Source organism: Shewanella sp. (assembly GCF_041630135.1).
Lineage (GTDB): Bacteria > Pseudomonadota > Gammaproteobacteria > Enterobacterales > Shewanellaceae > Shewanella.
This window is the reverse complement of the sequence record NZ_JBFKLW010000002.1, coordinates 57,672-115,342: the sequence shown is the minus strand read 5'-3', so window position 1 is coordinate 115,342 and position 57,671 is coordinate 57,672. Positions and strand designations below refer to the sequence as shown.

53 protein-coding genes, 1 tRNA gene and 1 riboswitch (2 of these 55 cut by a window edge) are annotated in these 57,671 nt (G+C 52.9%); of the genes, 37 read left to right on the top strand and 17 right to left on the bottom strand.

Annotated elements, in window-relative coordinates; genetic code table 11:
* Positions 1–112, top strand: partial view of a ribonuclease T gene (locus tag ABYK60_RS01245; RefSeq protein WP_372870089.1) — the final stretch only. 860 nt of this gene lie to the left of the window's left edge; 112 of the gene's 972 nt are visible here — the last part of the coding sequence; the start codon falls outside the window, past its left edge; it ends in the stop codon at positions 110–112.
* Between the two features lies 1 nt (position 113).
* Here the strand turns inward: ABYK60_RS01245 and ABYK60_RS01240 are convergent, their stop codons facing one another.
* A complete protein-coding gene (locus ABYK60_RS01240) occupies positions 114–890 on the bottom strand; it encodes a VOC family protein (protein WP_372870087.1) in 777 nt (258 codons plus the stop codon).
* A gap of 100 nt (positions 891–990) precedes the next feature.
* On the opposite strand from ABYK60_RS01240, the gene ABYK60_RS01235 reads away from it, so the two are divergent.
* Entirely contained in the window at positions 991–1,416 is a 426-nt protein-coding gene (locus tag ABYK60_RS01235) for a globin family protein (protein ID WP_372870085.1), read from the top strand.
* Positions 1,417–1,438: 22 nt separating this feature from the next.
* Here ABYK60_RS01235 and ABYK60_RS01230 read toward each other — a convergent pair.
* From ABYK60_RS01230 to plsB, 3 genes are all read right to left on the bottom strand, one after another.
* Positions 1,439–1,512: transfer RNA gene (locus tag ABYK60_RS01230), tRNA-Gly, on the bottom strand.
* Positions 1,513–1,608: 96 nt separating this feature from the next.
* Entirely contained in the window at positions 1,609–2,865 is a 1,257-nt protein-coding gene (mtr, locus tag ABYK60_RS01225; RefSeq protein ID WP_372870083.1) for a tryptophan permease, read from the bottom strand.
* On the bottom strand, positions 2,865–5,285 hold the full coding sequence (plsB, locus tag ABYK60_RS01220; protein ID WP_372870081.1) for a glycerol-3-phosphate 1-O-acyltransferase PlsB: 2,421 nt from the start codon (positions 5,283–5,285) through the stop codon (positions 2,865–2,867). The genes mtr and plsB overlap by 1 nt, the downstream gene beginning before the upstream one ends.
* Positions 5,286–5,433: 148 nt before the next feature.
* On the opposite strand from plsB, the gene lexA reads away from it, so the two are divergent.
* The 6 genes from lexA (at position 5,434) to ABYK60_RS01190 (ending at position 11,567) form a co-directional block, all read left to right on the top strand.
* Positions 5,434–6,057, top strand: a complete 624-nt coding sequence (gene lexA / locus ABYK60_RS01215; protein WP_372870079.1) for a transcriptional repressor LexA — start codon at positions 5,434–5,436, stop codon at positions 6,055–6,057.
* Positions 6,054–6,560 (top strand): cell division inhibitor SulA, encoded by a 507-nt coding sequence (locus ABYK60_RS01210; RefSeq protein WP_372870077.1) that lies wholly within the window; start codon positions 6,054–6,056, stop codon positions 6,558–6,560. The genes lexA and ABYK60_RS01210 overlap by 4 nt, the downstream gene beginning before the upstream one ends.
* A gap of 387 nt (positions 6,561–6,947) precedes the next feature.
* A complete protein-coding gene (gene coxB / locus ABYK60_RS01205) occupies positions 6,948–8,522 on the top strand; it encodes a cytochrome c oxidase subunit II (protein WP_372870076.1) in 1,575 nt (524 codons plus the stop codon).
* Positions 8,523–8,532: 10 nt separating this feature from the next.
* Positions 8,533–10,128, top strand: coding sequence for a cytochrome c oxidase subunit I (ctaD, locus tag ABYK60_RS01200; RefSeq protein WP_372870074.1), 1,596 nt, complete (start codon positions 8,533–8,535; stop codon positions 10,126–10,128).
* Positions 10,129–10,695 (top strand): cytochrome c oxidase assembly protein, encoded by a 567-nt coding sequence (locus tag ABYK60_RS01195; RefSeq protein ID WP_372870072.1) that lies wholly within the window; start codon positions 10,129–10,131, stop codon positions 10,693–10,695.
* Positions 10,692–11,567 carry a cytochrome c oxidase subunit 3 gene (locus tag ABYK60_RS01190; RefSeq protein WP_372870070.1) on the top strand — a complete coding sequence of 292 codons (876 nt, stop codon included), beginning with the start codon at positions 10,692–10,694 and terminating at the stop codon, positions 11,565–11,567. Before ABYK60_RS01195 ends, ABYK60_RS01190 begins: the two co-directional genes overlap by 4 nt.
* A gap of 1 nt (position 11,568) precedes the next feature.
* Here ABYK60_RS01190 and ABYK60_RS01185 read toward each other — a convergent pair whose 3' ends face one another.
* A complete protein-coding gene (locus ABYK60_RS01185) occupies positions 11,569–11,781 on the bottom strand; it encodes a DUF2909 family protein (RefSeq protein ID WP_372870068.1) in 213 nt (70 codons plus the stop codon).
* Between ABYK60_RS01185 and ABYK60_RS01180 the strand changes: the two genes are divergently transcribed.
* From ABYK60_RS01180 to ABYK60_RS01125, 12 genes are all read left to right on the top strand, one after another.
* Positions 11,780–12,535 carry an SURF1 family protein gene (locus ABYK60_RS01180; RefSeq protein ID WP_372870066.1) on the top strand — a complete coding sequence of 252 codons (756 nt, stop codon included), beginning with the start codon at positions 11,780–11,782 and terminating at the stop codon, positions 12,533–12,535. The genes ABYK60_RS01185 and ABYK60_RS01180 overlap by 2 nt on opposite strands.
* A gap of 18 nt (positions 12,536–12,553) precedes the next feature.
* Entirely contained in the window at positions 12,554–13,096 is a 543-nt protein-coding gene (locus tag ABYK60_RS01175) for a hypothetical protein (RefSeq protein WP_372870064.1), read from the top strand.
* Entirely contained in the window at positions 13,096–14,079 is a 984-nt protein-coding gene (locus ABYK60_RS01170) for a heme A synthase (protein ID WP_372870062.1), read from the top strand. The genes ABYK60_RS01175 and ABYK60_RS01170 overlap by 1 nt, the downstream gene beginning before the upstream one ends.
* Before the next feature lie 18 nt (positions 14,080–14,097).
* Positions 14,098–14,997, top strand: coding sequence for a heme o synthase (cyoE, locus tag ABYK60_RS01165; RefSeq protein ID WP_372870060.1), 900 nt, complete (start codon positions 14,098–14,100; stop codon positions 14,995–14,997).
* Between the two features lie 23 nt (positions 14,998–15,020).
* On the top strand, positions 15,021–15,647 hold the full coding sequence (locus tag ABYK60_RS01160) for an SCO family protein (RefSeq protein WP_372870058.1): 627 nt from the start codon (positions 15,021–15,023) through the stop codon (positions 15,645–15,647).
* A 171-nt stretch (positions 15,648–15,818) separates the two neighbouring features.
* Positions 15,819–16,085, top strand: coding sequence for an STAS domain-containing protein (locus tag ABYK60_RS01155; RefSeq protein WP_372870056.1), 267 nt, complete (start codon positions 15,819–15,821; stop codon positions 16,083–16,085).
* Positions 16,086–16,113: 28 nt separating this feature from the next.
* Positions 16,114–16,476, top strand: a complete 363-nt coding sequence (locus tag ABYK60_RS01150; protein ID WP_126168669.1) for a response regulator — start codon at positions 16,114–16,116, stop codon at positions 16,474–16,476.
* A 19-nt stretch (positions 16,477–16,495) separates the two neighbouring features.
* A complete protein-coding gene (locus ABYK60_RS01145) occupies positions 16,496–18,589 on the top strand; it encodes a chemotaxis protein CheA (RefSeq protein WP_372870054.1) in 2,094 nt (697 codons plus the stop codon).
* Between the two features lie 14 nt (positions 18,590–18,603).
* Positions 18,604–19,143 carry a chemotaxis protein CheW gene (locus ABYK60_RS01140; RefSeq protein ID WP_372870052.1) on the top strand — a complete coding sequence of 180 codons (540 nt, stop codon included), beginning with the start codon at positions 18,604–18,606 and terminating at the stop codon, positions 19,141–19,143.
* A 28-nt stretch (positions 19,144–19,171) separates the two neighbouring features.
* Positions 19,172–21,775: a methyl-accepting chemotaxis protein gene (locus ABYK60_RS01135; protein WP_372870050.1), complete on the top strand. Its 2,604-nt coding sequence runs from the start codon at positions 19,172–19,174 to the stop codon at positions 21,773–21,775.
* 99 nt (positions 21,776–21,874) lie between these two features.
* Positions 21,875–22,672 carry a protein-glutamate O-methyltransferase CheR gene (locus tag ABYK60_RS01130; protein WP_372870122.1) on the top strand — a complete coding sequence of 266 codons (798 nt, stop codon included), beginning with the start codon at positions 21,875–21,877 and terminating at the stop codon, positions 22,670–22,672.
* Between the two features lie 17 nt (positions 22,673–22,689).
* Positions 22,690–23,709, top strand: a complete 1,020-nt coding sequence (locus tag ABYK60_RS01125; protein WP_372870048.1) for a chemotaxis response regulator protein-glutamate methylesterase — start codon at positions 22,690–22,692, stop codon at positions 23,707–23,709.
* Here the strand turns inward: ABYK60_RS01125 and ABYK60_RS01120 are convergent.
* On the bottom strand, positions 23,706–24,755 hold the full coding sequence (locus tag ABYK60_RS01120) for a polysaccharide deacetylase family protein (protein ID WP_372870046.1): 1,050 nt from the start codon (positions 24,753–24,755) through the stop codon (positions 23,706–23,708). The two genes, ABYK60_RS01125 and ABYK60_RS01120, sit on opposite strands and share 4 nt — an antisense overlap.
* Before the next feature lie 84 nt (positions 24,756–24,839).
* On the opposite strand from ABYK60_RS01120, the gene ABYK60_RS01115 reads away from it, so the two are divergent.
* Complete coding sequence (locus ABYK60_RS01115; protein ID WP_372870044.1) at positions 24,840–26,105, top strand: MATE family efflux transporter; 1,266 nt, start codon at positions 24,840–24,842, stop codon at positions 26,103–26,105.
* A gap of 37 nt (positions 26,106–26,142) precedes the next feature.
* On the opposite strand, the gene nfuA is transcribed toward ABYK60_RS01115, so the two are convergent.
* Positions 26,143–26,721: a Fe-S biogenesis protein NfuA gene (nfuA, locus tag ABYK60_RS01110; RefSeq protein WP_372870042.1), complete on the bottom strand. Its 579-nt coding sequence runs from the start codon at positions 26,719–26,721 to the stop codon at positions 26,143–26,145.
* A gap of 218 nt (positions 26,722–26,939) precedes the next feature.
* Between nfuA and ABYK60_RS01105 the strand changes: the two genes are divergently transcribed.
* Entirely contained in the window at positions 26,940–29,432 is a 2,493-nt protein-coding gene (locus tag ABYK60_RS01105; RefSeq protein WP_372870040.1) for a M14 family zinc carboxypeptidase, read from the top strand.
* Between the two features lie 3 nt (positions 29,433–29,435).
* On the opposite strand, the gene ABYK60_RS01100 is transcribed toward ABYK60_RS01105, so the two are convergent.
* Positions 29,436–30,182 (bottom strand): ComF family protein, encoded by a 747-nt coding sequence (locus tag ABYK60_RS01100; protein WP_372870038.1) that lies wholly within the window; start codon positions 30,180–30,182, stop codon positions 29,436–29,438.
* Positions 30,183–30,211: 29 nt separating this feature from the next.
* Between ABYK60_RS01100 and bioH the strand changes: the two genes are divergently transcribed.
* Positions 30,212–30,988: a pimeloyl-ACP methyl ester esterase BioH gene (gene bioH, locus ABYK60_RS01095; RefSeq protein WP_372870121.1), complete on the top strand. Its 777-nt coding sequence runs from the start codon at positions 30,212–30,214 to the stop codon at positions 30,986–30,988.
* Positions 30,989–31,045: 57 nt separating this feature from the next.
* Entirely contained in the window at positions 31,046–31,555 is a 510-nt protein-coding gene (locus ABYK60_RS01090; protein ID WP_372870036.1) for a hypothetical protein, read from the top strand.
* Between the two features lie 40 nt (positions 31,556–31,595).
* Here the strand turns inward: ABYK60_RS01090 and ABYK60_RS01085 are convergent, their stop codons facing one another.
* Both ABYK60_RS01085 and ABYK60_RS01080 read right to left on the bottom strand, forming a co-directional pair.
* A complete protein-coding gene (locus tag ABYK60_RS01085; protein ID WP_372870034.1) occupies positions 31,596–33,536 on the bottom strand; it encodes an LTA synthase family protein in 1,941 nt (646 codons plus the stop codon).
* Between the two features lie 226 nt (positions 33,537–33,762).
* A complete protein-coding gene (locus tag ABYK60_RS01080) occupies positions 33,763–36,108 on the bottom strand; it encodes a Tex family protein (RefSeq protein ID WP_372870032.1) in 2,346 nt (781 codons plus the stop codon).
* 186 nt (positions 36,109–36,294) lie between these two features.
* On the opposite strand from ABYK60_RS01080, the gene ABYK60_RS01075 reads away from it, so the two are divergent.
* The gene (locus tag ABYK60_RS01075; protein WP_372870030.1) at positions 36,295–38,193 is read left to right on the top strand and encodes a YfiR/HmsC family protein; all 1,899 of its coding nucleotides are present in this window, start codon (positions 36,295–36,297) and stop codon (positions 38,191–38,193) included.
* A 44-nt stretch (positions 38,194–38,237) separates the two neighbouring features.
* Here the strand turns inward: ABYK60_RS01075 and ABYK60_RS01070 are convergent, their stop codons facing one another.
* Together ABYK60_RS01070 and greB are read right to left on the bottom strand one after the other, a co-directional pair.
* Entirely contained in the window at positions 38,238–40,295 is a 2,058-nt protein-coding gene (locus tag ABYK60_RS01070; RefSeq protein ID WP_372870028.1) for a TonB-dependent receptor plug domain-containing protein, read from the bottom strand.
* Positions 40,296–40,440: 145 nt separating this feature from the next.
* On the bottom strand, positions 40,441–40,935 hold the full coding sequence (gene greB / locus ABYK60_RS01065) for a transcription elongation factor GreB (RefSeq protein ID WP_372870026.1): 495 nt from the start codon (positions 40,933–40,935) through the stop codon (positions 40,441–40,443).
* Between the two features lie 280 nt (positions 40,936–41,215).
* Between greB and ompR the strand changes: the two genes are divergently transcribed.
* The 3 genes from ompR to ABYK60_RS01050 all read left to right on the top strand — a co-directional run bounded on the left by ompR (position 41,216) and on the right by ABYK60_RS01050 (position 45,333).
* On the top strand, positions 41,216–41,941 hold the full coding sequence (gene ompR / locus ABYK60_RS01060) for a two-component system response regulator OmpR (RefSeq protein ID WP_372870024.1): 726 nt from the start codon (positions 41,216–41,218) through the stop codon (positions 41,939–41,941).
* 15 nt (positions 41,942–41,956) lie between these two features.
* Positions 41,957–43,273, top strand: a complete 1,317-nt coding sequence (gene envZ / locus ABYK60_RS01055) for a two-component system sensor histidine kinase EnvZ (RefSeq protein WP_372870022.1) — start codon at positions 41,957–41,959, stop codon at positions 43,271–43,273.
* A 119-nt stretch (positions 43,274–43,392) separates the two neighbouring features.
* Complete coding sequence (locus ABYK60_RS01050; RefSeq protein WP_372870020.1) at positions 43,393–45,333, top strand: methyl-accepting chemotaxis protein; 1,941 nt, start codon at positions 43,393–43,395, stop codon at positions 45,331–45,333.
* Between the two features lie 33 nt (positions 45,334–45,366).
* On the opposite strand, the gene ABYK60_RS01045 is transcribed toward ABYK60_RS01050, so the two are convergent.
* The gene (locus ABYK60_RS01045; RefSeq protein WP_372870018.1) at positions 45,367–45,840 is read right to left on the bottom strand and encodes a peroxiredoxin; all 474 of its coding nucleotides are present in this window, start codon (positions 45,838–45,840) and stop codon (positions 45,367–45,369) included.
* 153 nt (positions 45,841–45,993) lie between these two features.
* A complete protein-coding gene (locus ABYK60_RS01040; RefSeq protein ID WP_372870016.1) occupies positions 45,994–46,239 on the bottom strand; it encodes a hypothetical protein in 246 nt (81 codons plus the stop codon).
* A gap of 299 nt (positions 46,240–46,538) precedes the next feature.
* Here ABYK60_RS01040 and ABYK60_RS01035 point away from each other — a divergent pair, with 299 nt between their 5' ends.
* From ABYK60_RS01035 to ABYK60_RS01020, 4 genes are all read left to right on the top strand, one after another.
* Positions 46,539–46,901 carry a nuclear transport factor 2 family protein gene (locus ABYK60_RS01035; RefSeq protein WP_372870014.1) on the top strand — a complete coding sequence of 121 codons (363 nt, stop codon included), beginning with the start codon at positions 46,539–46,541 and terminating at the stop codon, positions 46,899–46,901.
* A gap of 132 nt (positions 46,902–47,033) precedes the next feature.
* A complete protein-coding gene (locus ABYK60_RS01030; RefSeq protein WP_372870012.1) occupies positions 47,034–47,909 on the top strand; it encodes a PfkB family carbohydrate kinase in 876 nt (291 codons plus the stop codon).
* Between the two features lie 180 nt (positions 47,910–48,089).
* Positions 48,090–49,547, top strand: a complete 1,458-nt coding sequence (locus tag ABYK60_RS01025; RefSeq protein ID WP_372870010.1) for a diguanylate cyclase — start codon at positions 48,090–48,092, stop codon at positions 49,545–49,547.
* On the top strand, positions 49,544–50,104 hold the full coding sequence (locus ABYK60_RS01020) for a GNAT family N-acetyltransferase (protein ID WP_372870008.1): 561 nt from the start codon (positions 49,544–49,546) through the stop codon (positions 50,102–50,104). Before ABYK60_RS01025 ends, ABYK60_RS01020 begins: the two co-directional genes overlap by 4 nt.
* A 132-nt stretch (positions 50,105–50,236) precedes the next feature.
* On the opposite strand, the gene ABYK60_RS01015 is transcribed toward ABYK60_RS01020, so the two are convergent.
* The 3 genes from ABYK60_RS01015 to ABYK60_RS01005 all read right to left on the bottom strand — a co-directional run bounded on the left by ABYK60_RS01015 (position 50,237) and on the right by ABYK60_RS01005 (position 54,592).
* Positions 50,237–50,614, bottom strand: coding sequence for a hypothetical protein (locus ABYK60_RS01015; protein WP_372870006.1), 378 nt, complete (start codon positions 50,612–50,614; stop codon positions 50,237–50,239).
* 138 nt (positions 50,615–50,752) lie between these two features.
* A complete protein-coding gene (locus tag ABYK60_RS01010; protein ID WP_372870004.1) occupies positions 50,753–52,666 on the bottom strand; it encodes a methyl-accepting chemotaxis protein in 1,914 nt (637 codons plus the stop codon).
* Positions 52,667–52,939: 273 nt separating this feature from the next.
* A complete protein-coding gene (locus ABYK60_RS01005) occupies positions 52,940–54,592 on the bottom strand; it encodes an electron transfer flavoprotein-ubiquinone oxidoreductase (protein WP_372870003.1) in 1,653 nt (550 codons plus the stop codon).
* Positions 54,593–54,827: 235 nt separating this feature from the next.
* Positions 54,828–54,961: riboswitch (molybdenum cofactor riboswitch) on the top strand.
* Here ABYK60_RS01005 and moaA point away from each other — a divergent pair.
* The 5 genes from moaA to moaE form a co-directional block, all read left to right on the top strand.
* Positions 54,949–55,929 (top strand): GTP 3',8-cyclase MoaA, encoded by a 981-nt coding sequence (moaA, locus tag ABYK60_RS01000; protein ID WP_372870001.1) that lies wholly within the window; start codon positions 54,949–54,951, stop codon positions 55,927–55,929. (Overlaps the previous riboswitch by 13 nt.)
* 92 nt (positions 55,930–56,021) lie before the next feature.
* A complete protein-coding gene (gene moaB, locus ABYK60_RS00995) occupies positions 56,022–56,549 on the top strand; it encodes a molybdenum cofactor biosynthesis protein B (protein WP_372869999.1) in 528 nt (175 codons plus the stop codon).
* An 8-nt stretch (positions 56,550–56,557) separates the two neighbouring features.
* Positions 56,558–57,031, top strand: coding sequence for a cyclic pyranopterin monophosphate synthase MoaC (gene moaC, locus ABYK60_RS00990; RefSeq protein WP_372869997.1), 474 nt, complete (start codon positions 56,558–56,560; stop codon positions 57,029–57,031).
* 34 nt (positions 57,032–57,065) lie between these two features.
* Positions 57,066–57,317, top strand: coding sequence for a molybdopterin synthase sulfur carrier subunit (gene moaD, locus ABYK60_RS00985; protein ID WP_372869995.1), 252 nt, complete (start codon positions 57,066–57,068; stop codon positions 57,315–57,317).
* 1 nt (position 57,318) lies between these two features.
* Positions 57,319–57,671, top strand: the 5' portion of a protein-coding gene (gene moaE, locus ABYK60_RS00980; RefSeq protein ID WP_372869993.1) for a molybdopterin synthase catalytic subunit MoaE. The gene runs 106 nt beyond the window's last position; only the first 353 of its 459 coding nucleotides appear in the window; the start codon lies at positions 57,319–57,321; the stop codon falls past the right edge of the window.

The following is a 57,671-nucleotide window of genomic DNA, read 5'->3' as shown; positions in this document are numbered from 1 at the left end:
TCTGCCAGACTCGCTCGACAGTTCAGTGGAAATAAAGCACTTAATGGAGCGAAACGCCCCCAATCTCAGAGACAGCTGTCCAGCAAGCTTTTTGATAGATAAGCCGGGTTAACTCAGCTTTCCTGTAGTGCAATGACAGAAAACACCCCGCCATCGGGATCTTTAAGTACAGCAAAACGCCCGACGCCCGGGATCTTGGTTGGCGGGACACAGACGGTACCGCCGAGTTTTTTGGCCCGCAGGGCATAGTCATCACAATCCAATACCTGAAAATACAGCATCCAGTGAGGTGGCATATCTCCCCACTCAGGTGTCATCTCCAACATCCCACCATGGGCCTCCCCCGACACCAGCCACTCACTATATGGCATATCTGTAATGTCACTATCCCGGTAATCCCAGCCAAACACATCAGAGTAGAACTTATGCGCAGCCGACGGCGCGCGACTTGCCAATTCAATCCAACACAAGGTGCCGGGTTCACTCCTGCGCTTTGCACCTATGTGGCGGTTGGATTGCCAAACGGCAAAATGTGCCCCTTCAGCATCGGTCAATTGAGCCATTCGGCCAGCCAAACCTATGTCATGAGGCCCCATCACCAATTGCCCACCGGCTGCAACCACTTTTGAAATGGTCAGTTCCACGTCCTCAGTCGCGAAGTAGATACTCCATTGGGTTTTCGAGTCATCGGCCGATATTTCAGACACCTGATAGATAGCCCCCAGATCATCACCATCGAGTGTAAACATAGAAAATTCAGTGCCCGGCAAGGCCACATCAGCAATCTCCCAACCGAACAGATCACGATAAAAACATTTGGCTCCTTGCCAGTCATGGGTTGCCAATTCGCTCCAACATGGCTGGCCGGGCATATATCCATTAACCCTCATAGTAACATCCACATTATCAACAGGTATTTGATATACAAGTTAAGTTGCCAGCCAAAAATTTGTCTATGCTTAAGGGAAATTTTTCAAGAAAGGAACCATTATGTCGTTGACAGAACAGCAGATTAGATTGATTCAACGATCATTTGATTTGGTTCGCCCGATTTCGGATGCTGCAGCGGCGCTGTTTTACCAAAACTTGTTTGAAATAGATCCGTCACTGCGTCAGCTGTTCAAATCTGACTTGCATAATCAGGGACGCAAGCTAATGGCAATGCTGGATGCGGCTGTGAAAGGACTCAACCAGCCCGATAAACTGGTTCCCGTGTTGGAACAACTGGCTCGCAGACATATTCAATATGGTGTAAAGACCAGCCACTTTTCCCCCGTGGGTAACGCATTACTTTATACCCTGGCTGAAGGTCTGGAAGATGAGTTTACACCCGAAACCAAGGCAGCCTGGATAGCTGTGCTGCATCTGGTGGCAGATGTGATGAAAGCAGAAATGAAGCGTCAGGGATGTAGCTGATTACGAACACGGATAAGGAATCTGGAGCGGGTGAAGGGAATCGAACCCTCGTATGCAGCTTGGGAAGCTGCCGTTCTACCATTGAACTACACCCGCAGAACAAGGATACAAATTACTGAATCTTATGAATTTGTCAAGAGAGCTCGCGCACAAAACCCTGGTTTGCAACGCAAGCATCTCTGTCGTTTTAGTTTATTTGAAAAGCGGTAACAACTCCGCCATCGCCAATAAATGGCAAGCCGCCGTTAACACTCCAAACGCTATCACCAGATAAATCACCCCATTGCCTCCCGGCACTACAAAGCCCTGATAGTTTGGCTCTCGGCTTCGCAGTTTAAAGGCCATCATACCTGGTACCAACAAGGTCCAAACCGTTGCTGCCAGCGCCGCAAAACCAATGGCGATTAAAAAGCCATTGGGAAACAGGATACCGAGCAAAGTAGGTGGTAAAAAGGTAACAGCCGCAGTTTTCAGCCTGCCGGTGCGGCTATCGGTAAAACCAAACAAATCAGCCAGGTAGTCAAACAACCCCAGGGTCACCCCCAGGAAGGATGAAGCCACAGCCAAATTGGCAAATAAGGTCAGCATCTTACCCAGCCATTCACTGGCCATGACGCCGGATAGCGCCGACACCAACACGCCCATATTGCCGCCCTGAGCAATGATTTCACTGAACTGACTGCGAGGCAGATTCCCCATGGCCGCAAGCAACCAGCACACATAAATCACCAGCGCAATAAAAGTGCCTATTGCAATGGCTTTGATGATAACCGAGGGTTGTTTGCCGTAGTACTTTACCAGGGAAGGCACATTGCCATGATAACCAAAACTGGCAAGACCAAAGGGAATTGCGGCCCACAAAAATGGAGCAAAACGCGGCTCACTATCGGGGGAAAACAGCTTGAGAGTATCTACTTCAATCAGCAGATTGCCTACAGCAAGAAAGAAAGTAATCACCATGCCACCCAGCATTATGGTGGTAATCCTGTCCACGGCGCGGGTGCTGATCATCACGACAGCCGCCAGCACCAGTGCAAACACCAGCCCTGCTACACTTTGGGGCAGACTTATGCCGAGGCCTTCCAGGCTATGATTCACAATAGAGCCACCGCCACTGATATAGGCGTAGGTAAGGATGTAGAGTACAAAAGCGATGGACAGGCCATTCACTATCCGGCCAAAACGCCCCAGGGTGTCACGGGTCAGGGTGTCGAAACTGGCACCGGGCTCATATCTTAAGTTGGTTTCCAAAAGCAGTAAGCCTGAGGTCAACATACACAGCCAAATGACTACCATCAGCACCAAAGACCATCCAAACCACATACCAGCACCCACTACCGGCAGCGAAAACATCCCCGCACCTACGGTAGTACCGGCGATGATCATCGCACCACCAAGCAAAGACGGTGCCTTTGCTCCGTGGCTGGCCGCATTCATATGATTCGCCATCAGTCTTGCTCCTGATTCACCGTATCGATAATGGTTTGGCGGACAGAACCACGTAATAAACCATTCACGTGATCTCGAATATTACGTGCTTTGCCACCATCCGCTTTATCAGATAAATAGCCAAGCTCTTTTAGCTTGCTGGACAAGAGCGCATAGAGTTTCTTGTCGTAAAATTCAGGCGCCGTCACGCCATGGATAGCACCCAAACGGCTCGCGAGGCGATGGCTGTGGAATTCAAGATCAGAGCGTTCCATATCAGGGGATTTAGCCAACAGGTTAAAGATCACCGCATAACGTTGAAGGGTTTCTGAAACCACACCGGCCAGCAGCATCAACTGACCGATACGCTCATCAACCAACTGCAATGTTTCATCGCCGGTAACCAGCCCTTCCGCCTTAAAAGATGCCAACAGCGAGTCCACATAGGCAGAAAGATCCTGGATGCCCATAAACAATTCAGATTTCAATAACGGGTAACATTCGGCCACCAATTCATGCAGTTCTGCGCGGCCGATACGCTCATGTCGCACCATGATGGTAGCCAGCAATGATGGCACCACAAACATATGAATGATGTTATTTCGGTAGTAGGTCATTGAAGTTGCCTGCGCATCTTCAATAGAGATGATAGAACCCAATCCATCACGGGTTTCGACCAGCTTATTCAGCTCAAGCCCTCTGTCGACCAGATCTTTACCTTCACCCTCCGCCACCGAAGCATAATTAGTATAAGGAACAGCCTTGAGCAGATGCAGATAGAGATCCAGCTGACGTTCTAATTGGCCTCTTTCCAACGCATTTTGTTCTGATGCGAGCAACACCATACTGGACAGGGTAACCGAGCTTGCGGCGGCCGCGTTATTTATGCGGGACATCACCCTGTTCGCAAGGGCGTTCACCACCGGAGTCAACCAACTAGGCTTCTGCTCCGGATCTTCACTCACCTGCTCGCGCCAGTCAGGCACCTTTTCAGAGAGGAAGTTTTGCAACGTAATGGGTTCACCGAAATTCACATAGCCACGACCAAAGTTGCCCAGTTTACGGATAGCCCCAAATACTTGCCAGACTGATTCTTTTTCCTTTTTCTTACCGGAAAGCTCTTTATGGTAAGTAGCCACTTCCATCACGTGGTCATAGCCAAGATACACGGGCACCAGAGTCACAGGGCGCTCAATACCCCGGATTACAGACGAAAGCGTCATCGCCAGCATTCCCGTCTTGGGTGCCAGCAAGCGACCGGTACGGGAGCGTCCGCCTTCAGTGAAGTATTCCACTGAATAACCTTTGGCAAACAACTGATCGAGGTACTCTCGGAACACCGCAGTGTACAGCTTATTACCATTAAAACTGCGGCGGATAAAGAAGGCGCCACCACGGCGGAACATAGGGCCGGCGGGCCAGAAATTCAAATTTATGCCCGCGGCAATGTGGGGCGGCACCATGCCTTGGTAATAAAGAATGTAAGACAGCAGCAGATAGTCCATATGCGAGCGGTGGCATGGTACATACACGATTTCATGCCCATCATGATGCAACTGACGGATCTGCTCAGCACCCTTTATGCTGATACCTTTATAAAGCTTATTCCAAAGCCAGGTAAGAAAGCGCTCAGCGATACGCACCAGGCTGTCAGAGTAATCGGCTGCAATTTCGTCCAGATACTCAATGGCAGTTTCACGGGCCTTTTCTTCAGAAATCTTTTTGCTGGCGGCCTCTTCGGCAATGGCCTTCTTGAGGTTCTCGGACTTAAGCAGTGCATGAAACATCGCCTGACGGTTAGGCAACACAGGTCCTGTCATGACTTTACGCTGTCGGCGGAAGTGAACCCTGGCGACCCTGGCAAGTTTATGAGCGATACGCTTGTCGGTACCGTGTTCATCTGCCATGTGTCGGAGGGACACTGCGCGGGAAAATTGCACAAAGTTGTGACGACCCAAAAACAAGATCATCAGACACTTCCGTAGCCAGGTTGGATCTTCGCGCTCCAGCACAGCGGCTCGCATACTGTCATCTTCTTTACCCGGCGTACGGCCCCAATAAAGACTCACAGGAACCAACTGTATATCCAGTTCCTTCTGCTGACGATGCAAGGCGAGCAACTGCAAAAATGTCTGCAAAAATGGCTCATTGCTTTCACGCTTGCCAAAAAGAGGCTTACCACCTTCAAGACAGACAACACGCGGAGTCTGAACACCATTGAGCTGTAACGGCTCGTAGGGACTGGGAAGACCAAGTTTTACGGTACTGTCATGGAGTGCAGCGATATCACTCACTGACTCAGTCTTCATCACATAGACCAGTGGTCTGGCGGGATCCAGATTCAAATCGGAGAATGGGTCCTGAGGCACCACTATGGTATGCACCAGCCATTTCTGGATCCAACGCAGAGATTTAAACCAAATTGAGTCGTGTACAGGCATGCTTTCAGGTACCAGGCTTCTATTGATAGCGGCATAGAATATCAGACAGCCATATCCCTCCGCCAATAATCTGAAAAATGGTTAATACTTGCACTACCACAAATACTGTATATACTGACAGTAACTGTATAGAAAAACAGGAATGACCATGAGACCTCTGACGCCGCGCCAGGCAGAAATTCTGGATCTGATCAAACGTAATATTGCCGAGACGGGCATGCCGCCCACACGAGCAGAAATTGCCACAAGACTGGGCTTCAAAAGTGCCAATGCCGCTGAAGAACACCTGAAAGCCTTGGCCAAAAAAGGCTGCATTGAGATTATGCCCGGCACATCACGCGGTATTCGTCTCGCCGGTGACGAACTGGAAGACCAGCCGGATCCTGGCCTGCCACTCATAGGTCAGGTTGCAGCAGGTGAACCCATATTGGCGCAGGAACATGTTGAACAGTATTACCAGGTCGACCCCAGTATGTTCCGTCCCCATGCCGATTTCCTGCTGAGGGTTCGCGGCGACAGTATGAAAGACATAGGCATTCTCGATGGCGACTTACTGGCGGTACATAAAATGACACAGGCTCGTAATGGTCAGGTTGTTGTGGCCAGAGTGGAAGACGATGTCACAGTTAAGCGCTTCGAGAAAAAAGGCAATGTGGTGTATCTGCATGCCGAAAACGAAGATTTTGCCCCCATCGAAGTGGATTTGACCCACCAAAGCCTGGCTATCGAAGGGTTGGCTGTAGGGGTTATCCGCAACGGAGACTGGTTATGAACAAGCTCCTTGGCAACGCACCACGACACCCTGGCCTGTGGACAGATAGTCCTGTAAGCAGTGGGATGGTTCAGGCTCAGGTGCTCACACGATCCACCTGCTCTATGGGCCGCGATGAACTGGCCAATCTGGCCCCGGAACTGGCTCGCCTGAGTCTGGAAGGACGCTGGATTGTGCTCATCAGTCCACCAAATATTGGTCTTAAATCTATGCTGGCTCAGGCCGGTGTCCGCATGGACAGAGTATTGCTGGTGCATGCCAAGGACGAAGTTGAAACACTGTGGGCAATGGAAAAGGCGCTGACCAATGGTACCTCAAGTGCCGTTTTATGCTGGACCAATACACTGGAAACCAGAGACAAACGTCGCCTGGAATTGGTTGCCCGCAGTGCCGTTGCCCTTGGGGTGATTTTTGAAAATGTAAACACTCACTCTCATGCTAACAACGCGCCAGTAAGAACCGAGCCAGCCGCAATACTCAGACACCCAGTTCAGTTCCACTAAATTCACTGCCAATCCCTTCTGCCCCGTTTCCGGGGCTTTTTTTCGATAATTTTTTCAGATAATTAGAAAAGAAAGTGATCTTGATCAATATTTAATCTGCAAGTAATGTAGTTCAGGCTAACAACGATTTGTTTGTTATATCTGGCGATTATGTCGTCGCAATATCTGAGGCTTGCGCCCCGGATAATGTGGATCAGACCGATATATTCAGCTGTAGGTGCAAGTGTGGTTAAGATAGCTGTAAAGACCTAACCAATCATCAAACCGCCAATGCACTTTGAAGTCATCGTTGCTTTTTGTGGGAACCGAAGAGTTTGCATAGAGCAGAGACTTACTGTGTGACTTTTCTTTGTAGTTGCTTGATGCAATTGACAGAGGAGATGTCTTGTGAAGCATTGGTTGTATTATGTCGCGGCGGCTTTATTGGCCCCGCCAATCCTTGCGGCTGACATGCCGCTCAACATGACGCAGGGCGTGACGGAAATCAGTGGCAAGGTTTATAGCCTGCACATGACCATCCTTTACATCTGCTGCGCCATAGGTGTGGTGGTTTTTGGCGCCATGATTTACGCCATGATTAACCACCGCAAATCAAAGGGTGCTGTCGCCGCCCAATTCCATGAAAGTACCAAAGTTGAAATTGCATGGACCCTGGTACCCTTTCTGATCCTGGTTGGCATGGCTGTTCCTGCAACCAAGACATTGATTGCCATGGAAGATCCTTCCAATGCTGAGCTGACCATCAAAGTCACCGGCTCCCAATGGAAGTGGCGTTACGATTACTTTGATCATGATTTTGGCTTCTATAGCATCCTCGCCACACCTCGCGCTCAGATAGAAGGAGCCGAGGCCAAAGGCGAACACTATTTGTTGGAAGTCGATAATCCTCTGGTGCTGCCGGCCAACCGCAAAGTCCGTTTCCTGATGACATCTGATGATGTTATTCACTCCTGGTGGGTGCCTGCCTTTGCCGTGAAAAAAGATGCCAATCCCGGTTTTATCAATGAGGCCTGGACCCGGGTAGACAAACCCGGCATTTACCGTGGTCAATGTGCCGAGCTGTGCGGCAAAGATCATGGATTTATGCCCATTGTGGTGCAGGTTTTGGCTGAAGATGAGTTTGATGCCTGGGTAGCTACCCAGAAGCAGAAGGCCGTTGCACAGGCAGCTGAAGCTGCAGCAGCGCTCAGTCAAACTCTGTCCATGGATGAATTAATGGCGCAAGGTGAAAAGGTCTATCTGGCTTCATGCGCCGCCTGTCACCAGCCCAACGGAGCGGGTTTGCCCGGCGTGTTCCCCGCACTTAAAGGCAGTCCGATAGCCGCAGGACCTGTCGCCAATCACCTGGAGATCGTCATCAACGGCAAATCCGGCACTGCCATGCAGGCATTCGCCAAGCAACTTTCAGCTACCGATATTGCAGCTGTGGTGACCTATGAGCGCAATGCCTGGGGTAACAACACAGGTGATACTGTGCAAGCGGCCGACGTAAATAGCCACAGTGCTGATGGTGCTGCCAGTTCCGCTCCCTCAAGCACCGAGCCCGGCGCAGATGCGACGCCAGCTGCCACTGAGCCATCAGCCGGCAGCCAAACTCCACCTGTTGCGGAAACAGCCCAGGTCGCCGAAGAGCCCGCTTCAAATGAGCCACTGTCGATGGATGAACTGATGGCCCGTGGTGAAAAGGTGTATATGACCGCCTGCGTCGCCTGCCACCAGCCCAATGGTGCCGGTTTGCCCGGCGCCTTCCCCGCCCTGAAGGGCAGTCCCATTGCCACAGGTCCCGTTACCGACCACCTGGATATCGTTATCAAGGGTAAGGCAGGTACCGCAATGCAAGCCTTCGGCTCGCAGTTGTCGGCACAGGACATAGCCGCCGTGGTGACCTATGAACGCAACGCCTGGGGCAACAGCACCGGTGATGCGGTTCAGGCCACCGACGTCAACAATCATGGAAAGTAGGGGAACGATAATGACAACCACGACCCACGATACCCATCAGGGCGTCCATGACGAACACCATCATGGCCCTGCCAAGGGCATAATGCGTTGGATTTTAACCACCAACCACAAGGACATAGGCACCCTTTACCTCTGGTTCAGTTTCATCATGTTCCTCACCGGCGGCGCCATGGCCATGGTGATCCGGGCAGAATTATTCCAGCCCGGCCTGCAGTTGGTTGAACCCAACTTTTTTAACCAGATGACCACTGTTCACGGACTCATTATGGTGTTCGGCGCGGTTATGCCAGCTTTTACCGGACTGGCTAACTGGCTGATCCCCATGATGATTGGCGCGCCAGATATGGCGCTGCCGCGGATGAATAACTGGAGCTTCTGGATCCTGCCATTCGCATTTCTCATTCTGCTCAGTTCATTGTTTATGGAAGGGGGTGCCCCCAATTTCGGTTGGACCTTCTACGCTCCGCTGTCTACCACTTACAGCCCTGACAGTACCGCGCTGTTTGTGTTCTCAGTGCACATCATGGGGATCAGCTCCATCATGGGCGCCATCAACGTGATTGTGACCATTGTGAACCTCCGGGCACCGAGCATGACCTGGATGAAGCTGCCATTGTTTGTGTGGACCTGGCTTATCACCGCCTTCCTGCTGATTGCTGTGATGCCGGTATTAGCCGGTACAGTAACCATGGTACTGACCGACAAGTACTTTGGCACCAGCTTCTTTGACGCTGCCGGTGGCGGCGACCCTGTTATGTTCCAGCATATCTTCTGGTTCTTTGGCCACCCAGAGGTGTACATCATGATCCTGCCGTCGTTCGGGATCATCTCAGCCATAGTGCCGGCTTTTGCACGCAAACCGCTGTTTGGTTATGCCTCTATGGTGTACGCCACCGCCAGCATCGCGATTCTGTCTTTCCTGGTGTGGGCACACCATATGTTTACCACCGGCATGCCGGTATTCGCCGAACTCTTCTTTATGTACTGCACCATGATGATTGCAGTGCCCACCGGTGTGAAGGTGTTTAACTGGGTTGCCACCATGTGGCGCGGTTCCATTACCTTTGAAACGCCAATGCTGTTTGCCATTGCCTTTATCATCCTGTTTACCATAGGTGGTTTCTCAGGACTGATGCTGGCGATAACCCCGGTGGACTTCCAGTATCACGACACTTATTTCGTGGTGGCCCACTTCCACTATGTGCTGGTTACCGGCGCCATCTTCTCGATAATGGCCGCAGCCTATTACTGGCTGCCAAAGTGGACTGGTCACATGTACGACGAGAAACTGGGCAGACTGCACTTTTGGTGCTCAGTGATTTCGGTGAACGTGCTCTTCTTCCCTATGCACTTTCTGGGGCTGGCGGGCATGCCCCGACGCATCCCCGATTACGCCATCCAGTTCGCTGACGTAAACCAGATAGTCTCCATCGGCGGTTTTGCTTTTGGTCTGTCACAGCTCATCTTCCTCGCTGTGGTGATCAAGTGCATCCGTGGAGGTGAAAAGGCATCAGCCAAGCCTTGGGAAGGCGCCGAAGGTCTGGAGTGGACGCTGCCAAGCCCAGCGCCTTATCACTCGTTCAGCACTCCACCCGAGGTGAAGTAAATGACTTCCGGTAGGGTCTCAAACCGCAAACTCATTCTGGGGCTCGCCCTTGGATGTGTGGCCATGTTCGGCTTTGGTTTCGCGCTGGTGCCGCTTTACGACGTGCTGTGCGAGAAGCTCGGCATCAATGGCAAAACCAGTTCCGAAGCCGCCAGCTACAACGAAATACGCGTGGATGAGACCCGTACTGTTGAAGTGGAGTTTATGGCACAGGTTCAGCCCGGCATGCCCTGGGAGTTTGGCCCGGCAGTAAAGCGCATGCAGGTACATCCGGGGGAGTTGGTGCGCACCGAATTTCATGCCATCAATAACTCGGGTAAACGCATCGTTGGGCAAGCAATTCCCTCGGTGTCACCGGGCCAGGGCGCCGCTTACTTCAACAAAACCGAATGCTTTTGCTTTAACCAACAGGTATTGGCAGGCCAGGACAGCGCAGCGCTGCCGCTGATCTTCTTTGTAGATCCCGACCTGCCTGAGTCCATAGGGACATTGACCCTCTCTTATACCCTGTATGACATCACCGACAAGAGTCTGGCCGGAGCCATACAGGCAGGAGCAGCAAAATGACAAGCAAGCCTCAAAACTACTATGTACCCAGCCAGAGCGGCTGGCCCATCATCGGCGCTATCGGCCTCTTCCTGATTGCTTTCGGTGCCGGCAATTACGTCCACCAACTAAAATCGGGCGGCAGCGGCGGCGGGTATATCCTGCTGCTGGGGATTGCCGTTATCCTGTTTATGATGGTGGGCTGGTTTCGGAACGTGATTAATGAGTCCATGTCAGGGCTCTATTCGGGACAAATGGATCGCTCATTCCGTCAGGGAATGAGCTGGTTTATTTTCTCCGAAGTCATGTTTTTTGCCGCCTTTTTCGGGGCACTCTTTTATGCCCGCATGGTCGCAGTACCCTGGCTTGGCGGCGCCTCCAATAACGCCATGACCCACGAGGTGCTATGGCCAGCCTTCGAAGCCGTTTGGCCGCTGGAAACGACACCAGATGGCACCCAAACCCAGGCCATGGGATGGACCGGGCTGCCACTTATCAACACTATTTTGCTGCTGACCTCTTCATTTACGCTGCATTTTTCCCATGTGTCACTGGAAAAAGGTAAGCGCACCGCGCTGACGCTGTGGCTCGGGATCACCATTTTATTGGGTCTGAGCTTCCTGATATTGCAGGCAGAAGAATACATCCATGCCTACACAGAAATGGGGCTGACGCTGGCCTCCGGGGTGTATGGCAATACCTTCTTTTTGCTCACAGGCTTCCACGGCATGCACGTCACCCTGGGCACCATCTTCCTGTTGGTACTGTTTTTCAGGGTTCTCAAAGGGCATTTCAGTGCCGACAACCACTTCGCATTCCAGGCGGGCAGCTGGTACTGGCACTTTGTCGACGTGGTGTGGCTGTGTTTGTTTGTGTTCGTGTACGTGCTGTAACTCAGTAAGGTCGGGGGTGGGGTGCTATCCACCCCATGGCCAGAGCAATCAGTAATAACAGTACCACCAGGCCGGAAAGCGCGACCCGGCGGCCGAGAAAGCGGCTCATGGGAACAGAGTTATCGCCCCTGACCATGATGTAAAGCGCTCTGCCGAGATTGAAAATAATGAAAAGCAGCAGCAAAACCAGCACAGACTTGAAAAGCATGACCATGGATTCTCCGGTGAGACGGCCGGCGCTGGCCGGCAAGTTGCTGATGCTTTTCACTCTGGGGCTGTTTATGGTGCTCGTCAAGTTGGGATTCTGGCAACTGTCGCGGGCAGAGGAAAAACAGCAACTGCTCACGACGCAAGCAGAACGCTTTCAGGCAACACCCTTGACCATGGATGACTTGGCACAAACGTCGTTGAACGAGGCTCAGGGCGCCCGAATGGAAGTCACAGGCACCTTGTTGGCAACGCCCACAGTGCTGCTGGATAACCAGGTAATGGATGGCAAGGTAGGTTATCTGGCCTATCGGTTGCTAAAGGTACCGGGCTACAAGACTTTGCTGCCTGTGGAGCTTGGGTTTATTGCAGCAGGTAACGACAGGCGGATTTTACCCATGGTACCCGGCGAGGCAATGCAACTGACACTGCGCGGCAGGCTGTATCAGCGTCAGGCCAATCCCATGAGTCACGGACTTGGCGCCGAAGCCGGTGAACCAATGCGGATACAGACGCTGGATATAAATGCGCTGTCAGTGCAGCTGGGCAAGCCATTGCTGAACATCTGCCTGCAACCGGACACCACAGCCGGATTACCGCTGCCGCGGCGCTGGATGTCGGTAAGCATGCCGGTCGAAAAGCACCTTGGCTATGCCGTTCAGTGGTTCTCACTGGCCGCGGCCCTACTGGTACTGACACTGCTGTATTGGCTAAGAACACGGAAGAAAAGCAACACATCTTCAGGGATTGAAACTCTATAATGTAAAGAGGAGAGAAATATGAACTCCCCAACCTCAGGTGCACGGCCCCTGCTACTGTTGGTAGCGGCCTTCATTGTTCCCGTGGTACTGGCCAAGTTGGTATTAACTCAACATTGGTACACCGAAGGCGCAACCAATCAGGGCCAACTGTTTGCAAGCCCCACCAGCTACCAAAGCCTTGGCGCTATCAATCCATTGCCGCAGCGCTGGCAAATTCTGTATAGGTTGCCCGAACAGTGCGACGCCAGCTGCGAAGACAGACTCTACCTTATTAAACAAAGCTATGCCGCCCTTGGCGCCGAGCGGGGCAGGGTTGCGCCCTTAGTACTGCTCAGCGGCAGCGCCGACCAAGCACTGCTCAGCGACGATTTTTTTGTCACGGCCCCCCTGCCGAGCGAACTTGCGCCACTGCTGAACGATCAGGTGCTGATTTTGGTCGATCCCATGGGCACTTTAGTCATGAGCTATCCCAAAGTGGACGGCCGCGAAGCCAATATCACCCAGGGCAAAGCCATGCTGGCCGACCTGCGTAAAATGCTCAAACTGTCGAGGGTTGGCTGATGGCATTAAAAACACTGCTGAAACTCACACTGGTGTTTACCCTGATGGTGATCATCATGGGTGCCTATACCCGCTTGTCTGATGCGGGTCTTGGCTGCCCTGACTGGCCGGGCTGCTATGGTCATATCAAGGTGCCCACAGCCGACCACGAACTTGCCAAAGTAGAGACTCACTTCCCAGGCCATACGGTTGAACCGGAAAAAGCCTGGCTGGAGATGATCCACCGCTATATTGCCAGCGGCCTCGGGGTGCTGGTCATCATTATTCTGGCAAGTTGCCTTAAAAGCCGCGAGGCGCCCAATAAACTGCCGCTGTTTATTTTTCTGCTAATCCTGTTTCAGGGCGCGCTCGGTGCCTGGACAGTCACCATGAAACTGATGCCAGTAGTGGTCATGTCGCACCTGCTGGGCGGTTTTACCTTGCTGTCGCTACTGACACTGCTTTATCTCAGAACCAGCGGCTTTCGGATCCCCGGCGGCGACAGCCCGATGCGGGCCTACCGCACACTGGCGCTGGCATGCCTGGGCGTGCTGGTAGCACAAATTCTGTTGGGCGGCTGGACCTCCTCCAACTATGCGGCGCTGGCCTGCACCGAACTGCCCTTCTGTGAAGGGGATTGGAGTCAGAACCTGCGCCTTGCCGATGCCTTTTCACCCTTTCAGGGCACTCACCCCAGCTTTGAGTTTGGTGTACTGGACTACCACGCCCGTATGACCATTCACGTGGCTCACCGCTTCGGCGCCATGATCACCGCAGGTTTGGTGGGCTTGCTGGCGATTCGACTGCTGCGCCGTGCCCACAGCAGCGCACTGCGTTCTGCCGGCGGCGTGTTGCTTTTACTACTGGCGCTGCAAGTGGCGCTGGGGATTTCCAATGTGGTTTTGGGGCTGCCACTGGTGGTAGCCGTTGCCCATAATCTGGGGGCGGCACTTTTGCTGGTTACCCTGGTGTTCATTAACTACGCCCTGTGGCGCAAAGTCTGACAAGACAAGGAGTTTCCTATGGCCAAGTCGCTCTCAATCGCCCATATCTCCAGCCAGACCCGCAGCCATTGGCGTGCTTATCTGGAAATGACCAAACCCAAGGTCGTGGCGCTTATGCTGCTGACCGTACTGGTAGGCATGTGTTTGGCCTTACCGGGGGCAGTACCACTGCAACCCTTACTTGCAGGTATGCTGGGAATCGCCATGATGGCAGGCGCTGCAGCAGCTATGAATCATCTTATCGACAGGCGAATCGATGGTCTGATGGCCCGCACTTATAACCGCCCACTCCCCAAAGGCAAAGTGCCGGTGGCCAACGCGGTGGCCTTTGCGGCTCTGCTTGCTGTTGCCGGTTTTGTGCTGTTGTATCTTTTGGTGAACCCGCTCACTGCCTGGCTGACACTGGCAAGCTTGCTTGGCTACGCCGTGGTGTACACCGCCTACCTCAAGCGCGCTACCCCACAAAATATTGTGATTGGAGGCCTTGCCGGAGCCATGCCGCCACTGTTGGGCTGGACTGCGGTGACCAATGAATTCCACGGCCACGGCCTGCTGCTGGTGATCATCATCTTCACCTGGACACCACCACATTTTTGGGCACTGGCAATTCATCGCCGCGCCGATTATGCCAAAGTGGACATTCCGATGCTGCCGGTAACTCACGGCGTTGACTTTACCAAGACCTGTATCTTCCTCTATACGTTGTTGCTGGGGCTGGCCTGCCTGCTACCAGTATTGGTTGGCATGAGCGGCGCCGTGTATCTGGTGGGGTCGACCGTGCTGAGCCTGATGTTTATCTGCAAAGCATGGCAGCTTAAGTTTCACGAAACACACGGCATGGCGATGGATGTGTTTCGCTTTTCTATCTACCACCTGATGCTGCTGTTTATTGTGCTGCTGGTAGATCACTACGTGTAAAAGCGTATGCAGAAGGAGTAACCATGACGAAAAAATGGATTATTAGCCTGATTTTGGTGATAGGCCTTGGCGGCCTGCTGCTGATTAAATTTGCCAGCGTGAAACATATACCACCGCCACTCGATACGGGCTTTGTGTTCCCAACCGCCAAGCCACTGTCACCATTCAGCCTCACCGACCAGTTCGGTCAGCCGTTTAATAACAGCCATTTGGCTGGCAAGTGGAGTTTGATTTTCCTCGGTTACACTTCATGCCCCGACGTTTGCCCCACCACCATGGCCAAACTATCTGCCGCCTTTCCCACTCTCAATGACGAGAGCAATCTGCAGGTAATTTTCCTGTCAGTAGACCCGGCCAGAGACACACCTGAGCGGCTCAAGCAGTATTCCGCTTTTTATCATCCTGAATTTATTGCGCTAACGGGCGAACATAAAGCGCTGCTGCCTTTTACCCGCGAGCTTGGCATGGTGTACGCCATGGTGGGTGAAGGTGCCGATTATCAGGTCGATCACAGCGCCTCCATTGTGGTGATCTCTCCCAAAGGGGAAAAATACGCCGTTTTCAAACCAAAGTCTGACGGCAAAAACGTACCGCAAATTCTTAATCAGGCACTCATTGCCGACATGCAGATTATCCGCAACCAGTTTTAAACCTGCTGGACAATATTTCTCTCCAACTTGCGGCTGACACTGGCCGCTCTTTTATTCCGGTTACCGGCTCTGTTACGAAAAAAAATCCTTGTAAATGAGGCGACAGTCTTGAATGGCGTCTATCTTTTGAAAGTAAAGAGATGCGACGCAAACAAGCTGTGGGAAACCTCTATGTCAGAAAATCCTGTGCATTTGGGCAGTGAACTAACCATACGCAATATTCAGCCCACTTATAGTCGGTTGGCAGAATTGTTGCTCCTGTGCAGCCCAATAACGATTGAGGCGACAGATCTGATTAAAGCTGACACGGCCGGACTTCAATTGCTTTTTTGCCTGCAATCTACCTGCACTCAAAGGTCCATTCCGCTCAAATGGGTGGGAATTACTCCTGAAATTCAAAGGCAACTCCGACAAATGGGTATGCAGCTCGCAGAATAGCCGACGAACTGTAAAAGGATTACAGCATATGAAGAAAATTCTAGCCGTTGATGACTCCGCATCCATGCGCCAGATGGTGGGCTTTACCCTCAAGACCGCCGGCTTTGATGTAACCGAGGCCTGCAACGGCGACGAGGCCCTGAAAGTGGCACAGACCGGACAATTCGACCTGGTTATCTCCGATGTGAATATGCCGGTGATGGATGGGATTACGCTTATCCGCAATCTGCGAACCTTGCCTGCTTATAAATTTACCCCCCTGTTGATGCTCACCACAGAATCCGGCGGCGATAAAAAGCAGGAAGGACGTGCCGCTGGCGCCACTGGCTGGATTGTAAAGCCGTTCAATCCAGAGCAGCTGTTAGCCACAGTACGCAAAGTATTAGGATGATCCGCAAAGAGACGAGAGCATGGATATAGATCTCAGCCAATTCAGCCAGGTCTTTTTTGAAGAAAGTATTGAAGGTCTGGCCATAATGGAGTCAGAGCTGCTGAAACTGGACATAGCAGCTCCAGATGCAGAAACCATCAACACCATATTTCGCGCTGCTCACTCCATCAAAGGTGGCAGTGCCACCTTTGGTTTTACCGCTGTTGCCAACTATACCCATCTGCTGGAAACCTTACTGGATGAAGTCCGTGATGGCCGTCGTAGGATGACGTCTGAACATGTAGACATACTGCTGCATTCTGTGGATTTATTACGCGGAATGATTGATGCACTGATGAGCCACACCGAGTTCGCAGATCCCAAACTACAACTGCTTGAACAAAGGCTGGCAACCTCATTGGCAGTAGCTACACCAGAGACTCCAGCCAGTGCCCATGACGACAAAGCACCGGCCAATGAAACCCACAGTCACAACAGCGGTTGGATAATCGACTTTAAAGCTGGCTTCGACATCATGCGATGCGGCAATGATCCCCAACTGATGTTTTCTGAACTGGCAGAAAAAGGCGATTTGGAAGTCAAACTTGAGCCAGTGGAATTTCCAGCCTGGGATGATTTTGACCCAGAGGGCTGTTACCTGCATTGGCAACTTCGACTGGTGACTGACGCTCAGGTTTCGCAGCTCAAAGAAGTGTTTGAATGGGTGGAAGACGAATGTGAAATCAGCTACATCCCTCTGACAGCAGATACGGGCAGCCCAACTGAAACACCTGCTGTCGAAATGTCAGTTACCTTTGAAACCCTGCCTGCCCATTTGCCTGGCACCAGTCCATTTAGCTCCCCAACTTCAGAGCCCACCCACCATGTAACTGAAACGCCGCCAGCGGTAAAACCTTTAACCGTTGCCAAAAACACCGAAAGCAGTTCCATTCGTGTCAGTACTGAAAAAATCGATATGCTCATCAATATGGTGGGCGAATTGGTGATTACCCAGGCCATGCTCGGCCAGATTGGCCAGCAGGACGAAATCAACCAGGAATCGCTGCTACTGTTACAACAAGGCTTGGAACAGCTTGCTTCCCACACCCGGGATTTGCAGGAAAGCGTGATGCAAATCCGCATGCTGCCCATCAGCTTTGCCTTCAATCGCTTCCCCAGACTGGTGCGGGACATCGGCCAGCAACTGGGCAAAAAAGTGGAGCTGGTCCTTAAGGGTGAAGACACCGAGCTGGATAAAACAGTGCTCGAAAAAATTGTCGACCCCATGGTGCATCTGGTACGCAACTCCCTTGACCATGGCTTGGAGCTTCCGGAAGCAAGGCTGGCGCGAGGCAAACCGGAAACCGGTACCATAATGCTCAACGCCTTCCATCAGGGAGGCTGCATTGTTATCGAAATTATGGATGATGGCGCCGGACTCAATACCGCCAAAATTCTCGATAAGGCCAGACAGAAAGGTCTGGTTGGTCATGATGAAGACTTGTCAGACGATGCCATTCATCAACTGATATTCAAACCGGGATTTTCAACCGCAGATGCCGTTTCTGACTTATCTGGTCGCGGTGTGGGCATGGATGTGGTCAAGCGCAATATCCATGAATTAAATGGTTCCATCGAGCTTCATTCTGAAGCAGGCAAAGGCAGCCGCTTCACCATCCGCCTGCCGCTCACCCTGGCTATTTTGGATGGACAGCTTATTCGGATTGGCAAGCATATCTATGTGATCCCTCTCGTATCCATTTATGAATCGCTGCAAGTGCCAACAAACCGTATCAATCAACTCGCGGATGGTCATGAACTTATCCGACTCCGGGACGAATACCTGCCCGTAATCAAGGTATACCGCGAGTTCAATCATGATGCCGATGCCAAGGAAATCAAAGACGGCTTGATTATGGTGGTTGATAGCAATAACGAAAAAGCCGGATTGTTGGTAGATGAATTACTGGCTCAGCAGCAGGTTGTTATAAAAAGTCTGGAAGACAACTATACCCGCATTCCCGGTATATCAGGTGCCACCATTCTCGGCGACGGTACCGTCGCCCTGATTATCGATGTGGCCGGATTGGTAAACCTGGCCGGTATTGGCAGCAACAAAGAGCATGCCGCATAAGAGGAAAGCTGACTATGACAAACATCTCCGCCACACAAGCTGAGCATACAAACCAGCAGTTTCTCAGTTTTATCATGGCCAGCGAAGAATATGGCGTTGATATTCTGTCAGTGCAAGAAATCCGTGGCTGGGAACCAACCACTGTGCTGCCCAATGCACCTGATTACGTTAAAGGCGTCATTAATTTACGCGGCACCATAGTCCCTATCATAGATTTACGGCAAAAATTCGGCATTAAAACACTGGAATATGGTGCTACCACTGTCGTGATTGTCGTCAAAGTGACCGTGGAAGAAGTTCAGAAAGTCATTGGCATAGTCGTCGATGCGGTATCCGATGTTTTCAGCATTGATGAACATGAAATCCGTCAGGCTCCAGACTTCGGTCATGACACTGATCTGCGTTTTATAAAAGGGCTCGCCAATGTACAGGACAAAATGGTCATTTTACTTGAAATCAACAGATTACTTGGATCTGCCGTGCTACCGGATCCCGACACACTGGGGCGCATCATTGGCAATATTGAACATCAACCTCAAGCCGTCAGTGCCTGAGAAAGATATTTGATCAAGAGGAATCAACATGGACGCAGGCAATAATCAGTTGATGGGCCACAGCCCATTTACTCTGGGCGGCATGGTGCTGGGCGCAATAACCCTGGTACTGAGTCTTGCTGGGCAGTCAGGTAACCTGGTTAGCGGGGCCATGGCGCTGACACTGGTACTGATAGGCATAGGTCTTAACCAGAGCTCTGGCCAAGGAAGAAGCCGCATTTCTGAGGCACTTAACGAGATATCCAAGGCGCTGCGGAGTAACACCCGCCCGATGTTGAATCAATATGACATTCCGGGTTGGCAGGCTTTTTCTGACGACCTTTGTAACTTCTGGGACGCGCAGCAGCAGGGAAAAGCCACGTTGAAGGCGCTTGAAATATGCCAGGCAAATGTGATGCTGGCCGATCCCAAGGGCAATATTATCTACTTCAATGAATCACTGAAAAAAACGCTGCACGAAGCGGAAAGTGACATCCGCAAGGACTTGCCCAACTTCGACGCCAGTCGTTTACTTGGCGTCAATATGGACAGCTTTCACAAGAATCCTGCCCATCAACGTCATTTGGTTGGGGAACTTAAATCTGTCTATTCAGCACAAATAAAAGTAGGCGGAAGAACCTTCAGTCTGATTGCCTCTCCCGTGTTTGATGAAAATCATCAACGTATTGCCACAGTGGTGGAGTGGAAAGATCTTACTGAAGAACTCGCCCGCAAACTCGCTGAAGAAAAACTTATTCGGGAAACCAACCGCATAAAGCAAGCATTGGATGTCTGCAAAGCCAATGTGATGATGGCCGATGAAGATTACAACATTATCTATTTCAACAACTCATTGGAACAAATGCTGAAAGGTAATGAGCAAAAGTTGAAAGAATCTCTCAGCCGCTTCAATGTTGCTCAGTTGATGGGCGCAAATATCGATATTTTCCACCAACATCCCGAACATCAACGAAGTCTGTTGGACAAATTAACCGCTACCTATGAAACCCGAATAAAGGTCGCTGGTTTGAGCTTTAATCTGATAGCAACACCTGTCTTTGACAATGGCAAACGCACCGCCACTGTCGTCGAATGGCAAGATGTGACAGCCATTCTTGCCCGAGAGGAGGCCGACCGTAAACTTGCCGCTGAAAACGCCCGTATACGCAAAGCATTGGATAATGTGTCCTCTAACACCATGGTGGCAGATAATGATTGCAATATCATTTACCTGAACCAAGCCGTGCAGGAAATGTTCAGTGCTGCACAGGCCGACATAAACCGGGATCTGCCCAACTTCAATGCAAATAAACTCATCGGTGAAAACATCGATGTGTTCCATAAGAACCCATCGCATCAACGAAACTTGTTGGCAGGTCTTAAGACTACATACAGTAATCAGCTGAAAGTAGGTGGCCGCACTTTCCGGATTATTGCCAACCCCATTACCGATACTGATGGCTCCCGCATTGGCACGGTAGTGGAATGGGCCGATAGAACAGCCGAAGTTGCCATCGAGCATGAAGTTGATGCCATCATAGCTGCTGCAAACGCCGGAGACCTCTCACAACGTATTGCAACTCATAACAAAGACGGATTCTTCCTCAACCTGTCAAATGGCCTCAACAGCCTGGTTGGCATTGCAGACAAGGTAATGTCTGATGTTGTAGATATGTTTGATGGCCTGGCCAAAGGGGATCTTACCCGCAAGATCAACGGCAACTATCAGGGACAATTTGGCAAACTGCAGACCGATGCCAATGCCACCGTCACTCGCCTGACCGAGGTACTCACCGGTATCAGCGAGTCAGCCAACACAGTGACTTCAGGCGCAGAGGAAATCGCGCAAGGTAATGCAGACCTTAGCCAGAGAACCGAAGAACAGGCTGCCTCGCTGGAGCAAACCGCATCCAGTATGGAAGAAATGACAGCAACCGTGAAGCAAAGTGCGGAAAACGCTACCCTGGCCAACAATCTCGCCAAAGAGGCCTCCAGTAAGGCCGACCATGGTGGCAAGGTAGTGAAGCAAGCGGTAACCGCCATGGAAGCCATTAATGAATCCAGCAAGCGAATTGCAGATATTATCGGGGTTATTGATGAAATTGCCTTCCAAACCAACTTGTTGGCGCTGAATGCCGCGGTAGAAGCGGCCAGAGCCGGTGAACAGGGACGCGGCTTCGCCGTAGTGGCCGGGGAAGTGCGCAACCTGGCACAACGCTCAGCCGGCGCAGCCAAGGAAATCAAAGAACTTATCCGCGACAGCGTCAATAAGGTGAATGACGGTACCTCTTTGGTGAACCAGTCAGGTAATACCCTGCAGGAAATCGTTTATGCTGTTTCCAAAGTCGCTGAAATGATTAGCCAAATTAGCGTAGCGGCTGAGCAACAAGCATCAGGGATCCTGGAAGTGAACAAAGCTGTTTCGCAGATGGATGAAATGACTCAACAAAATGCGGCTTTAGTGGAAGAGGTCTCCGCCGCCGGCGACGCCATGGCTGAACAGGCCCGAAATATGCGTCGGCAGCTTGGCTTCTTCCGCACCGATGAACTGACAGCAACCACAGCGGCACCACTTTCTCTGGTTTCAGGTGGCGAGAAGCGCCCGGCAGCCACTAAATTCAAGGTCAGCAAAGAAGAGTGGCACGAGTTCTGATAAGCATCTCACGGGGCTCTTTCGGGAGCCCCGTGTAATCAAGCCAGATTTTTTCGGGGAGCATCGACTTTGGAATTCTCATCCGAGCGCGAGTTCACTATGACCAGGGCAGACTTCGAATTTATTCGCAATCTTGCTTACCACCACACAGGCATAGTGCTCCCAGACCGTAAAAATCACATGGTCTATTCCAGATTGTGTCGCCGGTTACGGGCACTCAAAATGAAGAATTTCAGTGAATACTGCCAGTATCTGCAGCATGAGGAAGAAGAACTGGCCCACTTCATCAATGCCCTGACAACCAATCTCACTTCTTTTTTCCGGGAGAAACATCACTTCGAGTTTCTGCGTGACCAACTGGTACCACATTGGCAACAGCAACGGCGTCGACGCCTTCGGGTCTGGTCAGCCGCATGCTCTACCGGTGAAGAACCTTATTCAATCGCCCTGACCCTGGAGGCGTTTTTCCCCAGAAGTCACTGGGATTTGAAAATATTGGCCACAGATTTGGATACCAATGTGTTAACCAAGGCAGAAGCGGGTGTGTATCCGGCGGAAAATCTTGAAAATCTCCCCCGTTCTTTGGTGGAAAAATATTTCCAGCCGCAGGGTGATAAAGCCAGAATCAATGATTGCATCAAAGAACTGGTCTATTTCAGACAACTTAATTTATTGGACCCGTGGCCAATGCAAGGACCATTTGATGCCATCTTCTGCCGCAATGTATTGATTTATTTCGACATACCCACCAAATCAAAAATAATTCACAAATTCAGACAATTGCTGAATGATGACGGGTATCTTTTTATTGGCCATTCCGAAACCCTGCATTTAGTCTCCGATGAGTTCGACTTAATTGGCCAAACCATTTACCGTCCCAGAAGCGACAAACCTTAACCAATTGGAGGGAACCTATGATCAGAGTGCTCATCATTGATGACTCAGCCCTGGTACGTCAGCTTCTTAGCCATATGTTATCTCAGGCAGAAGATATAGAAGTGGTGGGGTGTGCCGAAGACCCTTATCAAGCCCGGGAAATGATCAAGGAACTTAGCCCCCACGTACTGACCCTGGATATAGAAATGCCTAAAATGGATGGCATTGCCTTTTTAAGAAACCTGATGAAATTAAGGCCCATGCCGGTGGTTATGGTTTCGTCTCTGACAGAAAAAGGCGCATCTATCACGCTCGAAGCGCTATCGCTGGGCGCTGTGGATTTCATTCATAAACCCAAAAAAGACATTGCCACTGGTCTTATCGAATACAAAGACGAGCTACTGGAAAAAATTCGCCAGGCGGCGATCAGTCGGGTCAAGCCAAACAGCCCTCCGCCCCCAGAGCAGGAGTACCCCACTAAACTCAAAAGCAGAGTTGTTGCTATTGGCGCCTCAACCGGCGGGACTGAAGCCATACAACGTTTAATCTCTCAATTACCGGCGAACTTCCCTCCTATTGTGATTGCTCAGCACATACCAGCCGCCTTCAGCGCATCATTTGCCAAAAGGTTGGATTTAAATTCACAAATGACTGTAGTCGAAGCGGTAGGGAATGAACTGCTGCGGCCTGGCTGTGTTTATATTGCTCCGGGACATTGCCATCTGGCAGTGAAACGCGTAGGCGTAAATTTTCATACCTTACTTTTAGATACAGAACCGGTAAACCGGCATAAACCCTCCGTGGATGTGTTGTTCGACAGTGTGGCAGATGTCATGGGTAAAGCTGCTATTGGAGTCATCCTGACCGGCATGGGGAGAGATGGTGCCAAAGGCTTATTAAAAATGCGTAATGAAGGAGCCCACACTATCGCTCAGGACGAAGCGAGCAGTGTAGTGTGGGGAATGCCGGGCAGCTCTGTGGAAATTGGTGCCGTTTGTGAGCAATTGCATCTGGATAAAATTGCCACCAGATTACTTGGTTTATTAAAAATCGATTAGGGTTCCGCAGGCCAACTGCCGTCCGTATTAGGTCTGAGCCATGGCTGGGAAAACCAATAGAAACCCCGGTTGGATTTGGATGGCGCTGTACAATTGTAACGTGAACGCCCCGGCGGCAGCTCATTAACAACCTGTATTTCAAAACGATCATTACCAATCCACTTTGGGGTAACCGCGCCCTCATTTGGCAAATAACACTTAAGCTGCGCTACGTGAATATCCCTTGTATCTGCCAGCCTTACTTGCATCCTGGGCCGAAAATCGTCGTGCAGTAACGGATCTGCCGGCGTCAGGCCAACCACGGGCATCGGCAGGCTGTAAAGCTTCTCTTTCAACGTTTGCAGCGAAGCGTATTTGCCGCCAAGGGGAAAACGGGGTAAAGCGGTAAGGGTGCTGTGCTGCCCAAGCGCACCGGACTGCTGACCAAAGGCCACCATACCCAGCTCACTGACCAGCGCCTGCAGCTCTGCATTATATTCACCATAGGGGTAAGCCAGCATCGGCAAGCTTACTTTGCCACGCAGCTGCTCCAACAAAGCTTCAGTGTCCAACAGGTTTTGCCTGACCCGTACTTTCCAGCCTGCCATATCTTCATCATTCAGGCGTCGAACTAAATGCTCATGACCATAACTGTGGTTGGCAAGATGAGCGCCCTCAGCAATCAACCGTTGTAACGTCGCCACAGTCATCATCCCTTTGCGGGGCGACGTCAAAGGCTCAGCAGCCACAAACAGGGTGTAGGGAAACCCGTATTCCTTTAAGATGGGGACGGCCTCATCGGCAATATTCTGATAACCATCATCAAAAGTAATAGCTACTGCCCTTAATGGCGGCGCTTCGCCGTGCTGCACTGCGGCCACCAGGCTCGACAATGGCACCACCTCAAAGCCATTATCGGCCAAAAACTGCATGTGGCTTCTGAATTCGGCCGGTGTGACGCTGGTTACCCTTGGTGAGGTATCAGACACATGGTGATACTGCAGTACCACTGCAGCCTGAGTACTGCCAAGCCAAAGGGCAAAGATGCTCGCCAAAAACTTCAACATTGCGGGGATATTCCTCTGATTATTACGGACAACAACTGGCGTAACTGGCAGACACACCGCCGCCTGTGGGCGTTGGCGTTGCCAATGATGCTGTCCAACATCACTGTGCCGCTGCTTGGTCTGGTCGACACGGCCATCATAGGCCATTTAAGCGAGGCCTATTATTTGGGAGCCGTGGCACTGGGGTCAACTCTGTTTACCCTGATTGTATGGCTGCTGGGCTTTTTGCGTATGGCCACCACCGGATTGACAGCCCAGGCCTGGGGCCGTGCCGATGGTCACGGACAAAAACGGCTACTGCTTCAGGGGCTGGTGATGGCCTTTGCCATGGGGCTTGCGCTGCTGGCCTGCTATCCGGCGCTGCTCAATTTCGTGTTGTCCTTTTCATCGGCCAGCAATGAGGTGCTGAGCTATTGCCACGACTATTTTGGCGTGCGGGTGCTGTCGCTGCCATTGGCATTGGCCAATATGGTGATGCTGGGATGGCTGCTTGGCAGGCAAGCCCCCAAAGTCGCCATGTGGCAGCTGATTATCGCCAATCTGGTGAATATTGCGCTGGATGTGCTGTTTGTTATCGGGCTGGATATGGGTGTTAAAGGTGCCGCCTGGGCGTCGGTGCTGGCCGATCTGACCGCCTTTGCCATTGCCGGCTATTTTTGCCTGCACGCCTGGCGCGGCCTGCCGGAATCCGTCATTCGCCTTAGCGACATCCTCCAGGGCTTGGGCCGGTTGTTGAAACTCAATCGGGATATTTTCATCCGCAGCCTGTGCCTGCAAACTGCTTTTGCCTTTATGACCTTTAAAGGTGCCGGACTTGGTGATACCACGGTGGCGGCCAATGCGGTGCTGCTGAACTTCTTAATGCTGATTTCCTACGCGCTCGATGGCATTGCCTATTATGCCGAGGCCGAAACCGGTGCCGCGGTCGGCAGGCAGGATGCACAGGGCCTGACTCACTCGGTCGCTCTCGCCTTTAGTTGGTCGGCACTGTTTGCCGCAGGCTTTGCGCTGATTTTTTACCTGTTGGGACCTGAGCTGATCTCGCTGATGACAGATATTGAGCCAGTACGTTTCGCCGCCCTGCAATATTTGCCCTGGCTTATCGCACTGCCACTGCTGGCGTTTGGCTCCTACCTGTTTGATGGGGTGTATATTGGCGCTACCCAGGGGCGAGTCATGCGCAACAGCATGATACTGGCCACCCTCGGGGTGTTTTTCCCGGTGTGGCATCTGTTTTCCCACAGCGGCAACCACGGCCTTTGGCTCGCCATGAGCGCCTTCATGGCCTGTCGCAGTTTAAGCCTCGGCTGGCATTTTTACCGCTATCACTCCGGTTTCCTCCGGGCATAAAAAAAGCGGCTTAGGCCGCTTTTTTTATGCATCACTCTTATTGATAAGAGTGAGAACCGTGTTGGTGCTCGGTGGCATCACGCACGGCGGTAAGCTCACCTGGGAACATATCCAGCAGCTGCTTTTCGATACCATCTTTCAGGGTCACATCGACCATAGAACAACCGTTACAACCACCGCCGAATTGGATAACGGCAATACCTTCTTCGGTAACTTCCACCAGCAGGATGTTACCGCCGTGGCTGGCCAGCTGTGGATTGATTTCAGCTTGGATCACGTACTCGATACGCTCAACCAGCGGTGCGTCTGCAGACACCTTACGCATTTTGGCATTGGGTGCCTTCAGGGTCAGCTGAGAACCCAGCTGATCGTTTACCAAATCGATGCTGGCGTCTTCGAGGAATGGGGCGCTCTTTTCGTCCACCATGGCGTTGAAACCATTGAACTCCAGCTCGATATCATCATCTTCCATGGCATCTGGCGGGCAGTAAGACACGCCGCATTCGGCCTGAGCAGTGCCCGGACTGATAACAAATACGCGGATGTTGGTGCCTTCAGGCTGATCGGCAAGCAGTTTCACAAAGTGAGCCTGGGCCGCTTCAGTAATGGTAATCATGTAGAGCGCTCCGTCAGGTAAACCTGAGTAAATTACTAAGAATTGCGGCTATGATACTCCGTCTGTCCGTCGGATAGTAGCCCCGGCCACAACGGTCATCGGGAAAAATGAAGGATGGATCTCACTTTGGCCGGCGCTCAAACAACGCTCTAAGTAGTCATTTGCAAACCAACCTGCTAATTTGTTCTGTAATACAAAAAGATAACAACGAGTCTCTCATGTCCCGCCACTCTCTGTTAAACGGCCTGTGCCTGAGCATTTGTTTGAGCCTGCCCTTTGCCGCCCCGGCCACACCACTGGATGACTACCTTGGTTATCCCCTTGGTGAATGGCACATCCGCCACGATCAGGTGAATGGCTTTCTGACTCAGCTTGCCAAAGACAGTGACAGAGTCTCGCTGGAAAGCACAGGCTACAGTCACGAACGCCGCCATCAGCTCACAGCTGTTGTGACCTCTGCCGCCAATCAAAGGCAATTGGACGATATCCTCAAAGACAGGCAACTGGTAAAACAAGGTAAAGCCAAAAGTCCTTTGTTGGTGGTGTGGCTCGCCTACTCCATTCACGGCGATGAGGCCAGTGGCGCACACGCCGCCATGGCATTGGTGCAGCAGCTGGCCACCAGCCAGGAGCCCTGGGTAACCGAGCTGCTCGATAATACCGTGGTGTTGATAACCCCCAGCCAAAACCCGGATGGGTTGGACAGATTTGCAAACTGGTCAAACAGTTATCGCGGTATCGGCATGCCGGTAAGCGATGAAAATCACAAGGAGCACAATCAGAACTGGCCTGCCGGACGCTTCAACCACTATCTGGCCGATCTGAATCGCGACTGGCTGTTTTTAAGGCACCCCGAAAGCCGCGGCCGGGTTGCCTTACTGCATAAATGGCAGCCTCATTACGTGGGGGACTTCCACGAAATGGGCCACAACCAGAGTTACTTTTTCCAGCCCGGCGTCCCGGACCGTACCCATCCACTGACCGATGGCCGCAATCAACAGCTGACCGAGCGACTGGCGCAATATTATCGCGATGCGCTCGATGCCAAGGGCCAGCCTTATTACAGTCGCCAGGGGTTCGATGACTTCTTTTACGGTAAAGGCTCAACTTACCCCGACATCAACGGTGCCGTTGGCGTGTTGTTCGAACAGGCCAGTGCCCGCGGTCAGGTGCAGGACTCCGACTACGGCGGTGTCAGCCTGGCTGAGGCCATAGACAACCAGCTGGCCACCTCATTGGCGGCGCTTAAGGGCACCCATGCCCTGAGACAGGAGCTTATTGAGTTTCAACGCAGTTTTTACAGCGGAAAAAGCGGCAAGCAGGGTCGGGGTCAAGGACGACTGGTGTCTACCCGCGGCGACCATCAACGCCTCAATGAACTGGCAAAGCTGCTGAGCCAGCACGGCATTGAGTTCAGCTATCTGAGTCAGGATCTGAAGACTGGCAAACAAATCTATCGCGCAGAAGATAGTTTGTTTATTCCTGACGAACAATCTCAGTCGGTTTTGGTTGAGGCCCTGTTTGAGCGCCGCACCCGCTTTGCCGATCCAACTTTCTATGATGTCAGTGCCTGGGATTTACCTTCTGCCTTTAATCTCATCGTGGCCGAAAGCTTCCGCCCCGGCTCAGGCCAATTGAGCGACAGCCAACCCAAGTTGGCAACCGCAGCTATCCCGGACGATTCCGTGGCAGTGCTGCTGGACTGGCGCGATGGCGCAGCTGCGCCTGCACTTGTCCAACTGCAACGTAAAGGGCTGCGGGTACGCGCGGCGACCAAGGCCTTTACCCCTGCTGGTAGCGACAACCCGTTTCCGGTCGGCACCCTGATGTTACATCTCAAACAGGACGCCATGGAGCCTGCAACGCTTAAGACATTTCTGACCCAACTTGCAACCGAGATGAATATTCGCTGGCATCCACTCAGCTCCTTTGCGGCCAGCTCGGGTATCGATCTTGGCAGTGGTGACATGGTTGCATTGCACTCTGTGAATGCTTTGCTGGTTACCGGGAAAGGCTCTGACCCCTCTGAGGTCGGTGAAATCTGGCAATACCTCGACGCCACACTGAAACAAGGCGTCACCCTGGTAGACAGTGATCGTCTGACACGTATTTCGCTGGAAAAATATACCCATGTGCTGCTGGCCGATGGCAACTACAAACATCTTGATGACAACCTGGCCCGGAAACTGGATAGCTTTATCAATGAAGGTGGAGTATTGGTTGCACAAAAAGGTGCTCTCGCCTGGCTTGGTGACCATAACTTGCTGCGCACAGGCGTAAAAGAAGCCCGCTTTTATCAGCAACAATTTTCCACGACAGGCCTGGGCTATGCCGATAAGGACTCTTTTAAGGCGCGTCAGGCTATTGGTGGTGCCGTGCTTGCCTGGCAGTTGGATCCGGCCCACCCGCTGGCATTTGGCCTGCCAGACACCCTGGTACCTGTGATGAAAAACAAAGTGCTGGGGCTGGGTGATACCAGTGAGCCTTTTGTGATAGCCGCCAGACATCCTGACCAGCCGCTGATTTCCGGCTATTTATCGGACGAATATCAACGGGCATTTGGCCTTGGCAACAGCATGCTGGCGGAACCCAGGGGCAAAGGCGTAGTCGTCGCTTTCAGCGATAACCTGCTGTTTCGCAACATCTGGCTCGGCAGCGAAAAAATTTATGCCAACGCCCTGTATATGCTGCCGACGGCCATGGCGCGATGAGTCTCAGCTATCGAGAAGCCCGGGCGCCTCTGCCCGGGCCAGACACCACACCTGCACCGCAACGCCCTGCGCCTCAAGCAAGCGGGCAATTTCATTCACCGTGCTACCGGTTGTCACCACATCATCCACCAGCGCCACCGAGCCCACCCTGCAAACGCCATTTATCACAAAGGCATTTTTAAGATTTTGCCGCCTCACCTTGCCGCTCAAACCCGCCTGCTGTGGGGTATTGCGACTGCGGCCAAGCAAATGACCATCAACCGGAATGCCCGACAAACGCGACAGCATCAGTGCTATCTCATGAGCCTGATTAAAACCCCGCTGTTGCAACCTTTTGGGGTGCAAGGGCACCGGCAGCAGTAAGGATACCGGACGCACCAGTCCGGCACGCTCCAGCCCACACACTCTGAAAAGAAGCGCCTCACATAAACACTGTAATGGTGCCAATTGTCCTTGATACTTAATACCGGCTATCGCGTGGCCGAGACCCTGATGATAACTGGCTGGCGCCACCACCGGCAGCGCATCCAGTACACGGCAACTGCCACAAAGGCCAAACTCCGCCGTTAAACCGCGACCACACCCCAAACAGGATGGCCCCCGATACAAACAGGAGGCCAAACATTGACAGCAAATACCGCTGCCATCAGTCAGGTGTTGATGACAGAGCAGACATCGGTTCGGTAAACTTTGCGCCAGACATTCAATGGCCCGCAGCCAAAAGTGGCGCCAGCGTGACAAATTGGCCATAGCATCATCCCTGATAAGAGGCACATGTGATTAAGCAGCTGCAGCACACAATCCATATCGACAGCCACGGCCAGGGGCCGGATTTGGTCATACTCCATGGCTGGGGCATGAATGGTGCCGTGTTTGCACCACTGCAAGGTGCGTTTCCCGAGTATAGGTTGCATTTTGTCGACCTGCCGGGCTTTGGCCTGAGCCCCCCCGTTGCCGGAGACCTCGATGCCTGGGTCGATGCTCTGATGGCGGTATTACCGCCGCAGATGATTCTGGCAGGCTGGTCTCTGGGCGGCCTGGTGGCAACCCGCGCAGCACTGCGCCATCCAAACAGAATCAGGGCATTGGTGAGCATTGCTTCATCGCCCTGCTTTATGGCACGTGAAGCCGAGAAATGGCCGGGTATTCCGCCGCAGGTGTTGGCTCAGTTTGGCAATGAATTGGGGAAAAATCTGCCCAAAACCATCGAGCGCTTCCTGGCGATTCAGGCCATGGGCAGCGATACCGCCCGGGAAGACATTCGCCGCCTGCGGGACTTGGTACTGTCGCGCCCATTGCCGGACGCAAGCGCACTTAAGCAGGGGCTGGAGATGTTGGAACAGGTGGATTTACGGCCAGAACTTGCCGGGCTCAGCCAACCCTGGCTCAGAATTTGGGGACGTCTTGACGGGCTGGTGCCAAAACGGGTGATGCCCGCCATGCCCAGCAATAACACTGCGGAAGATCTGATGCTAGCCAAAGCGTCCCATGCGCCGTTCTTTTCCCATACCGATGAATTTGTGAGTGGCATGGCAAGCTGGCTTGCAAAACTTTAATCCCGGCGCTACAGCGGTTATTATTTAAACACTCCTGCCATTAATAACGGATGTACCATGCTGGTTGTCACCAACTATCCTCAGGTTCCGATCGCGACGACCAACGCCGCGACCGATGCTCTGCGGGTAGAAAGCCAGCAACGCCCGCCCATAGTGCCCGCGCCCGAATTGACCAAGGGCCACGAAGAGCGGGCCTTCAATTCGCAAAATGAGCGCACCGCCGACGAGCCTCAGGTACAGGCAAAACTGCAGCAAAGGGTTGATGAGCGCCAGCAACAACAGCACCAGCAGCAACAGCAACAAAGGGAAGGCGAAAAGCAGGCCAATCAGCCGCTGCCTCCCAAGGCGATTAAAATGCCACCCCGCACGCCGGGAGCGCTGAGTCGTAAAGATATAAGAGTCAGGGTAGAAGATAAGGCGCCCAAACAGCCCATAGGCGCCAGGGAGGCTACACCGCCTACAGGGCAGGAAGCCTCCCTGTACCGTACCATTGCCTCCCACGTGGGCAGTTTCTATCGCCACACCAGTGAGCCCGCCGCCGAGGCAGGTATCGAAGCCTGGATTTAGACCAGCCACGGCGGCTCGCACCGCCGTGTTCAAGCGCCGGTTACTCCAGTGTAAACAAGCCTTGCTGATACGCCAAACTGCCCCACAATGCCCAGGCCAATGCGGTTTTTTGCATGGTCTCCGGCTGTGGGAACGGGTTCAGGCTGCCATCTTCAGGCTGATAGCGGAAGCCTTCCGGCGCCCGTTCCGGCTGCAAAATAACCAAATCATTGCCACGCATATAGGCAAAGTTTTTGTCGTACTGCATCAGAGCCCGTCCGGGCCAATTATCGTCAACCTGAGTCAGATCCTGGCCCAGCATGGGGTAACGGCCCGAAATCCCCATCAGCGACAACAGGGTTGGTGCCAGGTCGATTTGACTGACCACCCGTTGATCGCGTCTGGCAGCAACCCCATCGGCGATGATAAGCCCGGGAATACGGAAGCGGTTCACCGGCACCAGACTGGCACCACCGACCCGGCTGTCATGGTCAGCCACCACTAAAAACACCGTATCCTTCCAATAGTCTGAATCTTTGGCCAGCTTAAAGAACTCACCAATGGCGTAATCGGCATATTTAGCGGCATTGTTGCGGGTCTGCTTTGGCTGCTCAAACAGCTCAATGCGGCCATCGGGAAACTCGAACGGATCATGATTGCTTGAGCTGAACACCAGACTGAAGAATGGCTTGCCCTCCTGATGCAGGCGCTTGAACTCAGTATCAGCGCGGCGCATCAAATCTTCATCCGATACCCCCCAACTGCCCACAAAGGCTGGGTTTCGATAGTCATCCTCGTCCACAATGCGGCCAAAGCCATTGCCGAGGAAGAAGCTGCGCATATTGTCGAAGTGACTCTCACCACCGTAGATAAAAGAGGTATCGTAGCCCTGACGACGCAGCATTTCAGCAATGGTGAAGAAACCGTGCTGGCTTTTGCCAAGCTTGACCACCGCACGTGCTGGCGTAGGAGTAAAGCCAGTGGTAACCGCCTCAATGCCACGCACTGAGCGGGTACCTGTGGCATAGAGGTTATCGAAATACCAACCCTCGGATGACAATGCATCGAGATTAGGCGTCAGCGGCAAACCGCCGAGGCTGCCCACAAAACGTGCCCCCAGACTTTCCTGAAGGATAATCACCAAATTCCGTGGCTTCCCCTGAAAACTGGCCTGGTTGTCCGACAGGCTCGGCAGCTTATCTGACACAAAACGCTCGGGGCTGCGGCCACTGTCGGCGCGCACTGCGGCAATAATCTCATCTTTGGGCAGCTCGCCATACATTTTGGCAGCATTGGCCTCTTTGCCCATCTGACTGATGGCAAATACCAGCGAATAAGAGGAGTTTACCGTCAGTGAGTTCACCAGCGGGTCATCACAAAAGGCCACCATTGACGGATTCAAAGGTCTGTGGCCCAGTGTGGAGCGGCCACCTGCCAGTATGACGGCCGCCACAAGCAATAATAATACCGGGCGCCAATACCAGCGTGGATAAGCCAAATTGCGGGTCAGATGTCCGGAGAGGCCCCAGCTTCCCCAAATAATAGCCACCGAGGCCAACAGCCCAAATACCAGCTCCAAAGGCCGTCCACTCCAAAGCATGGACAAGACCTCTTTAGGGTAAATCAGGTATTCAATATAAAGACGGTTTGGCCGAATACCGTATTCTTCGATAAATGAAGGGGTAGAGATTTCAAGGAACAGCATCAGCCACAGACCGGCGGTAAGCCAGAATCTGAGCACAGTACGCCACATATTCCCAAGAGTATGGTTGCCACCGAAAAGCACTGTCCCCAGTGCCGCGCCGCCCCACAACCAGCACAAGGTCGCTATGTCTACCCTCAACCCCTGCACCAGCAAGTGCGACCATCCACCTACGGCAGCTACCCTTTCCCCTTGCCATATCCCCAAGCCAATCCGGCTCAGGGTTAATGCCAGCAGCGCCAAAACGGCAAAAATCCCCAGGGCCCGCCACGGGCTTTGAGGTGGTTCTCTGAATCTCATTGTGTTACTCCGGCACCCGCTCTTTTTGGCGGTGTATCATACGTGAGTAGTATGATACCGTCCGGCCTGAAAAGTTCACCAGAATGTTACAAATTTCAGACATGAAGCCCACTGACGACCTAATCCGTTGCGAGGTTTTAAAAAAGCTGAATTTCCTCGATATATTGCATCTCAATAGTCAAAAAAACGCGGCAAGTGCCGCGTTTTTTTGCCAGTAAAGGCTGGATTATTTTTTCATTTTGGCTAAAGCATCTGCAAAGGCATTACCCATGGCAGCATTGATGGGTTGCGGCTTGGCTTTAGGCTGGCCACCCGATTGCGGCTTACCCTGAGGCTTACCACCCGGCTTGCCTCCCTGCCCCTGACGGGCCCGGGGCTGGCCGCTTGGCTGCGGCTTTTCATCCAAACGCATGGTCAGGCCAATACGCTTGCGCTCCACATCCACTTCCATCACCTTCACCTTCACCACATCACCGGCCTTCACCACAGTGTGCGGGTCGCTGACAAACTTGTCCGACAGCGACGAGATATGCACCAGACCGTCCTGATGCACACCAATGTCGACAAAGGCGCCGAAGTTGGTGACATTGGTGACCACGCCTTCGAGGATCATCTCCAGCTTGAGGTCACGGATTTCAGTCACGCCTTCTTTGAAGTGCGCGGTCTTAAATTCACCACGTGGGTCGCGGCCCGGCTTATCCAGCTCTTTGAGGATGTCGGTCACCGTTGGCAAACCAAAGGACTCGGTCACGAATTCCTCAGCCTTAAGGGTGCGGATCAGCTCGGTATTGCCAATCAGGTTGCCAAGCTGCAGCTCGCGGGTCTGGGCAATGTTTTGCACCAGCGAGTAGGCTTCCGGGTGTACTGCCGAGGCATCCAGCGGATTATCGCCTTCACGAATACGCAAAAAGCCGGCAGCCTGCTCGAAGGCCTTGGGACCAAGACGTGGCACCTTGAGCAGCTCTTTGCGGTTCCTGAACTGGCCGTTTTCGTCGCGGTATTCCACCACGTTTTTCGCCAGGGTCTTGTTCAGACCAGACACCTGACTTAGCAGCGCCACCGAGGCCATATTCAAATCCACACCTACGCTGTTTACGCAGTCTTCCACCACGGCTTCGAGGCTGGAGGACAACTGGCTCTGGCTCACATCGTGCTGATACTGACCAACGCCGATGGACTTGGGCTCGATTTTCACCAGCTCTGCCAGTGGATCCTGCAAACGACGGGCAATAGACACGGCGCCGCGGATGGATACATCCAGATCCGGAAACTCCTGCGCCGCCAGTTCAGAGGCCGAGTATACAGAAGCGCCCGCCTCGCTCACCATCACCTTGGTCAGGCCTGGGTGGCTTTCTTTCACGGCGGCAATCACTTCACCGGCCAACTTGTCGGTCTCGCGGGATGCAGTGCCGTTACCCACGGCAATCAGCTCCACCTTGTGCATATTCACCAATGTGGTGAGGGTACGCAGCGACTTATCCCACTGATTTTGTGGCTCATGCGGGAAAATAGTGGTGTGAGCCACCAGCTTGCCGGTGTCGTTTACCACCGCCACTTTCACCCCGGTACGCAATCCGGGGTCCAGACCCATGGTGGCCTTGGAGCCGGCAGGGGCAGCCATCAGCAAGTCGTTGAGGTTGCGGGCAAATACCTTGATGGCATCCTCTTCGGCCTGTTCACGCAGGCGGGAGATAAACTCGGTTTCCATCTGCAGCGCCACCTTGATGCGCCAGGTACCTGTAACCACGGCTTTCAGCCACTGATCCACACTGCTGTCACCCAGTTTCAGACCCAGATGCCCGGCAATAATCACCTCGCAGTAGCTGCCGCTGCCGGGCTCGGCTTCAGGATCGGCCACCATCGCCAGGCTTAAAATGCCTTCGTTGCGGCCACGCAGCATGGCCAGCGCCCGGTGCGATGGCACCTTGTCCAAAAGCTCGCTGTGCTCAAAATAGTCGCGGAACTTGGCGCCTTCTTTCTCTTTGCCGGCAATCACCTTGCTTTGCAGCACAGCCACACCCGAGAGATGTTCACGCACCTGGCGGATGAGCTCCGCGTCTTCGGCAAAGCGCTCCATCAGGATATAACGGGCACCATCGAGCACGGCGCGTACATCGGCAAATCCGGCTTCGGCATTGATAAAGGCGCTCGCTTCGGCGTCGATATCGGCGCTGCGGTTGGCCAGCAGCAGTTCGGCCAATGGCTCGATACCGGCTTCAATGGCGATTTGGCCCTTGGTGCGGCGTTTAGGCTTGTAAGGCAGGTATAAATCTTCAAGGCGGGTCTTGCTGTCGGCACCCAGAATGGCGGCCCTGAGTTCGGGGCTAAGCTTGCCCTGAGCATCAATGGACGACAGGATAACGTCACGGCGGTCATTGAGTTCACGCAGGTAGCCCAAACGGCTGTGCAGGGTTCGCAGCTGGGTGTCATCCAGACCACCTGTTACTTCTTTTCGATAACGGGCCACAAAGGGCACGGTTGCGCCATCGTCCAGCAAGGCGATGGTGGCAGTCACCTGTGCCTCACGGACATTCAATTCTTCGGCGATGATCCGCGCAATATTTGATGTCATCAAGGATTCTCGTACGTCTGTTGTGTAGAAAAACACGGGGAAAAATCATAATGCCCCAAGAGTACCACAGCCACTGGCTGAGTTTCATGCCCGGCGATAATCAAGCGCTTTTACAGGAAAAAAACAGCCTCTCGACCTATGCTTTTATCACTTCCCCAAGCTTTTAAACCATCATTCGGAGCAAGAATGACCCGAGTCGGCAAACTCCTGTATTTCATTGCCTTTTTTATTGCGGCCACCCAGGCCCAGGCGGTGGACCTCACCCCTGAACAGGTCAAGACCGCCTATGTGTTTAACTTCCTCAAGTACATCACCTGGCCGGAGGAGGCCAAACGCAATGAACTTCAGCTGTTGTACACAGGGGATGATGGCAAGTATCTGAATGTGCTCAAATCCTTGGAGCAGCAGCAAATCCGCGGGCTGAGATTGAAAGTGACCCAGGGCAGCAGCAACAGCGCCATCACCGCGGCCGATGTGGTGCTGGTGGATAAGGCCGGCGAGCCGAGGCTTGGGGCCATTAATGCCCAGATCAAAGACAAACCCATTTTGGTGATTGCCGACAACGCCCGGGAAAAGCAGCTGTTCGGACTGAACTTCATCGCCAAAAGCGGCGGTAAAATCGGTTTTGAAATAAACAGATACGGTCTTATTTATCAAAAGCTTGTCGTTTCAAAAGACATAGTTATCCTCGGCGGCACCGAGCTGGATATCGCCGCCATGGTCAAGGATATGGAATCCACCCTGCAGGCCAACCGCGAGCAATACGCCAGGTTGCAGGCTCAGGTTGCCGAGAAGCAGCGTCAGCTGGAGGCTCAGCAGCAACAGCAGCGTCAACAACAAGCCAAGATTGCCGAGCTGGATGCCACCATCACAGAGCAGCGCCAACTGCAGGCCAGCCTGCAAGCCCAGCAGCAGGACATGGAAAAACGCATGGCCGACACCCAGGCCACCTTCAGCCGCCATCAGGCACAGCTGGATGGCAAACAGCAGGAGCTGAAAAAAAAGACCGAAGACATTGCAGCGCTCTCGGCCTCCATCAATGTCAACGAAACGCGCATTCGCGAGCAAAAACAGATACTGGCAAGCTATGAAACCGAACTGGCGCAGAAGGAGCAAAATCTCGCCAGCCAGAGCGAAACCCTCGAAGCCCAAAGCTCCATCATCCAAACTCAAAAGTATCTGCTGTATATCTCCATCGCGCTCATTATCTCCATCAGCGTCTCCATCGTGCTGATTTACCGCGGCGTGCGGATTAAAAACGGCCTGTTCCTCAAGCTGGCTCACAAAAACACTGAGCTTGAAAAAGCCAATACCGAAATTTTGAATACCCGTGACCAGTTGATTAAAAGCGAGAAAATGGCGGCTCTTGGTGGTCTGGTTGCCGGGGTTGCCCACGAGATCAACACCCCGGTTGGGGTCGGCATCACCTCTTCGACCCACATGCAGGAACAGCTGTCGCGCTTTATCAGCCGATACCGGGCCAACGATGTGAACGAAGAAGATTTGGATCTACTGCTGGAGGATCTGACCCAATCCCTCGACCTGCTGGTGCGCAATCTGGATCGCGCTGCCAGACTGGTGCGCAGCTTCAAACAGGTGTCGGTGGACCAAAGCTACGAAGAAGTGCGTACCCTGCAGCTGAAGGAATATATCCGCGAGGTGTGCGACAGCCTGCAACACGAGCTCAAGCGCGGCAAACATCAGGTGCACATTGAGGCCGACCCAAGCCTCAGCTTCAGCTGTGAAGCCGGTGCCATGGCGCAGGTGCTTACCAATCTGGTGATGAACTCGCTGGTGCATGGATTCCGGGACATGAGTGACGGCCAAATCCGTTTCGAATGCTATCGCAGCGGCAATGGCATCATCATCGACTATCAGGACAGCGGCAAAGGAATCGAGGATGAAGCCATCTCCAAGGTCTTCGACCCCTTCTTCACCACCCGTCGCGGCGACGGCAGCTCGGGCCTTGGGATGCATGTGTCTTTCAATATAGTCACCCAAAAATTCGGCGGCGACATTCAGTGCCTGCCCTGCGCCCATGGCGCACACTTCCGGCTAAGTCTGCCGCTGCAACCGCCCGCGTGAACAAACCGACTCTTAATCAAATCAGCTCATAATTAACTTGTTGATTAATCAAACCGATAGCTGAGACCAAGTTCCACAGTGCGCCCCGGCAGCGGGTTGCCGGATTCGCCATCAAAAGCGTAAAAATTGTCTCTGCCGAGCAGATTTTTAAACCGCAGATGCCAGCCAAGTGTGCGCCACTGCCCATGTAAACTGGCGTCCAGGCTGGCAATAGCACTGGCGTCGCCTTCGATATCACCATGCCAGCGGTAGCCCAGCTGCACCCTGGCAAAACTGAGGTCGTGGGCCACAAAGGCCAGCAGCTTAGCCTTTGGCATGTCTTTGGTGGCCGCTTCAGAACCACTGGCAGGCCACACCTGACTCAGGGCGCCACCAAGTTGCCAATCGGCAGCAAACCGCCACTCAAACTCGGCCTCCACACCATAGACCTCAAACCGCTGCGCCGAATTGGCAAAGCTGTTTTTGCTCTGCTCATCCCCTTTATTATCGATGAATTTCAATGGTCGACCATCGAGGGCGCTGTCGGTTTGATTGTAAAAGCCGCTCAGTTTCAGCATCCAGGGGGATTGCAGATACAACACATCCAGCTCGGTCGAACTGAAGGTCTCGGGTGCCAGACTGTTGCTCAGGCCCGCCAGAGCCGCAGCCGGATCGGCGGCATGGGTGCCGACATAATTGCGGGTTTCATCGTTCAGCAGGTATTCCTTCAACCCCGGCGAGCGAAAGGCCGAACTGTACAACGCCTTCAGCGTCCAGCGCTCATTGAGCGCCTTCACCAGTGCCACCCTTGGTGACCAATGACTGAAACTGTCCCGCAGATAGGCGCCGCTGTCGTAACGCAGCCCAGCGGTAAGATGAATATCAAAAAACGACGGAAAAACATCGTGATACTGAAAAAGTGCCCCTCGATATTCCACGCTGTCTGAGGCCTGCCTTTGCCACTCAGGCGCCGAGGTATCGGTTTGTGCCAGCTCCTCAAAGGGCGAGTCAGGCACAAAAAAGCCGCCCTTATCCCGGCGCCGCTCCAATGATGCGCCCAACAGTAATGAGCGCTGCTCCCCCAGCTGCCATTGCAGTTCAGCCTCCAGCAAGCGGGCGTTGGCCTCCACCGAATACTGGCTGAACAGCGGCTCATCTCCAGCCTCAATTTGCGCCCGGGTGTTGTTAATGGCCGTGCCCGCCTCGTCCGAGTCGTTATTCACCAGCCGCACACTGGCCTGCCAGTCATCAAAAAAGGTGTTCTGCCAGCTGAGATAGGCGATGCGGGTATCCCACTGGATTTGGTTTTGTGGCACCGACAAATCGCCCACCCAGTGCTCGCCAAGGCCCAACTGGCGCTGCATATCGATATAACCCACCACAAACTGGCCCCAATTGCCGGGGGCAAAGGCGTGGCGCACATAACCAAAGTGCGCCTGCTGCTCATCGTAGTAACGCTGCAAAGGTGAAAAGTCCGGCCCCACCAAGGCCTGCTCACTGCCCTTATCGAAGGCCTGATACACCCCAAAACTGTTACCCAGGCGGCTCGATAACCTGCCGCTGACCATGGCACGGCGCCCGACTTCATCACCGCCATAGCTGCCATCCAGCTGCACACCATCAACGCCTTCGCTGTCGGAGGTGAGGCTAATCACCCCAAAAAATGCGCTCTGACCATAAATCGCCGAGGCAGGCCCCCGCAGTACTTCCACCTGCTTCATCGGCAGTAATGGCAACTCGTTTTCAATCGGCGCCTTGTTGGCGCGGGCATGGTTCAGCCGAATTCCATCGAGTAGCACCAGGTGTTTGTTATTCTCAAAACTGCCCGCCCGCTGACCACGGGTTTCCAGCACCCGTTCGCCGTAAATGCTGTAGCTGCTGTAACCCGAAGTCACATCCGCCAATCCGGCCAGCTGGCTCGCCCCAAGGGTTTGTAATTGTTCCTGATTAAATACGCTGATATTGGCGGGAGACAGGTTCAGTGGTAAAGACACTTTTGACGATACCGACACCTGAATGTCGGCCAGCTGCTCTATCGACAGCTCAAAAATCGACTGCTCGGCCCATGTGGCAGTGGGTACCATGGCCGCAACGCAACACAGAGCCAACTTGGATGGCTTCATAGCTTCACCCCGGAAAACAAAGGCAAAATCACCCCTGATTTTGAGTATAGAAGCCGCTGGAACGACCAGCATGCCACGACGCTAAGATTCGAAATACACAGCTAAAAAAAGCGGCCAAAGCCGCTTGGTGTTGTTGCCTGTCGGGTTAGTCTTCTGGCTCGAAGGGCTGGTAGCGGATGACGTTGATATACCACTCTTTGCGGCCTGAGGGGGTTTGCACCGATACCTCATCGTCCACCTGTTTGCCAATAAGGGCACGGGCCATGGGGGAATCTATGGTGATGTAGCCTTTTTTGGTGTCAATTTCATCTTTGCCGACAATGCGATAGCGCACGATTTTGCCTTCGTCGTTCTCAAGCTCGACCCAGGCACCAAAGAACACCTTGCCTTCCTGCTGGGGGGAGTAGTCGACAATTTTCAGCACTTCGAGACGCTTAATAAGGTAACGCACCCGACTGTCGATTTGCCGCAGCAGCCGCTTGTTGTAAGTGTAGTCAGCGTTTTCAGAGCGATCGCCCTGGGCGGCGGCCTCCTGCACCTTCAAGGTAATTTCCGGGCGATATTCCTTCCAAAGGTATTTAAGCTCCTTATCCAGAGCTTCCCAGCCTTTGCGGGTAATGAGATGCGCTTTTTCAGCCATGAAAAACAACCTGTTTAAATGCGATATCTGCCCACAGGGTTCCAGAAGCCCGCCGCGCTTGCAAGTCTGTAGCAGCAGACTGCGTTGAGTTTAGCCATCGATTTTACCGGCGCACCGGTGCCACCCACACGGACTGGACTTTTTCTGTACCGCAAACATTCAACGAATGTTACAAAGTCCAAGATGCTTTTTGGACTTAAACTGGCTAAATTTAGGATATTCCGTCATTTTTTCGGTTAGTATGTTGTGGCTGCTGCGGCCACTTTGAGGGGAAGGATACATGGGACAGGAAACTTCCAAAATTCTGGTAGTCGACGATGATATGCGCCTTCGTGCGTTGCTTGAACGCTATCTGGTTGAACAGGGCTATCAGGTTCGTGCGGCGGCCAATGCCGAACAGATGGACAGGTTACTTGAGCGGGAAAACTTCCACATGATGGTGCTGGATCTGATGCTGCCCGGTGAAGACGGTTTGTCTATCTGCCGCCGTTTGCGCCAGAGTGGTAACCCGCTGCCCATCATCATGCTTACCGCCAAGGGCGACGAAGTAGACCGCATTATTGGTCTTGAACTCGGCGCCGACGATTACCTACCCAAACCCTTTAATCCCCGGGAGCTACTGGCCCGCATCAAAGCGGTAATGCGCCGTCAAACTCAGGATGTCCCGGGTGCCCCGGCTCAACAGGAAGAAGAAGTGAGCTTTGGCGAGTTCACTCTCAATCTGGCTACCCGCGAGATGTATCAGGGTAACGAATCCATCTCCCTCACCAGTGGCGAATTTGCCGTGCTCAAGGTGCTGGTCACTCATCCCCGCGAACCCTTATCGCGGGATAAACTGATGAACCTGGCCCGTGGCCGTGACTACTCAGCGCTTGAGCGCTCTATTGATGTGCAGGTATCCCGCCTGCGTCGTCTGATTGAAAAAGACGCTGCCAACCCCAGATACATTCAAACCGTTTGGGGCTTAGGTTATGTATTTGTCCCCGATGGCAGCGCCCGTCGGTAATTTCCGGGTGACAAGATGAAACTCCGCTGGTGGCAGCGGCTGCTGCCACGCAGCGCCTTCAGCCAAACTGTGATGCTGATTGGATGTTTATTACTGATCAATCAGCTTTTCTCCTATGTGTCTGTTGCACTGTATGTCATCAAACCCAGTTACCAGCAAATTAACCAACTGATTGCCCGCCAAATCAATTTCATGTTTGCCGATGATGCCCTGATTGGCCGTGAATACCTCAGCTTGGTAGATGCCCTCAATGCGAAGGTTCATGACGGCAGCATGGAGGTTTACAACCAAAAGCAGGCAAAGGAAGCAGGAATAGAATCCGCGACCTATTACAACCTGCTGTCGGAACAAATGTCCGAGTATCTGGGTGGCAAAGCCGAAGTGCGCATTGCTCAGGGGGAAACGGTACAAATCTGGATCCGGCCGCCGCAAGCGCCCAGCGTTTGGATAAGGGTGCCCCTATCCAGTTTTAACGAACTGGAAATGTCACTGCTGACCCTCTACCTGATGGTAATTGGCGCGCTCAGCGTAGCCGGCGGTTGGTTGTTTGCCCGACGCCAAAGCAAACCGCTGAAAGAATTGCAAAAAGCTGCAATTGGCGTATCCCGGGGGGAATACCCCGAAGCTATTCCTCCCGCTGGGTCCAGTGAGATTGTGGAAGTGACCCATGCCTTTAACCAAATGGCTCACAGCATGCGGATGCTGGAACAGGACAGAGCCCTGATGATGGCGGGCATTTCCCACGACCTTCGTACCCCGCTGACCCGGATTCGACTGGCATCTGAGATGATGGTGGATGAAGACGCCTATCTGCGGGAAGGCATTGTGGCCGATATCGATGATATGAACGCCATTATCAATCAGTTTATTGCCTATATCCGCCAGGATCAGGAGGCTGTATGGGAAAATGGTGACCTCAACCAGTTGGTGACTGAATTGGCGCAGGCCGAGTCCAAACGGGATGCCACCATTGAGTTGGCACTGGGACAATGCGTCGAGATACCCATGCAGGTTATCGCGATCAAAAGAGTACTGGGCAACCTGGTGGAAAACGCCTTTCGATATGGCCGTGGCTGGCTGAGAATTTCGACACGGTTAGAGAAGCACTATCTGGTACTGACGGTCGAAGATAATGGCCCGGGCATACCAACAGACCAAATTCCCAAATTATTTCAGCCATTCACTCAAGGAGACACTGCACGGGGAAGCGTCGGTTCTGGTCTGGGTCTGGCCATTATTAAGCGGATTATCGACCGCCATCAAGGTAAGGTGAAGCTCAGTAATCGGGTCGAAGGCGGCCTCAGGGCGAGTGTGTATTTACCATTGGAGTAACGCCGAAATTGTTTACGGGGCTCAATAAATCCCCGCCTCTATATTGCCAATTTCCGCCTTCATCAAATTGTCATTTCATCGTCATAAGCTGGTGAATATCAGTTTTTGTATGAATCCAGATGAAAATTTCAACTCTGTCTTTAGGCGCTTCGGCACTGCTGTTGGTGCTGGCCAGCTTGATGGCCGCCACCCTGTTATGGACCAGTGAGCGGCGTGCTCAGCTTGAAGATCACAGCTATCGGATTGCCGCATTGCAGCAGGACTTTGTTATTGATGTGCGGCGCCTGCTGGAGTCCTACCTTAACAGCGGCGACGCCAGCCAGTTGGAAGCCGCCCGTAGCAAGCTACAGGATATGAACGCCTCCCTCACCGCCCTGCCCGCCGCCGAGGCATCCCAGTTGGCCGCAACCCTCAACCAATTTGAATCTGACCTCGACAGCAAATACCGCGCCGCCGGTAAATTAGCGGGTAATCCACGCCAACTGCTGGCTCACGCCGAAACGGAGCTGCTCCATTACAACCGCATGTTGGCAAGTTACGCCATTGAAGGGCTAAGCACAGCTCCCGACAAGGCCACCGGGTTATTGCAGGTTTCGGGAGAACTGCCACCGCAGGTGTATGCCTTGGCGCAACAAACCGATGCGTATCTGATTGGCCGTGACAGCAGGCTAAAAAAGGTATTGGAGTCCAGCCTTGGCAGCCTTGAACAATGGCAGCAACAGCTGGCCGCCATCCCCTTGCTCGGACTCTATGAAGCAACGGAGGAAGAAGACCTGTTGCCCGGACAGGATGCTCCACAAGCGAGCGAAAAAGGTGCAGCCCTGGTCGCAGAACTCAGCAGCCTCGCCAGTCGATACCGCCGGGAAATAGACAACACCCATCAGATGCTGGTCGAAAACCAGGCGACTCAAGAGTCACTGCTCGGTGCCATTGCCGCGACTGAGCAAAACCTGCTGGCACTTGGCGAACAGCAACAGGCACAGAGTGATCGGCTCAAGCAGGATATGCAGCTGATGCTGTATACGATGGCGGGCTTGCTGGCACTGTATGCCTGCTGTTATCTGGTGGTGCAGCAACGCAAGGTCGTGGCGCCACTAAAGCGACTCAACCATGCATTTTTGACGCTGACTGAGGCCGGTGAGCGGCAACAGCTTGAGGTGCGAAGCCACTGTGAAACCGGACAAATTGCCGGTCATTTCAACCGGCTGCTGAAGCGCTTTGAAGACGAAGATGAAGCACAGCGCCAGCAGTTCAGCGGCGTTTCGATCACCCTGGAACTACTCAGAGGCCGTATCGCCGCCATGGCGGGCAGCGCCGAGGCTACGGGTGAGATTGTTCGTCAAGCCCAGTCCCGCACCGAGGAACTGAAAATATTGGCAATGGAAGTCAGCGACAGCTCCAATCGGGTTGCTGGCGATGCCAACGCCACAGTAACGCAAATGGCCCAGAGCCAAGCTGGTGCCGAGGCAATGATCCGCGCCACCGACGAAACCCGCGAGGCCGTGGACCATTGCCATCAGGCACTTGGCTGCCTCAGCAGTTCTGTTAGCAAGGTTTCAGGCATCATAGATGTGATTGGCAATATTGCTGAACAGACCAATCTGTTGGCACTCAATGCAGCAATCGAAGCGGCGCGGGCCGGTGAGCAGGGCCGCGGCTTTGCCGTAGTGGCCGATGAGGTTCGCAGTTTGTCGCAGCGCACCCAAAGCTCATTGCAGGAAGTCCAAAAAATCCTCAGTGAACTGAAAGACGCCAGCGAGCAGTTATCCGGGCGGGTAGATGGTATTGATGCGGCAACTCACACCCAAAAGGCTCGGGCAGGCGAGTTGTTGGCGGCAGCCGAAGCGGTGCAGACACAGGCCACAACCATGGCGAGCACAGCAGGGGACGGCGCCAATAATGCCAATGAGCAGCAACTAAGCCTCGATGCGTTCAGTCATGCCATGTCGCGGCTGATGGAGCAATCAGCCCATGCGGTCAGTCAGAGCCAGGCCATTGCGGCCGAAGTGGCGGCCCAGATAAACACCATTGAAACCTCGCTGAGTGGGCGTCCGTGCTAAGCCGACGCCCCGGAAACACAGCAAACCGCCTGATTAAAGGGCGGCCAGCACGACCTCTGCTTTGCTCACTTCAAAACTCTTGGGGGCTTCCACATTGAGCATGGTCACCACGCCATCTTCGACCACCATGGCGTAACGCGCAGAACGCAAACCACCAAAACTACCGGTTTCCATTTCCAGCCCCAGCGCCTTGGTAAAACCGCCATCACCATCAGCCAACATCCTGATTTCTGATGCATTCTGAGCATCGCCCCAAGCCTTCATCACGAAAGCATCATTCACCGATACGCAGGCAATAAAATCAACGCCTTTGGCTTTGATATCATCAGCCAATACCACAAAGCCGGGCAAATGTGCTGCCGAGCAGGTAGGTGTAAACGCCCCCGGAACTGCAAAAATGACAACTTTTTTGCCTGCAAACAGTGCGGCAACGTCATGGGTAACCATGCCATCGTTGGTCAATTCGGCCAACTGACCGGCTGGAAGGGATTGTCCTTTGGTAATCATATAAGTCTCCGGATGGTTGTATACCACCATGCTACGCCTTTTTTACCAAACCAAACACAGAGAAAAATCAGGGATTAAACCCTGTAAAAGACTAACGGCACCCAAGGGTGCCGTCGCATCAATGTCGGCTGACAGAGCCTGTGACCCCTGCGGTTATTCGCCGCGGGCTTTTACCGTTCGTCCGTCGTTACAGGCGTAGGAATCAGTACAGGTATCGGTTACAGTCGGCTCTGCTCTATAGGCAGCAATGCCTTTGGCATTTCCAACCTGACCAGCCACAGCCTGACGCAACTGTGGCTGCATACCATCGAGGTTAGTGTCTTGCAGTGTGCCATTTATATCCTGGTAAGTAAGCCAGGCTGCATACGCGAGAATGGCATAAAATATCTGCCGTTTCATGACAATATCCTTCAAATATATTTAATAACTGCTACTCAGGGGAATGGTGTCTTTTTCCATTCAAGTGGAATTTTGTTCAAAAAAATCAGCAGTTTCAATAGCAGTTTTTTTGACCAGTCAAAAAAGTGACGAAATGGATTGTGTGCAATTTATCATTATCTTAAGTAACAACAGCTTAGAAAGCCGCCTTTGACTGGACAGCCAAAAACTTTTTTAATAATTTTTTTATAACACGCTATTCCAAATAGTTTTCAGTACAGGAGGAATAGTATTTTTCATCTTATTTACAAGGAAATACCATGACTCCGGAAGAGTTGGCGCAAGGACAGCTCATCGCCTATAACGCCCATGACCTCGATGCATTTCTGACTTTTTTCAATGATTCGATAGCGGTTTTCCGGCCACCACAAATCGAACCCGTATTGCATGGCAAGGTTGAGTTTGCCGAGTTTTACCGCCGCGAACGTTTTTGTCTGCCAAACCTGCACGCCGAAGTCACCAATCGCATGGTGTTGGGTAATAAGGTCATTGATCATGAAAAAATCACAGGTCTCAATGAACAGGTATTAGAAGTCGCTGTAGTTTATGAAATACGCGATGGCCTTATTCACACCGTGTGGAGTTTCAGTGCAGACAAGCTCCAGGGTATTGTCAGCATGTGAGTTACGGGAGATTAGCGGCATGAGTGGATGGGGGAAATGTGCCAATAAATTCCGCAACTGTTGATCGAGTACCTACCCGAATTCCTGGTTGACGGGTAACATCCGCTATATCGTTTTTTCGGGATTTTGCCCATGGCCAATATACTTCTGGTAGCCAATTTAAACTGTGATCGCATTTTACTGCTGGATAAGCCGCTTGCGAGTGGTGGCCGATTTCACTACCGAGACGGTGGGCAGCGCCTTGGCGGTGGCGGTGCCAATACAGGTCTGGGACTAGTGTGGGCAGGGCACAGAGTTGCCCTGGTCAGCCAGGTTGGTCGTGACGATATAGGCGACTGGCTGCTGGCAGAAACCAGTACCGCAGGGATAGATTGTCACCTTATTCAGCGCCGCCCGGGTAATACCTGTGAAATGTTGCTGATGATGACCCCCAATGGCGACCGCACCATAATTCGCCCCCAGCGTCCTGTATTTGAACTGCCTGCACCACCCAATTGGCGTCGATGGGACGCGCTCTATATCAATTCATCCGCCGAAGGTGCCGTGAGCTGGGCCAAAACAGCACTGGAACAATGTTTGGTGGTCAGTCAATTGGCTAAGGATGAACGCCAGCGTCCCTGTCATGTCCTGATAACTTCCAGCTCAGATCTTGCAGGGCGCGCTGAAGGCGAGCTGTGGGATTATGCCAGAAGCATCGCCGGTGACAGCCTGCGCCATTTTATCGTGACCGATGGCGCCAAGGGCGCAAAGGCCTACAGCGCTGACGGTGTTATTAAGGTCGCCGCCCAGCCAGCTGAAGTTGTGGATACCACAGGTGCCGGCGATGTATATGCCGCAGGCCTAATCCATGGACTTTTATCCGGCATGACCTTGGCACAGGCAATGAAAGAAGCAGCCATCTGGGGCGCCTTTGCCGTTCAAAGTGAAAGCTCAACACCGGGCGACGCTCTGAAAACATATTTAGATGAAAAAGATGCATGTCATACAACTGTAATCCCGAAAGGTTAGTCTGACTTTTGTGAGACGCATGAATTAAGTTTGCCTTGCCTGACTTTCCCATTTGTCAGTTGTTTGCTCGTTATGTCGCCCCGTCCCCGAACGGGGCTTTTTTTATAACCAACCGCTGGCCGAACGGTCTACATTGCATTAGGATTTTAAACAAAACAGTAACAAAATGGGGCTCAGGCCATGACCGGTAACGCCTGGAGCGACAAGAAGCGGTTTATTTGGGTGCTGTCCTTTCTGCTTATCAGCGCCTTTCTTGCAACCAGTGGCATCAGCTACAAAGTTGCCCATGACTCACTGATCCAACAGGTGGAAGAAAATACCCTGCCCCTGACCAGCGACAATATTTACTCTGAAATACAGCAGGATCTGTTGACCCCCATCTTCATCTCATCCCTGATGGCACAAGATACCTTTGTCCGGGAATGGACACTCAACAACGAAACGGATCCTGAGCGCCTGGTGCGTTATCTGAAAGAGATCCAGGAAAGATACGGTACAGTCACCAGCTTTTTTGTGTCGGAGCAAAGCCGCAATTACTACCACTCCAGTGGGGTCCTGAAACAAATCAAGGACGCTGACCCGGCCGACAGTTGGTATTTCAGGGTAAGGTCATTACCGGAAATAGAACAATACGAAATCAATATCGACACTGATACCGCCGATCGCAGTAAAACCACTGTGTTCGTGAACTACAAAGTATCAGATTTTGAAGGAAATTTTATCGGCATTACCGGCGTAGGGCTGGCAGTGGAAAAAGTAAAATTCCTGATAGAACTTTATCAGAAGCGCTATAACCGGGTGGTGTATTTTGCCGACAGGGAAGGCAAGATAACCCTGAACGGTACAGGCTTTGTTGGCGCAGACAGCCTGCAGCACACGCCCGGGCTGGATAAACTTGCCACCCGCATACTCACTACGCCTAGTGGCGCCTTTACATACGAGCGGGCAGGCAAGACGGTATACATCAACAGCCGTCTGGTGCCCGAGTTCAAATGGTACTTACTGGTAGAACAAGAAGAAGCTCAAGCTGAACGTGCTTTGCTCAGTACTTTCTGGATGAACATGGGATTAAGCCTGTTAGTTGTCACCGGGGTGCTGTTTATCGCCAATATGACCCTTGGCAGGTATCAGCGACGGCTGGAACATATGGCTTCGGTTGATAAGCTCACCGGTGCGGCGAACCGGCAGATATTCGAAGATCAGTTTGAACAGGCTCTGCAGCAGGCAAAGACTCATTCTACCTCGATAAGCGCCATCCTGATTGACATAGACCATTTCAAACAAATTAACGATAGCTATGGCCACAGTATGGGCGATTTAGTGCTGAAAACGGTCTCAAATATGTTGGGTAGAGACCTGGCAGAAGATGAATTGCTGTGCCGCTGGGGAGGAGAAGAGTTCCTGCTTATGATCCCAAACGATATGATAATCGCCAGTGAACGTGCCGAGCAGCTCAGAAAACGGGTTGCCGATCGTCAGCTCAGAGTCAATGGGCACGATATTCGGGTCAACATTAGCCTGGGTGTGGCTCAATTCCAGTATCATGAGTCTGCCGATCAGCTGATAAAACGCGCCGACACAGCGCTGTATCAGGCAAAGGAAGGTGGTCGCAATCGGGTGGTACTGAGCAACCCATGACGCTGATAGCCACCACAGCACGACTTAGCCTGAGCGAGTTTTGCGACGCCGATGCTACTGGCTTTTTCAGGCTGAATCAAGATCCTGAAGTCCTTAAGTACACTGGCGACACCGCCTTTGCCAATCTGGATGCCGCCCGTGGTTTTATCCGCCAATACGACCAGTATCAGCGCTATGGCCTTGGCCGCTGGGCGCTGCATTTTAACGGCGATTTTATCGGATTTTGCGGGCTGAAACAGCACCTCGGCGGTGACGTGGATTTGGGCTTTCGCCTGATGCGATGCCACTGGGGCAAGGGGCTGGCCTTCGAAGCGGCGTGCGCCGCGATACTGCTTGCCAATGACAGGTACGGCTTACTCCGGTTGGTAGCACGGGCCATGGAGGAAAACGACGCCTCCAGTTATCTGCTCACCAAACTGGGCTTCTCTCGCTGTCAGCACCTTGATGCGCCACCCTGGCAGGGCTTTGAACTGGAGCTTCACACAGCGTCCATCGAGGCAAACCTGGCAGCATGGCGCGACACCGTAAGTCTGACGCCCCGGCAGGGGCCCAAATAGGCTATCTGCAGTAACTCCCGGAACAAGAAAGTGCACCGCTGCAGCTATCCCATGCCTTGCAGATTCATTCACTGCGCATCGGTAAAAACAAAAACGCCCGACAATGCGGGCGTTTTGGATTGTAAGGCAATGTTAGTCGACGTAGGTCGTATCCCAATCACCGTAGTTGGCGTCGCCAGCGTAGATGGTCAGCGGCAAATCACCAAACACCTTGCGAATGCTTTCAGCGACCGAATTGGCAACATCAGCAACACTGCCCTGGCCGGAGAAGAAACTCACAGACACATGGTAACGCTCGTTGTAAAAAGCAATCAGCAGATCCCAGCCATTTTCCAGCTCCTGACTCGCCAATACTTCATCGAGCTGCTCAAATTTTTCCTCATCGGCTTCAAAACGAAACTCGATACAGGTTTCAGCCCAGGGACCAAGCGCCAGTTTCTTTAGGTGACGTGGCTTATGATGGGACTTGATTTGTGGCCTTTCCAGCTCGGGGACGGCTATCACTGTCATGGTTTTTCCTCTAATTTGGCGCTGAAATAAAGCGCATTAATTAAGCGCCGGACGTTCCGACAGACCCGCGAAGGTTACGCCAGTCGAACGCCCCCTGCAAGGGGGGCTCGCCACAGATTCCACCGCCTCTTTTTCACGTCAGACCTTAAAGCGGGCCACCAGCTGATCAAGCCTTTTGGCAAGAGCATTAAGATCCTGACTGGCTTTGGCCGCAGCTTGTGCAGTGCTGGCCGTGCGCTGGGTAATATCGTTGATTTCTGTAACATTACGGTTGATATCCTCAACTACGGTGGATTGCTCCTCCGTAGCCGCAGCTACCTGAATGTTCATATCGCTGATTAGCCCGATTTGGTCGGAAATCCCACTCAGGGTATTGCTGGCTTCATCCACCGCAGTCACCCCTTCCTGAGAACGGCTGCGACTCTGAGACATTGCACTTACCGCGCGAGCCGACTCAGACTGCAGTTTATTAATCATTACCTGCACTTCATCGGTCGAGGCCGCGGTGCGGGAGGCCAGATTCCTTACTTCATCAGCCACCACAGCAAAGCCCCTGCCAGCCTCACCGGCCCGGGCAGCTTCAATGGCGGCATTCAAAGCCAACAGGTTGGTTTGCTCCGAAATAGCCCGGATCACATCCAGAATACTGCCGATGGACTTGGTATGGGTTGCCAGAGATTCGATAACTTCACCTACCTGCGACACATCCTGTGAAAGCTGGTTGATAGTCCCTCTGGCACGGGTAACAACGCTCTGGCCGGTACCTGACGCCTTGTCAGCGTCTTTGGCCGCCTCAGCCGCCTGCGCCGCATTGGCAGCAATTTCATTGACTGTGGCACCCATTTCATTAATGGCGGTTACCACCTGCATGGTTCTGTCTTTCTGATCCTGGCTGTCTTCCAGCGTTTGCTGTGCCTGATGAGAAACATCAATGGCTGACTTGCCCAGAGCCTCTGACGTGTGAGCCACTTCAATCACTGAGTCCTGGATCTTGCTGATAAAGCTATTGAACCCGCTGGCTAACTGAGTCAGTTCGTCATTACCTTCCACCGGCAGGCGCTGGCGCAAATCACCTTCACCTTCTCCAATATCACGGAACATAGTTGCCACAGCCGCGATGGGTTTGCTGACGCTGGAAGCAACATATCCAGCCAGCATTACAAAGGCCAGCGCAATAAACAAAGTAGAAAACAAGATTTTAAGCGCTGCGTTATCCAACAAAGCAAACACTTCTGATTCAGGAACTTCCGCTACCAGATACCATTGCATAGACGGGATATAGCTGCTGGCCACCAGCTTTGACTCTCCATCAACTTCTGTACGCAGCAAGCTGAAATCTGACTGATTCAGCAAACGGCCACTTTCACTGCCGTAGAGTGAAGAAAGAGTGGACCGCCCAATATTGGCTGTATTCTGATGTAACTGAACTTTACCGCTGGCATCCACCAGATATACAAAACCGGTTTCTTCAATGGTAAAGGATCCCAACAAACGCACCATGTCATCCAGAGATTTGGCAAGTCCGACCAAACCTCGTCCGTTGGGTTGCTGATAGTTGATAAACATCTTCACTTCACCATTGGCTTCGGTGAAGACGTTCAACATCCGCTCCTGACCGCTGTCGCGATACCCAAAAAACCAGCCATCCTGCTCCTGGGTCAATACTCTCAGGAAGCCATCCTGGGTGTAGTAAGCCGCGCTCTGGCGATCCGCATAAGAGGCCTGCACCAGCGAGTATTGCCTGGCGACGTCTTTCAGCTGCTCCACCACACGAGCCTCATCGTCCGCAGGTCGACCGTCCTCCAGCCACTTTAACAACATCCGGCTCTTGGCAAGCTGCTCTGCCGCATTCATCAGAGTCACAATGTCTTTCTCAAGTCGATTGCGAATACTCAACAATTGACTTGGCATTTCTGAGCCGAGCATCCGCTGCTCAACCACGTCCCGGGCACTGCGCTGGCTCAGCACTCCCACTGCCACTGTGGAAAGGATTACGGCCAACGTCACTGTCAGCAAAATCTTTTGTTTAATGGTAAGCAAGTTCAATGTCATGGTCTTACTCTTCCTGGTTGTCGGGGGATCCATTATCAGACACTCGATAGCAGTATTAACCCAAATGGCATGTTCTGCCTGAACTTCAGGGTAAAAAGAGCTATTGACGCAATAATGTAATGGCCGCTAAGACGAAGCGGGCTAAAGGAGAGACAGAAGCTTGATTTTATATCTTTTATTGCCAAATTATGGCGAAAAAGCCACCAGTGCGCAATAACCAAAAAAAGCCAGCATTAAAAAATGCTGGCTTTTTATATATCTGATTACAGGAGCTTACATATTGGGATAATTGGGGCCACCGGCACCTTCCGGGGTCACCCAGGTAATGTTCTGGCTCGGATCCTTGATATCGCAGGTTTTGCAGTGGATGCAGTTCTGACTGTTGATCACAAACTTCTGCTCACCGGCATCTTCCACCACCTCATACACGCCGGCCGGACAGTAGCGCTGGGCAGGTTCATCAAACTTAGCCAGATTCACCGCCAGCGGAATACGCTCATCTTTGAGACGCAAATGGCAGGGCTGATCTTCTTCATGGTAAGTGTTAGACAGGTACACAGACGAGAGTTTGTCAAAGCTCAGCTTACCATCGGGCTTGGGATACTCGATTTTGCTGTGCTCGCTGGCCAGCCCCATCTGGGCATAATCCGGCTTGTCATCACGCAAGGTAAACGGCAGCTTGCCGCCGAACAGGTTTTGATCGATGAAATTGAACGCACCACCAAGGAAGGTACCGAACTTGTGCATTGCCGGACCAAAGTTACGTGAGCGGTGCAGCTCGTCACCCAGCCAGCTCTGCTCAAAGCGGGTCTGATAACAGTCAAGATCCTTACCACCGTCTACACCGGCAAACAGGGCTTCGGCCAGGGTCTCAGCCGCCAGCATGCCGCTCTTCATCGCGGTATGGGTGCCCTTAATCTTGGCGAAGTTGAGGGTACCTGCATCACAGCCCAGCACCAGGCCACCGGGGAAACTCATTTTAGGCAGCGAATTCAAACCGCCCTTGGTAATAGCGCGGGCACCGTATGAAATACGCTCACCACCTTCGAGATATTGGGCAACAAGCGGATGGGTTTTGTAGCGTTGGAACTCATCAAAAGGACTTAAATGGGGATTCTGGTAGTTAAGGTCGATAATCAAGCCCACAACCACCTGATTGTCTTCCATATGGTACAGGAAGCCACCACCGGAGGAACCTGACTCAGTCAGCGGCCAGCCGCCGGTGTGCACTACCAGACCAGGGGTATGTTTGTCTCCCGGCACCTTCCACAGCTCTTTAAAGCCTATACCGTAGTGCTGGGCAGTTTTGCCGTTATCAAGATGGAATTTTTCAATCAGCTGTTTGCCAAGATGACCACGGCAACCTTCGGCAAATACCGTGTACTTGGCATGCAGCTCCATACCGGGCATAAAGCTGTCTTTGGGCTCACCATCGGCGCCAACGCCCATGTCACCAATCAGAATCCCTTTAACGCTGCCATCTTCGTGATAAAGCAGGTCACTGGCGGCAAAACCGGGGAAAATTTCCACACCAAGCTCTTCGGCACGGCCACCGAGCCAGCGCACCAGATTACCCACACTGATGATGTAATTACCTTCGTTGTGCATGGTCTTGGGGATGAGGCCATTTGGCATCAACCTGGCGGAAGACGCCGACTTGAGCAGATGGATTTCATCATGGGTTACCGCCGTATTTAACGGTGCGCCTGCTTCACGCCAGTCAGGGAAAAGTTCATCGAGTACTTTTGGTTCAAACACAGCACCAGACAGAATGTGTGCCCCCACTTCAGAGCCTTTTTCGACCACACAAACGGTCAGCTCCTTGTCGGCATCACGACTGATTTGCATCAAACGGCATGCCGTTGCCAAACCGGCAGGACCCGCACCCACGATAACAACATCGAACTCCATGAATTCGCGTTCCATCTTTCACCTCATTCCTAAGCTTGTTCCCCCGATGTAAACGGGTGTTTTATATTCTGTAAGTCCTCCACCTTACCCGAAAACCACTCTCAGGCACAGTGGAGAGCCACCAACAGCAGTGTAATAGATTGCCATATTCTGAGTGAGCGGCGTCACAAATTGTTAACGGCAAATTGATCCAGACCAACAAATACACGTTTAGAGGTATAGCCGGACGCATCTTTGCGCCTATAATCGGCCATTGACGGTTCTCCGAGCTCCTTCACCTAAGTCTGCAGATATGGTGTTTGAGCCGTGGCGCGGTGCCACCGGGGTGGATTCAGAAATGACTTCACCTCCCGATACTTGGAAAGGTGATCATGTCTCAACTACAAGACAACTTTGGTCGTAAATTTCACTATTTGCGGATGTCAGTAACTGACGTTTGCAACTTCAAATGCAGCTATTGCCTGCCCGATGGCTATCATCCCGACGGCAAGCCGAGCTTTTTAACGTTAAGCGAGATTGAACATCTCATTGGCGCTTTTGCCGATGCCGGAACCCGTAAGGTGCGCATTACCGGCGGCGAACCCACGCTGCGCAAAGACTTTACCGACATCATCAGGGTGATTGCCGATAATCCGGCCATCAGCACCATCGCCACCACCACCAATGGCTATCGCCTCGAAAAACACGCCAAAGAGTGGTTTGATGCCGGCCTTCGCCGCATCAATGTGTCGGTGGACAGCCTGGATCCACGGATGTTTTATCAAATCACCGGCGAGAATAAGTTTGATAGTGTGATGCGGGGTATCGATGCTGCCCTGGAAGCAGGTTTTGAGCGGGTGAAAATCAACGCCGTGCTGCTCAAGGGTCTGAACGATAAAGATCTGCCGCGCTTTCTGCACTGGATTAAGCACACCCCTATCGATTTACGCTTTATCGAACTGATGGAAACCGGCCTTGGCCGCGATTATTTCCAGGCTCACCATCTGCCCGGCAGCGATATTCGCGACAAACTGCTTGCCGATGGCTGGCAGTTGGATGCCCGCAGTGCCGAGGATGGCCCGGCGCAAAACTTCAGCCACAGTGACTATCGTGGCCGCATCGGGCTTATCATGCCCTATGAAAAGAACTTCTGTGCCAGTTGCAACCGCCTGCGAGTTTCGGCCAAAGGCAAGTTGCATTTGTGCCTCTTTACCGAGCAGGGAATGGATTTACGTGATTTGCTGCAAAGCCCCGATCAGCGCCCGGCGCTGCTTGAGCGGCTCGAAGGCCAGCTGAATCTGAAAAAAGAAACCCACTTTCTGCACCAGGGCGTTACAGGCGTCACCCAACATCTGGCCTCCATCGGCGGCTAAGCCCCGATAGCATCGCCCACTGCTGTAACTGACCAATATCTGTGATGTGCACCTCAGGTGGAAACACCTGGGTGCGTATTAAAGGAGACACCATGGGACACTGCCGCGAAAGCGAGTTCAAACCCCTCAAGATTGCCGTACTGACCCTGTCAGACACCCGCGACGAAACCACTGACACATCAGGCACATTTCTGGCCGATGCGCTCACTGAAACCGGCCATATTTTGGCAGAAAAACGCATCATCAAAGACGACAAGTACCAAATCCGAGCAGTAATGTCCGCCTGGATTGCCGACCCGGATGTGCAGGTAATTATCAGCACCGGCGGCACAGGTTTCTCTGGCCGCGACAACACCCCGGATGCCGTAGCGCCGCTATTCGATAAACCCATCGAAGGCTTTGGCGAGCTGTTCCGCCATTTAAGCTTTGTGGAACTGGGCACCTCAACCGTGCAGTCCCGTGCCATTGGCGGTGTAGCAAACGGTACCGCCATCTTCTGCCTGCCCGGTTCCACCGGCGCCTGCCGTACCGGCTGGAACGGCATCATCAAACAGCAGCTTGATGCCCGCCACCGCCCCTGTAACTTTGTTGCTCACTTAAAAGCCCCCACCCAGGAGTAAGCCAGTCCATGAGTTCTTTTACCCATATCAATGACGCGGGCAACGCCCATATGGTGGATGTGACCGACAAGTCGGTGACTGAGCGCGAAGCCCGCGCTGAGGCCTATATCGAGATGGCACCCGAAACCCTGGAGATGATCCTCTCAGGCAAGCATCACAAGGGCGATGTATTCGCCACCGCCCGCATCGCCGGCATTATGGCTGCCAAGAAAACCTCTGATTTAATTCCCCTTTGCCACCCGCTGGCGCTGACCAAAGTGGAAGTGGAACTGGAACCCGAGGTTGAGCAAAACCGGGTGCGCATCACCAGCCTGTGTAAGCTGTCGGGCAAAACCGGGGTTGAAATGGAGGCCCTCACTGCTGCCTCAGTAGCGGCGCTGACCATTTACGATATGTGCAAAGCGGTGCAAAAAGACATGGTGATAGGCCAGGTGCGCCTTCTGGAAAAACGTGGCGGCAAGTCCGGCCACTTCAAGGTATAACCGTTTCCGGCCTAAGAGATAAAGGTGTAATTTTATGATTAACGTGCTTTTTTTTGCGCAGGTGCGCGAGCTTTTGGGTGAGTCTTCTCTGAGCATTGAAGCGGGCAGCAATACAGCCACCGCCGATGCCCTGCGCCAGACCCTGGCCGAACGCAGCGACAAGTGGGGCAAGGTGCTTGCCTCGGACAAGCTGCTGGTTGCAGTGAATCAGACCCTGTGCCACTGGGATACCAAAATCAGCGACGGCGACGAAGTGGCTTTCTTTCCGCCCGTGACCGGAGGCTGATATGAGCACGAACCGCATTCTGGTGCAAAGCGCCGATTTCAACGTACCCGAGGAATACCAACGCATTGCCGCCGACCATCAGGATGGCGCCGTGGTCACCTTCGTCGGCAAGGTGCGCGACTTCAACGAAGGCAATCACATCAGTGACCTGACTCTGGAGCACTACCCCGGCATGACCGAAAAGGTGCTGGAACAAATTGCCACCGAGGCCCGAGGCCGCTGGCCGCTCAATCACCTGACCATCATCCACCGCGTTGGCACCATGCACCTTGGCGAGCAAATCGTGTTTATCGGTGTCAGCAGTGCCCACCGAAAAGCTGCTTTTGCCGCCTGCGAGTTTCTGATTGATTTCTT

What these genes read in the sequence shown, in the direction of transcription:
- ABYK60_RS01020 (WP_372870008.1), top strand. Translation starts at nt 49,544, where the DNA reads ATGACGCTGATAGCCACCACAGCACGACTTAGCCTGAGCGAGTTTTGC.
- mtr (WP_372870083.1), bottom strand. Translation starts at nt 2,865, where the DNA reads ATGGCGAATCATATGAATGCGGCCAGCCACGGAGCAAAGGCACCGTCT.
- ABYK60_RS01105 (WP_372870040.1), top strand. Translation starts at nt 26,940, where the DNA reads ATGTCCCGCCACTCTCTGTTAAACGGCCTGTGCCTGAGCATTTGTTTG.
- ABYK60_RS01140 (WP_372870052.1), top strand. Translation starts at nt 18,604, where the DNA reads ATGACAAACATCTCCGCCACACAAGCTGAGCATACAAACCAGCAGTTT.
- ABYK60_RS01010 (WP_372870004.1), bottom strand. Translation starts at nt 52,666, where the DNA reads ATGACATTGAACTTGCTTACCATTAAACAAAAGATTTTGCTGACAGTG.
- ABYK60_RS01070 (WP_372870028.1), bottom strand. Translation starts at nt 40,295, where the DNA reads ATGAAGCCATCCAAGTTGGCTCTGTGTTGCGTTGCGGCCATGGTACCC.
- ABYK60_RS01185 (WP_372870068.1), bottom strand. Translation starts at nt 11,781, where the DNA reads ATGGTCATGCTTTTCAAGTCTGTGCTGGTTTTGCTGCTGCTTTTCATT.
- ABYK60_RS01160 (WP_372870058.1), top strand. Translation starts at nt 15,021, where the DNA reads ATGACGAAAAAATGGATTATTAGCCTGATTTTGGTGATAGGCCTTGGC.
- moaA (WP_372870001.1), top strand. Translation starts at nt 54,949, where the DNA reads ATGTCTCAACTACAAGACAACTTTGGTCGTAAATTTCACTATTTGCGG.
- ABYK60_RS01030 (WP_372870012.1), top strand. Translation starts at nt 47,034, where the DNA reads ATGGCCAATATACTTCTGGTAGCCAATTTAAACTGTGATCGCATTTTA.
- ABYK60_RS01115 (WP_372870044.1), top strand. Translation starts at nt 24,840, where the DNA reads ATGATGCTGTCCAACATCACTGTGCCGCTGCTTGGTCTGGTCGACACG.
- nfuA (WP_372870042.1), bottom strand. Translation starts at nt 26,721, where the DNA reads ATGATTACCATTACTGAAGCGGCCCAGGCTCACTTTGTGAAACTGCTT.
- lexA (WP_372870079.1), top strand. Translation starts at nt 5,434, where the DNA reads ATGAGACCTCTGACGCCGCGCCAGGCAGAAATTCTGGATCTGATCAAA.
- greB (WP_372870026.1), bottom strand. Translation starts at nt 40,935, where the DNA reads ATGGCTGAAAAAGCGCATCTCATTACCCGCAAAGGCTGGGAAGCTCTG.
- ABYK60_RS01050 (WP_372870020.1), top strand. Translation starts at nt 43,393, where the DNA reads ATGAAAATTTCAACTCTGTCTTTAGGCGCTTCGGCACTGCTGTTGGTG.
- ABYK60_RS01175 (WP_372870064.1), top strand. Translation starts at nt 12,554, where the DNA reads ATGAACTCCCCAACCTCAGGTGCACGGCCCCTGCTACTGTTGGTAGCG.
- ABYK60_RS01150 (WP_126168669.1), top strand. Translation starts at nt 16,114, where the DNA reads ATGAAGAAAATTCTAGCCGTTGATGACTCCGCATCCATGCGCCAGATG.
- ABYK60_RS01035 (WP_372870014.1), top strand. Translation starts at nt 46,539, where the DNA reads ATGACTCCGGAAGAGTTGGCGCAAGGACAGCTCATCGCCTATAACGCC.
- ABYK60_RS01045 (WP_372870018.1), bottom strand. Translation starts at nt 45,840, where the DNA reads ATGATTACCAAAGGACAATCCCTTCCAGCCGGTCAGTTGGCCGAATTG.
- ABYK60_RS01130 (WP_372870122.1), top strand. Translation starts at nt 21,875, where the DNA reads ATGACCAGGGCAGACTTCGAATTTATTCGCAATCTTGCTTACCACCAC.
- moaB (WP_372869999.1), top strand. Translation starts at nt 56,022, where the DNA reads ATGGGACACTGCCGCGAAAGCGAGTTCAAACCCCTCAAGATTGCCGTA.
- ABYK60_RS01145 (WP_372870054.1), top strand. Translation starts at nt 16,496, where the DNA reads ATGGATATAGATCTCAGCCAATTCAGCCAGGTCTTTTTTGAAGAAAGT.
- moaD (WP_372869995.1), top strand. Translation starts at nt 57,066, where the DNA reads ATGATTAACGTGCTTTTTTTTGCGCAGGTGCGCGAGCTTTTGGGTGAG.
- ABYK60_RS01155 (WP_372870056.1), top strand. Translation starts at nt 15,819, where the DNA reads ATGTCAGAAAATCCTGTGCATTTGGGCAGTGAACTAACCATACGCAAT.
- ABYK60_RS01120 (WP_372870046.1), bottom strand. Translation starts at nt 24,755, where the DNA reads ATGTTGAAGTTTTTGGCGAGCATCTTTGCCCTTTGGCTTGGCAGTACT.
- ABYK60_RS01210 (WP_372870077.1), top strand. Translation starts at nt 6,054, where the DNA reads ATGAACAAGCTCCTTGGCAACGCACCACGACACCCTGGCCTGTGGACA.
- ABYK60_RS01180 (WP_372870066.1), top strand. Translation starts at nt 11,780, where the DNA reads ATGGATTCTCCGGTGAGACGGCCGGCGCTGGCCGGCAAGTTGCTGATG.
- ABYK60_RS01135 (WP_372870050.1), top strand. Translation starts at nt 19,172, where the DNA reads ATGGACGCAGGCAATAATCAGTTGATGGGCCACAGCCCATTTACTCTG.
- ABYK60_RS01025 (WP_372870010.1), top strand. Translation starts at nt 48,090, where the DNA reads ATGACCGGTAACGCCTGGAGCGACAAGAAGCGGTTTATTTGGGTGCTG.
- ABYK60_RS01080 (WP_372870032.1), bottom strand. Translation starts at nt 36,108, where the DNA reads ATGACATCAAATATTGCGCGGATCATCGCCGAAGAATTGAATGTCCGT.
- ABYK60_RS01085 (WP_372870034.1), bottom strand. Translation starts at nt 33,536, where the DNA reads ATGAGATTCAGAGAACCACCTCAAAGCCCGTGGCGGGCCCTGGGGATT.
- ABYK60_RS01235 (WP_372870085.1), top strand. Translation starts at nt 991, where the DNA reads ATGTCGTTGACAGAACAGCAGATTAGATTGATTCAACGATCATTTGAT.
- ABYK60_RS01075 (WP_372870030.1), top strand. Translation starts at nt 36,295, where the DNA reads ATGACCCGAGTCGGCAAACTCCTGTATTTCATTGCCTTTTTTATTGCG.
- ABYK60_RS01100 (WP_372870038.1), bottom strand. Translation starts at nt 30,182, where the DNA reads ATGGCCAATTTGTCACGCTGGCGCCACTTTTGGCTGCGGGCCATTGAA.
- ABYK60_RS01005 (WP_372870003.1), bottom strand. Translation starts at nt 54,592, where the DNA reads ATGGAACGCGAATTCATGGAGTTCGATGTTGTTATCGTGGGTGCGGGT.
- ABYK60_RS01190 (WP_372870070.1), top strand. Translation starts at nt 10,692, where the DNA reads ATGACAAGCAAGCCTCAAAACTACTATGTACCCAGCCAGAGCGGCTGG.
- ompR (WP_372870024.1), top strand. Translation starts at nt 41,216, where the DNA reads ATGGGACAGGAAACTTCCAAAATTCTGGTAGTCGACGATGATATGCGC.
- plsB (WP_372870081.1), bottom strand. Translation starts at nt 5,285, where the DNA reads ATGCCTGTACACGACTCAATTTGGTTTAAATCTCTGCGTTGGATCCAG.
- envZ (WP_372870022.1), top strand. Translation starts at nt 41,957, where the DNA reads ATGAAACTCCGCTGGTGGCAGCGGCTGCTGCCACGCAGCGCCTTCAGC.
- ABYK60_RS01125 (WP_372870048.1), top strand. Translation starts at nt 22,690, where the DNA reads ATGATCAGAGTGCTCATCATTGATGACTCAGCCCTGGTACGTCAGCTT.
- ABYK60_RS01240 (WP_372870087.1), bottom strand. Translation starts at nt 890, where the DNA reads ATGAGGGTTAATGGATATATGCCCGGCCAGCCATGTTGGAGCGAATTG.
- moaC (WP_372869997.1), top strand. Translation starts at nt 56,558, where the DNA reads ATGAGTTCTTTTACCCATATCAATGACGCGGGCAACGCCCATATGGTG.
- ABYK60_RS01170 (WP_372870062.1), top strand. Translation starts at nt 13,096, where the DNA reads ATGGCATTAAAAACACTGCTGAAACTCACACTGGTGTTTACCCTGATG.
- cyoE (WP_372870060.1), top strand. Translation starts at nt 14,098, where the DNA reads ATGGCCAAGTCGCTCTCAATCGCCCATATCTCCAGCCAGACCCGCAGC.
- ABYK60_RS01195 (WP_372870072.1), top strand. Translation starts at nt 10,129, where the DNA reads ATGACTTCCGGTAGGGTCTCAAACCGCAAACTCATTCTGGGGCTCGCC.
- ABYK60_RS01040 (WP_372870016.1), bottom strand. Translation starts at nt 46,239, where the DNA reads ATGAAACGGCAGATATTTTATGCCATTCTCGCGTATGCAGCCTGGCTT.
- ABYK60_RS01090 (WP_372870036.1), top strand. Translation starts at nt 31,046, where the DNA reads ATGCTGGTTGTCACCAACTATCCTCAGGTTCCGATCGCGACGACCAAC.
- ABYK60_RS01015 (WP_372870006.1), bottom strand. Translation starts at nt 50,614, where the DNA reads ATGACAGTGATAGCCGTCCCCGAGCTGGAAAGGCCACAAATCAAGTCC.
- ctaD (WP_372870074.1), top strand. Translation starts at nt 8,533, where the DNA reads ATGACAACCACGACCCACGATACCCATCAGGGCGTCCATGACGAACAC.